General features: G+C 68.9%; 42 protein-coding genes and 2 pseudogenes (1 of these 44 running past the window's edge). 18 read left to right on the top strand and 26 right to left on the bottom strand.

Annotation, left to right across the window (positions count from 1 at the left end):
* The first annotated feature begins 4 nt into the window (after positions 1–4).
* Positions 5–127, top strand: coding sequence for a UTRA domain-containing protein (locus ABEA24_RS53970; protein WP_425551343.1), 123 nt, complete (start codon positions 5–7; stop codon positions 125–127).
* A 76-nt stretch (positions 128–203) separates the two neighbouring features.
* On the opposite strand, the gene ABEA24_RS52555 is transcribed toward ABEA24_RS53970, so the two are convergent.
* Complete coding sequence (locus ABEA24_RS52555) at positions 204–1,421, bottom strand: MFS transporter (RefSeq protein ID WP_345444363.1); 1,218 nt, start codon at positions 1,419–1,421, stop codon at positions 204–206.
* 339 nt (positions 1,422–1,760) lie between these two features.
* Here ABEA24_RS52555 and ABEA24_RS52560 point away from each other — a divergent pair, with 339 nt between their 5' ends.
* A complete protein-coding gene (locus ABEA24_RS52560) occupies positions 1,761–3,188 on the top strand; it encodes an FAD/NAD(P)-binding protein (RefSeq protein WP_345444517.1) in 1,428 nt (475 codons plus the stop codon).
* 178 nt (positions 3,189–3,366) lie between these two features.
* Here ABEA24_RS52560 and ABEA24_RS52565 read toward each other — a convergent pair whose 3' ends face one another.
* Together ABEA24_RS52565 and ABEA24_RS52570 are read right to left on the bottom strand one after the other, a co-directional pair.
* A complete protein-coding gene (locus ABEA24_RS52565; protein WP_345444366.1) occupies positions 3,367–3,921 on the bottom strand; it encodes a cupin domain-containing protein in 555 nt (184 codons plus the stop codon).
* A gap of 108 nt (positions 3,922–4,029) precedes the next feature.
* Positions 4,030–4,797: an MBL fold metallo-hydrolase gene (locus tag ABEA24_RS52570; protein WP_345444369.1), complete on the bottom strand. Its 768-nt coding sequence runs from the start codon at positions 4,795–4,797 to the stop codon at positions 4,030–4,032.
* A gap of 65 nt (positions 4,798–4,862) precedes the next feature.
* On the opposite strand from ABEA24_RS52570, the gene ABEA24_RS52575 reads away from it, so the two are divergent.
* The gene (locus ABEA24_RS52575; protein WP_345444372.1) at positions 4,863–5,516 is read left to right on the top strand and encodes a TetR/AcrR family transcriptional regulator; all 654 of its coding nucleotides are present in this window, start codon (positions 4,863–4,865) and stop codon (positions 5,514–5,516) included.
* A gap of 27 nt (positions 5,517–5,543) precedes the next feature.
* Positions 5,544–6,173, top strand: coding sequence for an SRPBCC family protein (locus ABEA24_RS52580; RefSeq protein WP_345444376.1), 630 nt, complete (start codon positions 5,544–5,546; stop codon positions 6,171–6,173).
* Positions 6,174–6,281: 108 nt separating this feature from the next.
* Here the strand turns inward: ABEA24_RS52580 and ABEA24_RS52585 are convergent, their stop codons facing one another.
* From ABEA24_RS52585 to ABEA24_RS52600, 4 genes are all read right to left on the bottom strand, one after another.
* Positions 6,282–11,759: an ATP-binding protein gene (locus ABEA24_RS52585; protein WP_345444379.1), complete on the bottom strand. Its 5,478-nt coding sequence runs from the start codon at positions 11,757–11,759 to the stop codon at positions 6,282–6,284.
* 327 nt (positions 11,760–12,086) lie between these two features.
* Entirely contained in the window at positions 12,087–13,016 is a 930-nt protein-coding gene (locus ABEA24_RS52590; protein WP_345444382.1) for a SpoIID/LytB domain-containing protein, read from the bottom strand.
* A 13-nt stretch (positions 13,017–13,029) separates the two neighbouring features.
* Positions 13,030–13,836 carry a CHAP domain-containing protein gene (locus tag ABEA24_RS52595; RefSeq protein ID WP_345444385.1) on the bottom strand — a complete coding sequence of 269 codons (807 nt, stop codon included), beginning with the start codon at positions 13,834–13,836 and terminating at the stop codon, positions 13,030–13,032.
* 55 nt (positions 13,837–13,891) lie between these two features.
* Entirely contained in the window at positions 13,892–14,764 is an 873-nt protein-coding gene (locus ABEA24_RS52600) for a peptidoglycan-binding domain-containing protein (RefSeq protein ID WP_345444388.1), read from the bottom strand.
* A 772-nt stretch (positions 14,765–15,536) separates the two neighbouring features.
* Between ABEA24_RS52600 and ABEA24_RS52605 the strand changes: the two genes are divergently transcribed.
* Entirely contained in the window at positions 15,537–16,649 is a 1,113-nt protein-coding gene (locus ABEA24_RS52605; RefSeq protein ID WP_345444391.1) for a helix-turn-helix domain-containing protein, read from the top strand.
* Between the two features lie 44 nt (positions 16,650–16,693).
* Here the strand turns inward: ABEA24_RS52605 and ABEA24_RS53975 are convergent.
* Both ABEA24_RS53975 and ABEA24_RS52620 read right to left on the bottom strand, forming a co-directional pair.
* A pseudogene (locus tag ABEA24_RS53975) lies at positions 16,694–17,322 on the bottom strand (flavin reductase family protein).
* A 95-nt stretch (positions 17,323–17,417) separates the two neighbouring features.
* Positions 17,418–18,284, bottom strand: coding sequence for a helix-turn-helix transcriptional regulator (locus ABEA24_RS52620; RefSeq protein ID WP_345444400.1), 867 nt, complete (start codon positions 18,282–18,284; stop codon positions 17,418–17,420).
* Between the two features lie 322 nt (positions 18,285–18,606).
* Between ABEA24_RS52620 and ABEA24_RS52625 the strand changes: the two genes are divergently transcribed.
* Positions 18,607–19,482, top strand: coding sequence for a helix-turn-helix domain-containing protein (locus ABEA24_RS52625; protein ID WP_345444403.1), 876 nt, complete (start codon positions 18,607–18,609; stop codon positions 19,480–19,482).
* A 435-nt stretch (positions 19,483–19,917) separates the two neighbouring features.
* Here the strand turns inward: ABEA24_RS52625 and ABEA24_RS52630 are convergent, their stop codons facing one another.
* Together ABEA24_RS52630 and ABEA24_RS52635 are read right to left on the bottom strand one after the other, a co-directional pair.
* Complete coding sequence (locus ABEA24_RS52630; RefSeq protein ID WP_345444406.1) at positions 19,918–21,309, bottom strand: amidohydrolase family protein; 1,392 nt, start codon at positions 21,307–21,309, stop codon at positions 19,918–19,920.
* Between the two features lie 106 nt (positions 21,310–21,415).
* Positions 21,416–22,165: an Atu4866 domain-containing protein gene (locus ABEA24_RS52635; protein WP_345444409.1), complete on the bottom strand. Its 750-nt coding sequence runs from the start codon at positions 22,163–22,165 to the stop codon at positions 21,416–21,418.
* Positions 22,166–22,512: 347 nt separating this feature from the next.
* On the opposite strand from ABEA24_RS52635, the gene ABEA24_RS52640 reads away from it, so the two are divergent.
* From ABEA24_RS52640 to ABEA24_RS52650, 3 genes are all read left to right on the top strand, one after another.
* Positions 22,513–22,803 carry an Atu4866 domain-containing protein gene (locus ABEA24_RS52640; RefSeq protein ID WP_345444412.1) on the top strand — a complete coding sequence of 97 codons (291 nt, stop codon included), beginning with the start codon at positions 22,513–22,515 and terminating at the stop codon, positions 22,801–22,803.
* A 377-nt stretch (positions 22,804–23,180) separates the two neighbouring features.
* The gene (locus tag ABEA24_RS52645; protein ID WP_345444414.1) at positions 23,181–24,209 is read left to right on the top strand and encodes a hypothetical protein; all 1,029 of its coding nucleotides are present in this window, start codon (positions 23,181–23,183) and stop codon (positions 24,207–24,209) included.
* A 113-nt stretch (positions 24,210–24,322) separates the two neighbouring features.
* Positions 24,323–24,736 carry an ester cyclase gene (locus ABEA24_RS52650; protein WP_345444417.1) on the top strand — a complete coding sequence of 138 codons (414 nt, stop codon included), beginning with the start codon at positions 24,323–24,325 and terminating at the stop codon, positions 24,734–24,736.
* Between the two features lie 182 nt (positions 24,737–24,918).
* On the opposite strand, the gene ABEA24_RS52655 is transcribed toward ABEA24_RS52650, so the two are convergent.
* Complete coding sequence (locus ABEA24_RS52655; protein ID WP_345444420.1) at positions 24,919–28,179, bottom strand: GH92 family glycosyl hydrolase; 3,261 nt, start codon at positions 28,177–28,179, stop codon at positions 24,919–24,921.
* Positions 28,180–28,615: 436 nt separating this feature from the next.
* Here ABEA24_RS52655 and ABEA24_RS52660 point away from each other — a divergent pair, with 436 nt between their 5' ends.
* The gene (locus ABEA24_RS52660; RefSeq protein WP_345444423.1) at positions 28,616–31,579 is read left to right on the top strand and encodes an IPT/TIG domain-containing protein; all 2,964 of its coding nucleotides are present in this window, start codon (positions 28,616–28,618) and stop codon (positions 31,577–31,579) included.
* Positions 31,580–31,696: 117 nt separating this feature from the next.
* Here the strand turns inward: ABEA24_RS52660 and ABEA24_RS52665 are convergent, their stop codons facing one another.
* On the bottom strand, positions 31,697–32,566 hold the full coding sequence (locus ABEA24_RS52665) for a LysR family transcriptional regulator (protein WP_345444425.1): 870 nt from the start codon (positions 32,564–32,566) through the stop codon (positions 31,697–31,699).
* A gap of 80 nt (positions 32,567–32,646) precedes the next feature.
* Between ABEA24_RS52665 and ABEA24_RS52670 the strand changes: the two genes are divergently transcribed.
* Positions 32,647–33,165, top strand: a complete 519-nt coding sequence (locus ABEA24_RS52670) for a cupin domain-containing protein (protein ID WP_345444427.1) — start codon at positions 32,647–32,649, stop codon at positions 33,163–33,165.
* 109 nt (positions 33,166–33,274) lie between these two features.
* Here ABEA24_RS52670 and ABEA24_RS52675 read toward each other — a convergent pair whose 3' ends face one another.
* The 6 genes from ABEA24_RS52675 to ABEA24_RS52700 form a co-directional block, all read right to left on the bottom strand.
* The gene (locus tag ABEA24_RS52675; RefSeq protein ID WP_345444430.1) at positions 33,275–36,895 is read right to left on the bottom strand and encodes a CHAT domain-containing protein; all 3,621 of its coding nucleotides are present in this window, start codon (positions 36,893–36,895) and stop codon (positions 33,275–33,277) included.
* Positions 36,896–36,946: 51 nt separating this feature from the next.
* Positions 36,947–39,787 carry a CHAT domain-containing protein gene (locus ABEA24_RS52680; protein WP_345444433.1) on the bottom strand — a complete coding sequence of 947 codons (2,841 nt, stop codon included), beginning with the start codon at positions 39,785–39,787 and terminating at the stop codon, positions 36,947–36,949.
* 113 nt (positions 39,788–39,900) lie between these two features.
* On the bottom strand, positions 39,901–40,782 hold the full coding sequence (locus ABEA24_RS52685; RefSeq protein ID WP_345444435.1) for a hypothetical protein: 882 nt from the start codon (positions 40,780–40,782) through the stop codon (positions 39,901–39,903).
* The gene (locus tag ABEA24_RS52690) at positions 40,779–41,159 is read right to left on the bottom strand and encodes a hypothetical protein (RefSeq protein ID WP_345444437.1); all 381 of its coding nucleotides are present in this window, start codon (positions 41,157–41,159) and stop codon (positions 40,779–40,781) included. The genes ABEA24_RS52685 and ABEA24_RS52690 overlap by 4 nt, the downstream gene beginning before the upstream one ends.
* A gap of 299 nt (positions 41,160–41,458) precedes the next feature.
* Positions 41,459–42,814, bottom strand: coding sequence for a helix-turn-helix transcriptional regulator (locus ABEA24_RS52695; protein ID WP_345444440.1), 1,356 nt, complete (start codon positions 42,812–42,814; stop codon positions 41,459–41,461).
* Positions 42,730–43,275, bottom strand: coding sequence for an AAA family ATPase (locus tag ABEA24_RS52700; RefSeq protein WP_345444443.1), 546 nt, complete (start codon positions 43,273–43,275; stop codon positions 42,730–42,732). The genes ABEA24_RS52695 and ABEA24_RS52700 overlap by 85 nt, the downstream gene beginning before the upstream one ends.
* Before the next feature lie 233 nt (positions 43,276–43,508).
* Between ABEA24_RS52700 and ABEA24_RS52705 the strand changes: the two genes are divergently transcribed.
* From ABEA24_RS52705 to ABEA24_RS53980, 3 genes and pseudogenes are all read left to right on the top strand, one after another.
* Positions 43,509–43,922 carry a Dabb family protein gene (locus ABEA24_RS52705; protein ID WP_345444447.1) on the top strand — a complete coding sequence of 138 codons (414 nt, stop codon included), beginning with the start codon at positions 43,509–43,511 and terminating at the stop codon, positions 43,920–43,922.
* 54 nt (positions 43,923–43,976) lie between these two features.
* Positions 43,977–45,020 (top strand): medium chain dehydrogenase/reductase family protein, encoded by a 1,044-nt coding sequence (locus ABEA24_RS52710; protein ID WP_345444450.1) that lies wholly within the window; start codon positions 43,977–43,979, stop codon positions 45,018–45,020.
* A 151-nt stretch (positions 45,021–45,171) separates the two neighbouring features.
* A pseudogene (locus ABEA24_RS53980) lies at positions 45,172–45,519 on the top strand (pyridoxamine 5'-phosphate oxidase family protein); the annotation flags it as partial.
* Positions 45,520–45,571: 52 nt separating this feature from the next.
* Here ABEA24_RS53980 and ABEA24_RS52715 read toward each other — a convergent pair.
* Both ABEA24_RS52715 and cuyB read right to left on the bottom strand, forming a co-directional pair.
* The gene (locus ABEA24_RS52715) at positions 45,572–46,360 is read right to left on the bottom strand and encodes a lyase family protein (protein WP_345444453.1); all 789 of its coding nucleotides are present in this window, start codon (positions 46,358–46,360) and stop codon (positions 45,572–45,574) included.
* On the bottom strand, positions 46,360–47,106 hold the full coding sequence (cuyB, locus tag ABEA24_RS52720; protein WP_345444455.1) for a cysteate racemase: 747 nt from the start codon (positions 47,104–47,106) through the stop codon (positions 46,360–46,362). Before cuyB ends, ABEA24_RS52715 begins: the two co-directional genes overlap by 1 nt.
* 189 nt (positions 47,107–47,295) lie before the next feature.
* Between cuyB and ABEA24_RS52725 the strand changes: the two genes are divergently transcribed.
* Genes ABEA24_RS52725 through ABEA24_RS52735 form a run of 3 tightly spaced genes read left to right on the top strand, consistent with a single transcriptional unit; the run spans position 47,296 to position 50,585 of the window.
* Positions 47,296–48,333: an NAD(P)H-dependent flavin oxidoreductase gene (locus tag ABEA24_RS52725; RefSeq protein WP_345444457.1), complete on the top strand. Its 1,038-nt coding sequence runs from the start codon at positions 47,296–47,298 to the stop codon at positions 48,331–48,333.
* A complete protein-coding gene (locus ABEA24_RS52730; protein WP_345444520.1) occupies positions 48,330–49,793 on the top strand; it encodes an NAD-dependent succinate-semialdehyde dehydrogenase in 1,464 nt (487 codons plus the stop codon). The genes ABEA24_RS52725 and ABEA24_RS52730 overlap by 4 nt, the downstream gene beginning before the upstream one ends.
* A 54-nt stretch (positions 49,794–49,847) precedes the next feature.
* Complete coding sequence (locus tag ABEA24_RS52735; RefSeq protein WP_345444459.1) at positions 49,848–50,585, top strand: helix-turn-helix transcriptional regulator; 738 nt, start codon at positions 49,848–49,850, stop codon at positions 50,583–50,585.
* 5 nt (positions 50,586–50,590) lie between these two features.
* On the opposite strand, the gene ABEA24_RS52740 is transcribed toward ABEA24_RS52735, so the two are convergent.
* On the bottom strand, positions 50,591–51,364 hold the full coding sequence (locus ABEA24_RS52740; protein WP_345444461.1) for an IS110 family RNA-guided transposase: 774 nt from the start codon (positions 51,362–51,364) through the stop codon (positions 50,591–50,593).
* A gap of 181 nt (positions 51,365–51,545) precedes the next feature.
* Between ABEA24_RS52740 and ABEA24_RS52745 the strand changes: the two genes are divergently transcribed.
* Positions 51,546–51,911, top strand: a complete 366-nt coding sequence (locus tag ABEA24_RS52745) for an L-asparaginase family protein (protein ID WP_345444464.1) — start codon at positions 51,546–51,548, stop codon at positions 51,909–51,911.
* 349 nt (positions 51,912–52,260) lie between these two features.
* On the opposite strand, the gene ABEA24_RS52750 is transcribed toward ABEA24_RS52745, so the two are convergent.
* From ABEA24_RS52750 to ABEA24_RS52765, 4 genes are all read right to left on the bottom strand, one after another.
* Positions 52,261–54,171 (bottom strand): bifunctional metallophosphatase/5'-nucleotidase, encoded by a 1,911-nt coding sequence (locus ABEA24_RS52750; RefSeq protein ID WP_345444467.1) that lies wholly within the window; start codon positions 54,169–54,171, stop codon positions 52,261–52,263.
* Between the two features lie 215 nt (positions 54,172–54,386).
* Complete coding sequence (locus tag ABEA24_RS52755) at positions 54,387–55,259, bottom strand: helix-turn-helix domain-containing protein (protein ID WP_345444470.1); 873 nt, start codon at positions 55,257–55,259, stop codon at positions 54,387–54,389.
* Positions 55,260–55,364: 105 nt separating this feature from the next.
* Entirely contained in the window at positions 55,365–55,988 is a 624-nt protein-coding gene (locus ABEA24_RS52760; protein WP_345444473.1) for an SGNH/GDSL hydrolase family protein, read from the bottom strand.
* Between the two features lie 82 nt (positions 55,989–56,070).
* A protein-coding gene (locus ABEA24_RS52765; RefSeq protein WP_345444476.1) for a beta-N-acetylhexosaminidase crosses the window boundary here: on the bottom strand, positions 56,071–57,671 show its 3' portion. The gene runs 7 nt beyond the window's last position; 1,601 of the gene's 1,608 nt are visible here — the last part of the coding sequence; its start codon lies off the right edge, out of view; its stop codon occupies positions 56,071–56,073.

Consider the following 57,671-nt stretch of genomic DNA (forward strand, 5'->3'; position numbering starts at 1 on the left):
GATCATGCACATCGAACGCACCACCCAGGACGACACCGGACGCACCATCGAGTACGCCCAGTCCGCCTACCGCGGCGACCGCTACCGCATCACCACAAAACTCCACTTCGACCACACGTCCGGATAGGTCACGCGCGGCGAAGGAGCCGTCGTTAGCACCGCCTCCCGGCGGTCCCGGGCGACCTGACGCTATTCGCCTATGCTCAACCGCCGCGCCCGTGACCGGTACCGCTCCCCTTCGGGGCGGTGGAAGGCCATCGTCCCGAGAGGAGGGTCACGGCGAGGTAGGTGCCGACCAGCAGCGCCAGGGCGGTCCGCAAGGTGGTGGCGTCGGCGATGCCGCCGATGAGGGCGGGGCTGAGGATGAAAGCGCTGTAGCCGGCCGCGGTGGTCGTCGCCACCGCCTGACCGGAACGGCCAGGGGCACTGCGTCCGGCGAGCGACAGCGCGGTCGGGACGATCGGGGCGACGGCCAGGCCCGTGAGCAGCAGGCCTGCGATCGCCGAGGCGGCCCTCGGCGCGCCAACGGCGCAGGCGATACCCACGGAGGCGAGGAGTCCGGCACCGAGCAGCACCCGGCGTTCTCCCCACCGCCGCAGCAGGCGGGCGGCGATGAGCCGGCCGAGGAGCGACGCCAGGTGAAAGCCGCCGATGCCCATTCCGGTGAGCACAATGGAGGAGGAGGGAGCCTGGCGCAGGTAGATCGCCAGGAAGCTGTCCAGCGCACCGTCTCCGAAGAAGGTCACCGTCACCACGGCGATGGCGAGCCTGGCCGCCGGGATACGCCATACGCCTTGCGTCCGGTGACCAGGACTCTCGCCGCGCCCGGCTTCCCCCCATGGCGGCAAGGACGCCTGGCACACTGTCAGGCCTGCTGCGGCGAGAACACCCGCGAGGACGAGGTAGACGACGCGAAACCCAACGCCGATCGAAAGCAGCGATGCGCTGAGGGCGGCGCCCAGGAGCGCCCCGAGACTGAACCCGGCGTGCAGCCCGGTCATGGCGTGGCAGTCGTAGGTCCGCTCGTAGTCGGCGCCGACCGTGTTGGCGCCGAGATCGATGAAGCTCACCATCAGGCCGTACACGACGAACACCGCGACCAGGGTGTCGGATGAAGCGACCCACCCGAGCAGCACGAAGGCCGCTGCGGTTCCGGTGAGTCCGGTGATGATAATCGGGCGGCGCCCGAACCGGTCGGCCAGACGTCCGCCGCCGAACAGGGTGATGACCCCGGCGGTCGCGGCGGCGGTCACCGCCATGCCCAGGGTGCCGGGCTTCAGATCCAGCGCGGACGCCAGCTCGGACAGCTGAACGGCCCAGACCCCGACATGGAACCCCAGGACCAGGAAGAGGCCGGCGGCCAGAAGGTAATGGCGTCGCCGCGTGGACAGGCGGTAACGCGAGACAGGATGGAACGACAAGGATGACTCCAGCAGGGAGGCGGGACAGATACCGCGTCCAGGCAGCACAAAGCGGCCGGTGATACACCGGCCGCGCTGTCGTCAAGAAGAGCGGACGCGCGGGCTCACCGCGCGCGGGTTGTCTCCCCCTCGCCCAGCTCTCCCTCTTGGTGCCGAGTCACGAGCCGCACTTTAGTCGGCTGATCCGCCGGCGCAAACGGTTATCGCGCCGCTCACCCGGCGGGGCCGTATCCGGCAACTTCCGCGCCGGCGAGTAGCCGATTAAATCAATCGGGATTATCGACTACCCTCGCAAGGGTGAGTGACTCTTCGGCTCGCCGTGACGATGCGCCGGTGGTCGTGATCGTCGGGGGCGGTGCGAGCGGCACCTTGACCGCGGTGCATCTGTCTCGCGGCGCGCAGGCGCGTGCGAGATCGTTGCAGGTCGTGCTGGTCGATCGGGATGGGCGTCACGGGTGGGGGCAGGCGTACGCGACGACCGATCCTCATCACCTTCTCAATGCCTGTGCCGCGAAGATGAGCGCCGTGGCCGATGACCCGGACCACCTGCTGCGCTGGACGCACGGACAGGGCCTGAACCTCGCCGGTTCCGACTTCCTTCCGCGCCGCACGTACGGGCGTTATCTGCGCGAACTCCTCGACGACTGCGCGCGCCAGATGCCGTACGGCGGGCGTATTTCGCAGCTCACGGGCACCGTGACCGCGCTCACCACGGCGGCGCCGGGACGGCCACTGCGACTCCGGCTGTCGAACGGGGACAGGATCGACGCGGACGCCGTGGTGCTGGCCACCGGCAATCGTCCGCCTGCGCCGTGGTCTCAGATCGAGGCCGGTCCTCGTTATGTCGCGGATCCATGGGGTCCTGGTGCGCTGACCAAGATCTGTGACGGCAGCCCCGTCCTGGTGGTCGGCACCGGTTTGACGATGGTGGATCTGGCGACCACGGCGACCCGGGCGGACAAGGACACGGTCGTGTACGCGATCTCCCGGCACGGCCTGCTACCGCGCCGGCACCGATGTCCTCCCTCTCCTGCGGCCGAGATGTCCCTGCCCGGCGGTGAGGTCCGCCTCGCCGAGCTGATGGGGATGGTTCGCGCCGCGATCAAGAGCAACGGTGGTGACTGGCAAGGGGTCATCGACGGTCTACGTCCTCACGTCCCTGACCTGTGGGCGCGGCTCAGCATCGATGACCGGCGACGTTTTCTGACCTCGGTGGCCAGGTACTGGGAGGTTCACCGGCATCGGATTCCTCCGGCCACAGCCGCCCGGATCGCGAGCCTTCAGGCCACCGGCCGTCTCAAGGTGCTGCGCGGCCGTCTCGTCACCGCGACGGCGGGCCGTGATGAGATGAGGGTTCGCTTCGACAGCGACGGCGTCAGCCGCGAACTCCGTGTCGGCTGGCTGGTCAACGGCACCGGTCCGGCTGCCGAAGTCACCGGCGATCCCTTCTTGCGCAGCCTCATCGACTCGGGTCTGGCCCGGCCGGACCCGCTGCGGCTCGGCCTGGACGCCGAAGAGGCCGGGGCGGTCCTGGACGCCACAGGACGACCGCATGACCGCATCTTCGCACTCGGGCCGATGCTGCGCGGCGTACGGTATGAGACGACGGCGATTCCCGAGATCCGCGCCCAGGCCGCCGCACTCGTCCCCCGGCTCCTCGAGACGATCGCTTCTGGGAACTCCTCGTCCCACGGCGCCCCGTCCGGCCCGGCCGGCGACGCGATCGCGAACCCGGGGCGCCCCATCCTGCGGTCGGGTTGGCGGTGACGCCCAGGACGTGCACGCGGCGTGTGGGGCGCTCGACGACGGCGAAGCAGTAGGGCCGCTCGTTCTCCGCGGCCAGGCGCAACACGAGTGCGCTGATCGCCGGCGCAATGCCGCGTCCTCAGAAGGTGCTCGGGCCGACGGCCCCTCGGCCCGAGCACCGTTGCGGTGCTGTCCTCGCTCAGGCCTCGTCGGCGGGCGCGTTGAAGTCCGCTTCCTCTGGCAGCACCTCCATGTCGATGTCCTTCCGTCCGAGGAGCGGCGCCAGCGCCAGGCCGCGCTCCGGCGGCCAGAACTCGGGCTTCCCGCCGGGGACGGGGTCGTCCCCGGCCTCCAGCCACAGCCCCTCGCCTCCGCCGGGAGTGAAGAAGGACACCATGTACGCCTCTTCGTCGGTGATGTTCCGGAACCGGTGCCGCGTGCCCCTCGGCACGAAGACGAAGTCACCGGCGTCCGCCACGAAGGTCTGATCGCCGTTCAGGAATTCCAGCGAACCCGAGATGACGTAGAAGGATTCATCGGCACTCTTGTGCACATGCGCTACCGGGCCGTGGCCCGGAGGCACCCAGCAGACCGTGAAGCCCAATGCGCCGTTGGTGGACTCGGCCGTCGCCATGGTCGTGTAGACGTCGCCGGACATCCACTTGACCACGCCCTTCTCGGCGGGGACGTGCATGACGCGCGGACGGTAGTAGTCCGGCGTCTCCACGTCGCTGTTCGGCGGTGTAGAACTCATGTCGTTTCCTTAGAAGGTGATGGATATTTGCGCCAGGCGGGTCGCCGCCTGGAGATCTGGTGTACGGCGGTCACGCTCGCGCTCTTCAACGTCGCCTCTGCGTGGAGGTCAGTGCACGCCGAGGTGCCGTGCCTGCTGGGTGGCGGTTCGGATGCCGTCGGTGAAGGGTGCGCCGTGGCCGGGCAGCAGCAGGTCGGCCGTCAGTTCGTCGAGGCGGTCGAGGGCGGTGAGCGCGGCCCGGCTGTCGTGGGTGAAGCAGCGGCTCACGATCGTGGGTCCGGTGTGGCCTGACAGTCCGTCCTCGGTGACGAGGGCGTCGCCGGTGAAGAGCAGCCCGCGGTCGGCGAAGAAGTACGCGGCGCTGCCGGGTGTGTGGCCGGGCAGCACGACGGCCTGCGGGGCGCCGGGGACATCTTTCAGCACCTGGTCGGCGCCGAAGACCCGCGCGTCCTGGACGGCGGGAGCGGTGAAGGCTCCCGCGCGGGCCAGCTGGAGGACGAGGGCGAGCGAGGAGGGCCTGCGCAGCAGGTAGGGGAGCATCGAACGCTCGGGCTTGGCGTGGCGGGTCGCGCTCCGCGGGCCGTCGTGCAGGATGGCGGCGTCCCGCTCGTGGATCCAGATGACGGCGCCGGCCTCCTGGAGCGTGTGGGCCAGACCGGTGTGGTCGGGGTGTCCATGGGTCAGGAGCACGGCACGGACGTCGGCCACGGAGCTGCCGAGGCCGGCCAGCAGCCCGCGCAACTGCTCCAGATGGGCGGGCACCCCCGCGTCGATCAGGATGAGACCGTCGGGGCCCTCGATCAGGTAGAAGTTGACGCCGTGATCGCCGAGGCGGTGGACGCCGGGTGCCACCTGCGTGGGCGCGGGACGGGACATACGAACCTCCTGCCACCGAGCAGAATTCGATACAGTCGACTGTAGCAAATTTGGAGGGTGTGCCGATGTCAGATGAGACGCCACGCCGGCCGTACAACTCCGAGCGCCGGCGCGAGGCCGCGCGCCGCAACCGCGCCGCGGTGCTGACGGCATGCCGCGAGCTGCTCTTCCGGGACGGCTACCACGCCACGACCGTGCGTGCCGTGGCCGAGCGGGCCGGTGTCTCCGCCGAAACGGTGTACAAGACGTTCGGCGGCAAACCGGGCATGGTCAAGGCCCTGTGGGACATCACGCTGGCCGGAGACGACGAACCGGTGCCCATGGCGGATCGCCCCCAGACGCGAGAGATCCTGCGGACGAGGGAGCCGGACGCCAAGCTCCGGCTCTACGCCGCGTACGTGCGCGGAATCCATGAACGGATCGCCCCGCTGTTCACACTGCTGACCCAGGCCGGGCCGGACGTCGGGGAGGTCCTGGAGATCGGTGAGCGGGAGCGGCTCACCGCCGTCACCGCGTTCGTCACACACCTCGACGAGGCCGGTGCGCTGGATCCGGAAGCGGATCCGGCCCACCTGGCGGACGCCCTCTGGGCCCTGGCCGGCCCACAGTTGTACACCCAGCTCACCGCGGGACGGGGCTGGGCAACCGACACGTACGAGGAATGGCTGGCCGCCACGCTCACCGCCACCCTCTTGCCCTCTTCGGCCCGGAAGCGATAGGCGCCCACCGCACCCGCCGCGGCGGGCTTGAGCTCCACCCTGCTCGCGATCCCGCTGACCGCCGGACTCCTCGGCGCCATCGCCGCCGCACCGGCTCATGCCGACACCGTCGGCCAAGGCGCGACGTCCAGCCACGTCACTCCCCCGGAGTCGCTGACCTGCCTTGGCCAGGGCATCGATCCCACTGCCCGGCTCCACCACCGGACCGAGACGTTCATCAAGGCGCGCCTGAGCACCGCCTGGAAGCTGCACACCGACGTGACCGGGTGGCCCTCCTGGCAGACGGCCGTCACCAGCATGAAACGGCTGGACCCGGGAGCGCTGCGGAAGGGTTCGCAGTTCCAGTGGACCACTCCGGCCCCCGCCACACCCACGACCCCCGCCACCACCCTGGTCATCACCTCCACCGTCCAGCAGATCAAGCACAACCAGTGCATCCGCTGGACCGGACCCGCGATCGGCAACGGACTACGCATCGACCGGGGCGTCCACGTGTGGAACTTCATCAAGGTCAAAGGCGGTGTCCTCGTCCGCACCGAGGAAAGCTGGACCGGCGACCAGATCGAGACCGACCCGGCCACCGCCATCACTTACCTCGCACCAGGCCTCGACGCCTGGCTGGCCGACCTCAAAGCCGCCGCCGAAGCCCGCTCCTAGGGCCGGCGTTCGAGCCCTCCCCTGGCATCAGCCACGCCGACCGCCGGCGAACGAACAGGTCGGCCCCGTGCCCGCAGGGATGGTCGCGGGGCGACCGGCGCGACGCGATCAGGCCATTCCGCGCTCGATGGCCTCGATGATCCGCGGCCTCAGCTCGGCGCTGCTGATGATCGCGTCTACCGAGCCGACCTCGACGGCGCGCTGGATGCTGTGCACCCGGTCGAACTCGGCGGCAACCTCGCCGAGCTTCTCCGCCCGAACGGCGGACTGCACCTCGGCGAGCCGGACGCTCAGTGCCGCCCGCTCGACGCCGCCGGCCGCCGAGACCTGCGTCTGCAGCTCGGTCACCCGCGGGTCGGTCGCGGTGCGGTTGTTCACCTCACCGGAGAACACCACGGCGGCCGCCGGGGCACCGCCGAGCACCGAGGCGAACGAGCCCTCCAGCGCCAGCACGGTCATGTTCGGATTGAGAGCCTTGGAGAACACCACGAACGCGCCGCCGTGGTAGCGGGAGATCACACAGAACACGATCGGCCCATCGAAGTTGACGATCGCCCGGCCGATCTCCGCGCCGTACTCGAGCTGGAGCTTGCGCATCGACTCCGGTGAGCCGTCGAACCCGGACAGGTTCGCCAGCACGACGAGCGGCCGGTTGCCGGACGCCGCGTTGATCGCCCGCGCGGTCTTCTTCGACGACCGTGGGAACAGCGTGCCCGCGGTGTAGGTGTCCGGGCCGTCGGCGGGTGGGAAGCCGCGCCGCGGCACCGACCGCGACTCGATGCCGATCAGGCAGACCGGCCAACCGCCGATGTGCACGTCCTGCACCGCCGAGGTGTCGGCGTCGGCCATGCCTGCCCAGCGCTCCAGCACCGGATGATCCTGGTCGGACAGGGCGCGCATCACCGTGCGGATGTCGAACGGCTTCTTACGGTCGCGGTTGTGCTCGGCGGAGAAGATCTGGCCGACGGTGGTGAAGTCGCTGCCGACGATCGCGTGCGGAAACGCGGAGACGTCGCGGTCGACCGGGTCGGTGGTGCGGGCTCGCCGCGGCACCGTCTCGCCGGGCAGGACGTAGGTGTGGTCGTAGTGCGCCATCAGCACGTCGCGGGCGGCCGGCAGGTTGGGCGCCCAGTACTGCGCCTGGCCGTTCGGCCCCATCACGCGGTCGTAGCCGCCGATGCCGAAGTTGTCCTCGGCCGACACGCTGCCGGAGAAGTCCAGCGACTGCTTGCCGGTGAGCACCATCGCCGAGTCCGGCGTCATCACCAGGATGCCCTTGGTGTGCATGAGCATCGTCGCTTCGGCGTTCCAGTACGGCTGAGCGCCGACGGTGATCCCGGCGACCACGATGTTGATCTCGCCGCCGTCCTGGGTGAACGTGACGATCCGCTTGAGCGCGGCCGCGACCCAGTCCATGTTCTCGGTGCCCGAGGTCATCGAGATCCGCGCGCCTGCCGACAGCGCGAACCACTCCAATGGGACCCGCATCCGCTCGGCGAGGTCGAGTGCGGCGATCACCCGCGAGCACTCCGGTTCCGACAGCGCGCCCAGCGCCTTCGTCGGGTCGCCGAGCAGGACCACGCGGGTGACGCCTTCGGGGTGCCGCTCGGTCGGCGTCGTGACGACGCCCGCCACGATCGCGGCGGAGTTCTTTCCCTTCGGCCGGTCCACCGGTACGAGCGCGCCGTGGTCGTCGAGGTCGTGTTCGACGAAGCCGCCCTTGGGTCCGGCGAGCAGGCCGGTCAGTTCGTACGGGTAGACGTTCCCGCGCCGGGCGGCACGCAGCACCTTCTGGCGGTAGTCGTCCAGCGGCTGCACCGGCTCCGTCGACGGCTCGCCGACGTACAGGCTCGCGCCGTGGCCCGGGTCAAGGGTGATCCGCACGGCGACCTCGGCCAGTTCGCCGGCGGCGGTGCGCTGGCGGGCCACGAACTGGACCTCCTCCAGACCCGCGCCCGCCGAGGTCGGCAGGACGCGCTGGACCAGGGCGTTCAGCTCGTCGGTGGACAGCTCGGTCGACGGCCAGACGTACATCATGATCCGGTTGGTGTCGAACCGCTTGTTCTGGGGTCGCTGCGCTTGGATGTTACGGATCGCGTCCAGGCCCGCAGCGATCGCGTCCTCCACCGCGGGCAGCGCGACCAGCCTGCCGTCGGCCTCGCGCAGCGGCGTCAGGTCGCGGACCTGGCCCATCGCGATGAGCCGCTCGTCGGCCGGGTTGCTGCGCGCCACAGCCTTGAACAGGTAGATCTCCTCGTCGGCGGACGGCAGCCGCGTGAGGTCGAACTCGCGTAGCCGCTGCAGCTGCAGGCGCCGTGCCATCTGCGGGTGCAGGCCGCGGATCAGCCGGTCCTCGGCGAATCCCGCGCCGTCGGGCCGGAAGGTGAAGTGGTGGTGCATCACCGCACCGCTGGTGCCGGCGACGGTGGTGGTGATCCGGCGGACGCCCGCGGGCCGCGGGTGCTCGGCGATGAGCTGCCCGAGCCGCGCCGCCATCGCGTCGGCGTCCGGCTGGTCCTCCCACGCGACGTACAGATCGGCGACCAGCCCGTGCTCACGGACGTCGGCGGCGAACATGCCGACGGCGCTGACGGCGTCGGGCAGGGCGGCGATGTCGACGGCGGTGGTGACCACGCGTGTCACGCCACCTGAGCCGGTGTGCTCGGCGGTGACGAACCGGCAGCCCGCGGCCTCCCGCGCGGTGACCTCGGACAGTCCGCGGTTGCCGTAGTAGCGGCGGGTCAGCACCTCCAGGAGCGGCGCGTGATCCCGTCCGGGCCGGCCGAACCGCTGGCCGATCAGCCGGACGAGCGGCTCGGAGCTGGCCACCATGGCCTGGATCCGCTCGGCGCGGTCCGGCGCGTCCGGGTCGCGGTCCAGGTAGCGCAGGTCGTCGCGCACCGCGGCGTAGACCTTGGCGCGGTTGCGGCGTAGCAGTGGCTGGGTGAACCAGCGGAACACCACACCGCGGGCCAGGTCGGACACCATGGGGAAGCGCACCTGCGTGGCCTCGACCAGGTGCTCGAGGGTGAGCCCGGCGCGCTCGCCGAGCGGCTCGAGCGGCGGCGCGCCGGCCAGCCACTGGCGCAGCAGCTCCGACACGATCGCGACGCCGGCGCTCATCCGCTGCTGGGCCAGGAAGATCCGGAAGACCGCGCCCTCCAGCTCGGGCGTACGGTCGAGGTCGGCGACGCCGTAGTGGGCGAGGACCTTGGTGAGCTTGGCCTGGAAGCCCTCGGTGACACCGGCGCGCTCGACGTCGAGGCTCTGCAGGTAGCTGTGGAAGAACTCGCGCGGACTGTGCACCGGGCTGCCCGGCTCGACGTCGAGCTCGCCGCCCGGCTTGTTGCGGCTCAGCTCGGACAGGTCGGCGAACACGGTGAGCAGGTCCAGCTCCCCCTCGATCGCCCTCCCGCCCGGCTCGGCACGCGCGGCCAGGTAGGCCGACAGCACCCGCTCGCGGTCGTACGGGTCGGTGTCGAAGCCGAGCAGCAGGCCGCGCAGGTCCTGCAGGCCGCGTTCGACGCGCTCGGCCGCGGATACCGCGGGCTCCGCAGGCAGCTCGATCTCGACGGTCTCGGCGGCCGGCTTCGCGTCCTGAACGCCGTCATCGGCCAGTGGCTCCAGCCGCATCAGCGGCGTGCCGGTCTCGACCTGGGTGCCCACCGACACCGGGCACTCACGGACGCGGGCGCGGAACGGCGCACGCAGCACCGTCTCCATCTTCATGCTCTCGAGCACCAGGATCGGCGCGCCGGACTCGACCTCGTCACCGACCGACGACGGCGTCGCGACCACCAGCGCGGGCGCCGGGGAACGGACGACGCCGCCCTCGTCGAGGCTGATCCGGTGCGTGACGCCGTCGACCTCGATCAGGTGGATCGGCCCGTGTGTGGCCGACACCAGCCGGAACCGGCGGCCGTTGACCACGATATGGCCGCTGTACTCATCGAACCGCTCGACCTCGACGTCAACGAGGTGCGCGTCACCGCCGCCGGAGACGCCGACGCGGAACCGCCTCTGCCCGACCCGGGCCACGCTCACCCGGTAGCCGACGCCGCGGAGTTTGAGGTCCAGCGGACGGCCGCTCTCGTGCTGCACCTGCGGGCGCCCGCCGTGCGCGGTGGACAGCAACCGCTTCCGGCTGACCTCCTCCTCGTCCTGGTATGCCTCGACCGCGGCGGCGGCCAGGGCGATCGCGGAGTGCCGGTGGCCGACCAGGCGGCCCTCGGCGCGAACGCGGTCGATCCAGCCGGTGTCGGCGCTCGCATCGATCACCTCGGGCTGGTCGAGCAGGTCGAGCACGAAGCTCTTGTTGGTCGCGCCGCCCTCGATGATCACTATGGTCTCGGCCATCGCGCGGCGCAGCCGGCCCAGTGCCTGCTCGCGGTCACGGCCGTAGGCGATGATCTTCGCGATCATCGAGTCGAAGTCGGCCGGGATGCTGTCGCCCTCGCTGACGCCGGTGTCCACGCGGATGCCGGGGCCGGCGGGCAGCACCAGACGCACGATGCGGCCCGGGGCGGGCGCGAAGTCGCGGTCCGGGTCCTCGGCGTTGAGCCGGGCCTCGATGGCGTGGCCGGCCTCGCCCGGCTGGGTGCCTTCCAGCTTCCCGCCGTTCGCCACGTGCAACTGCAGCCGGACCAGGTCGGTGCCGGTGGTGATCTCAGTGATCGGGTGCTCGACCTGCAGCCGAGTGTTCACCTCAAGGAAGGCGAAGAGCTTCTCGCCGGGGTGGTAGAGGAACTCAACGGTGCAGGCGCCGCGGTAATCGACGGCCACGGCGAGCCGCTCGGCCGAAGCCTTCAGCTCGGCGGTCTGCTCCGGCTCCAGGACCGGGGATGCCGACTCCTCGATGATCTTCTGATTGCGCCGCTGCACCGAGCAGTCCCGGACGCCCAGCGCCCACGCGGTGCCCTGCCCGTCGGCGATGACCTGGACCTCGACGTGGCGGGCGCCGGTGACCAAGCGTTCCAGGAAGACCACGCCGGAGCCGAACGCGCGCAGCGCCTCCTGGCTGGTGCGCTCGTAGGCGTCGGTCAGATCCTCCTTCGAGGCGACCATGCGGATGCCTCGCCCGCCTCCGCCCGCGGTCGCCTTGAGCATCAGCGGGTAACCGATCTCGTCGCCGGCGCGCAGCGCGTCCTCGAGAGTCGCGACCTCGCCGCGGCTCCACGGCGCGACCGGAACACCGACCTCCTCCGCGATCAGCTTCGCGCCGATCTTGTCGCCGAGCCTGCGCATCGCGTCCGCGCTCGGCCCGACGAAGGTGATACCGAGCTTCTCGCACAACTCGGCGAACGCCGGGTCCTCGGCGACGAACCCCCAGCCGACCCACGCGGCGTCGGCCCCGGTCTCCACCAGCGCCTGCTCCAGGACGGCGTGGTCGAGGTACGGGCGGGCCGAGGCGGGGCCCAGCGAGTAGGCGACGTCCGCTTCACGGACGAAGGTCGCGTTGCGGTCTGCGTCGGTGTAGAGGGCGACCGTCTCGATCCGCGTCCCGGTTTCCGCCGAAAGATCCCGGGCAGCGTGAATGAGCCGCATCGCAGCCTCTCCACGATTGACGATCGCGACACGACTGAACACCGACCGAGCCTCCCAAGTACCCGAACGCAGAAGGCGACGCCCGGATCTCGAACGTCGCCTGAACCTATCCATACCCTGCTCGATTACCGCCGGGTACACCAATGCCCCGCATAGCGAATTCCGGACCCCCGGGGTTGTGGGGACCCTACAAAAGGCGGCCAGGGACACATCGCCCTGCCGCAGCTTCACGCCAGGACCACCACAAAGCACAACCGCGCACGCCGGGGTCGGTCGAACAACGGCCCAGCGGGAGGCCCTCACGCCGCCCGGTCAGGCGGCGCGAGGGCCTCGTCGATGCCGGTCTCCGCGTGTCCGTCGGATCGACCGTCAGGACAGAGCGATGTCCCTGTAGTAGTGGTGCAGGATCGTCTGGTAGCCGTCGCCCGCGTTCGCGAGGTCACGCGAGCCGTACTGCGACATCCAGTCCCCGTCCACCCAGGCCCCGCAGGCGGTCGTCGTCGAGCAGAAGTGCGCCAGGAGGATCCTGTCGCTCCGGGTCATCCGGGTCGACCAGGTGCTGTCGACGGCGGAGGAGGTCGACGACACGGCCGACGACGGTTTGTACACCTGGTCGGCCGTGTCGTCCCGGACGTCGTAACACTGCCCGCCCGAGGTCTTCCGGGTCGAGTGCAGCGCCCAGTACCAGCCGTAGCTCTTGACCGCGACGGCTCCGGCCTCCAGCGAGGCGTTCGGCCAACTGGTCACCCACTCGTTCGGGAGGACGTTCTTGACGTACGTTTTGAAGTCGACCCGGTCCACTCGCCCCAGCTGGACCCGGTACACGAGGATGGACGTCGGCAGCTTGGTGTCGCTGCCGTCGGTCTTGCATCCCGTCGGCTGCGACGTCAGCAGCTCGTGCGAGGCGTTGTTGTTCTTCAGTGTGGCGTTGAGGTTGCCCTTCGCGCCGGGCGCGAAGTCCTGGCTCGCGCCGGCGAAGTTGCTGTTGAAGTAGACCCGCACCGTCTTGTTCGCGCGGTTCCACACCGACGCCGCGTTGTTCTTCACGCACACGCCCTTGCCGGCGCCGGCGCCCTTGAAGTCGTAGCAGGTCGGCTGTGTCGTGCCGTAGTCGTCCAGCGAGTCCGTGAAGTCGGAGACCGAGCCGGCCTCGTTGCTGTTGTAGTAGTAGCAGAACTCGCCACTGTCACAGTTCCCGTCGCGGCCGGCCGCGAATGCCGGTCCGGCCGGCACTGTGACTCCCGCGAAGACCGACACGACCGCGGCCAGAACGCCGACCGCCTTTACGCGAATGCTCATCTCTGGTCGCCACTCAGAAGTGGAGCATCCACTGGAAGTCGGCCTGGGCGCTGCTCACGTGCACATGCGAGCGCGTGCCGTACGCGAGCGGGTTGTTCCAGTTGTATTCCTCGACGTCGAACGAGCCGTCGGAGTAGACCTTGTTGACGTAGGCGACGTGGCCCACCTTGTGGACGTCGTTGACGGCGATCGCGCCGACCGACGGCGTCTTGTTGACCGTCACGCCGACCGCGCGGGCGGCGTCGTCCCAGTGGCCGGCGTCGCCCCAGGTCGTCTTCCAGGAGTTGCTGAAGTTCGGGACACCGAGCCGGTTCGCGATCCGCCATGCGGCGAAGGCGGTGCAGTTGTTCTGCGCGAAGCCGCGCGGGTTGCCGTCGTAGTCGTTTCGGGGCGTCTGCCCGCTGGGCGCACTACCGATGGCGTGCGAGGCGTTGTTGTTCTTCAGCGTGGCGTTGAGGTTGCCCTTCGCGCCCGCCGCGAAGCTCTGGTGCGCTCCGCCGTAGTAGCTGTTGAAGTAGACCGTCACCGTCTTGCTGGTGCGGTTCCACACCGACGCGGCGTTGTTCTTCACGCACACGCCCTTGCCGGCGCCGGCGCCCTTGAAGTCATAGCAGGACGGCTGTGTCGTGCCGTAGTCGTCGATGGAGGTGGTGAAGTCGGAGACCGATCCGGCCTCGTCGCTGTTGTAGTAGTAGCAGAACTCACCGCTGTCGCATTGCCCGTCGCGGGCCGCCGCGTACGCGGGCGAAGTGGCGGCCATGAAGGGAGCGGTGATGGCCAGCGCGGCGCCGGCGACGGTGAGAGCCTTGCACAGGTGCATCGTGTTTCCTCTTATGTGAAGTGATGAGTGTGTTCGGCTGTGCCTCGGGCCGCGGTCAGTGCGCGCGCTGGTACTCCTCCCAGGTGGTCTTCGGCACCTGGGGACCGTCGTCCGGGCCTTGGTTCGCCAGGCCGTTCAGGCCGAGGTAGTAGTCGCCGGCCTGGTGCTGCGCCGGACTGGACATGTCGGTGTCGTTGATCGCCACGGCGTGGATGTGCCACGGCCAGTCGGCCTGGCTCGGGTTTCGAATCCAGGCGGCGAAACCGACCTGGCGCAGAGCGCGGGCGACGTTGGTGCGGGTGGCTGCGGACATCCCGTCGACCGAGATGTCCACAACACCCCCGCCGTCGTGGGTGCCGGCCGAGGCCGGGTCGCCGCCCGGGTTGTACGAGCCCTGCAAGAGCTTGAGCCGGGAGCCGAGCAGACGCTCGGCCTCGGTGAGCATCGCCTGGGTACGTGTGTTGACGACGTAACCGTCGCGCTGGACCCGCGCACCCGGGCTGATGCTGTGGGTGACCGTGTACCGGTTCTGCCCGAGTTTGGTCAGCGACGTCGTGCCGGGGAGCCCATTGGCGGCCAGACCGGTGTACCCGAGCGAACGCTGGTAGGCCGCGTACGCCGAGACGGTCTGGGTGCCGAAGTATCCGTCGACCCACTTGGCGTCCAGCAGGTGCTCGGCTTGGAGCGCCTTCTCGACGGCCATGACGGAGTCCTTCGCCCCTGGGGTCAGGGTGTCATCAGGGCGTCGCGGGTCGATCTGGGCGGCCAGGACGACGGCCTCCATATTGACGGCGGGCAGCGCGGTGGCCGGCGTTCCTGACGCGCCGTTCGACGACGGTCCGGGAGTCGCCCCGGACGCCGTCGCTGTCGCCAGTGCCATGGCCGGACCGGCGATCAGAACCGCCAGGTAGCCCTTTGCTCGCTTCATGTCGTAGGTGCCCCCTTCGGGTCGGGTCTGCGGTCCATCGCCACCACGGCCCCCGTTGGGGTTGGGCGAGTCGACCGCTTGTCGCCCAATTGCTACGTGCCGCATTGATTGACTGACACAGTCGGGACGACGGATCAGTCAATTCCCTAGACACGAGACCGGCGGGCGTGTCCGCCGTGGCCGGTCCACGGCGGCTTCCGAGCCGGTCCGAGGCCTTTCGGCGGCATGGGCTCAGGTGACCGCGACCATTCGGGGAGCACGGGTTGAGGGGTTGACCAGAGACGGCGAACAGCCACCTGCCGGTCAATTACGAGGGGTAGTCGTGGCCGCATGCGAGAAGTCCGATCACGTACGGTCGCCGCACCGCTCAGAACTCTTCCGTAAATGGATGTCCGGCCGCGCCCCGCCGGCGTTCGTCCAAGAGCGTCGTGCTGGGGTTACAGCGGTGGAGCCGATGTGTCCAGCGCCCATGTTGGTGGTCATGCCGGGTCTAACAGCCGTGGTCAATCAAGGCCATAGCCAATCAATCAAAGTTGTGTATACTGACCCCGGCCCGAGGGGATCGGTACTTGCGGTTTCCGCAGGCCAACCCCCTCACCCGAGTGGCCTTTCCTGAAGCGTTACGTCAGGAGCGGATTGAATCGCGGTGGCCAATGCGTCTGAGGCAATAAACAGGCATTAATCCTTGTAGGGGCAGGGATAAATCGAGATGGCTCGTCTCCAGAACCCCGTCGACCCCGACGCAGGGCCACTCCAAGCCTTCGCTTACGACTTGCGGCAACTTCGCGAGAAGGCGGGCAACCCGACGTACCGTGCGCTGGCCCGCAAGGCCGGTTACAGCCCGGCGACACTCTCCGAGGCCGCGCGCGGTCAGCGTCGGCCCAGCTTGGGCGTCACCATGGCCTACGTCGGAGCGTGCGGCGGTGATCTGGACGAGTGGCGGCTGCGTTGGCACGACCTCGCCGCGACCGAGACGGTGGTGACGGCAGGGACAGCGGCGGACGCCGACACCGAAGCGGCCCATCCGATCGACGTGGCGGCTCCCGACAAGTCGGCGCAAGCCGAGCCGGCGGCCGACGCACCGGCGTTACAGCCCCCTCACACCCGGTGGCGGCGATGGATGCGGCCACCGGTCATCGCGGCCGCGGTCGTCGTGGTCGCTGCGGTGACCGGCGTGGCCCTCTGGGCACAGCGCGGGAAATCCGATGGACCACGCGGATGCCCCCGCTCCGGCTCCACGGCGGGCGGTTTCACCGGGCAGACCTACAACTTCAGCAGGGTGCGCAGCGCGGCGAGGCTTTCCGCGCCGGTCGTCCGCAATGTGCCCGCCGGCTGCACCCTCGCCTTCACCGGCTACTGCCTCGGCGACGTCGTGACCGACAGGACCTCGCAGACGCCGGACGTCCGATGGTTCATGCTGTCCGGCGGCGGGGTCATGGCATCGGGGGTCGTGCACGGCAACCCACCACCGGGGCTCTCCCCATCATCCTGTCCTGAGAACACCGCACCGCCGACAGCCATCCGCCTGACCGTGCACCAGGCCGGCGGCGGGCTGAAGCTTCACGCCACCGGACAAGGCGCGAAGATCGTCGGGTTCACCTCACTCGACGACACCGAATCAGGTGGCTCCGAGTGGCAACAGATCAGCAGCCTGACCACCTCGCCCACGTCCACATTCGAAACAAGCTGGCAACCGCGTCCCGCGGCCGCGTCACCAGGCCAGAGCATCACGGTCGCCGCCGTGGCCTGCCTCGGCGGCGACGGACCCACGACTGTCATCGACGCCCAACGGATCCGGCTGGACGGCCCGCTGCGCACCACGTCCACATCGTTGTCCGGTAAGGCGCTGGAGGCCGCCACCCGCGCCGCCTGCCAGTACCCGTGAAACACACGCACGGGTGACGAGCAATCGCTGATCGACGCACGTGCCTACAGGAGGTACTGCCATTTGGTCATGCGGTCCTTCAGGTCGACGGTCGGCCCGTCGAGCGTGAAGGTTCCGTCTCCGCGGTGATGGAAGAGCTGCGGTTGGGGCTGCGAGGGGTCGATCCATGCCGTGACGGCCTCCAGCAGGAAGAGGCTGTAGGGCGCCACGAGGCTGCTGTCGGCGACTCTGCACTCGATGTTGGCGAAGCATTCGGCCACGAGCGGTGCCTGGACCTTCTCACCGGCTACGGCGGTCAGGTCGAACTCCTGAACTTGTCGACGTCGGCGCCCGAGCAGTTGCCGATGTCGACCACGGTGGCGGCCATGTCCGCCGTCGGGACCGAGATGACGCACTCGCCGGTTTCGACCAGGGCCTGGTAGCTGTGGTCCCAGGGGCCGATAGTGCAGGCGATCAGCGGCGGGGCATGGCGCACCATCATGTTGAACCCGTTGGTCATCACGTTCGGGATTCCGTGGTGCCGGGTGGTGACCAGGATGACGGGGCCGGGTTCGATCAGACGGTGAACCTGGTCCAGGGGGTGGGGCTTAAGGTCCTTCACGGTGATCATGTCTGCTCCTGGCGCCGTGCGATCCGCGCGTCGGCGTCCCAGCCGGCGCGCTGTCTGTCGCATCGAGTATCGGCAGACGGACACACCGCTATGAAGGCCGCATTGTTCCTGGGTGCGGCAGGACCAGCCTCGATCCCAGCTCACATGCTCATTCGCCGCTACTGCTCGTTGACGGCGAGGTCGGGCACAGCTGCCTGGGCCTTCTTCGGCTGGACGACCAAGGCCCTCAGCGTCTCGAAGGCGGCCGCCGTCGGGCTGTTCGGTTCGGCTTGGTAGACCACCAGTTGCTGGTGCGGGGCCCCGTTCACCGTGAACGCCGCGAATTTGATGTGCAGGTCTCCGACCTCGGGGTGTTTGAGATGCTTGCCTTCTTGGGACTTGCCCTTGACGTCGTGCATCCGCCAGATCCGGGCGAACTCCTCGCTCTGGGCGGACAGTTCCGCCACGACTTCGGCGATGCGGGCTGATTCGGGATCGTGCCCGTAGGCGGCCCTGATCTCGGCCACACAGGAGTGCGCGGCTCGCTCCCATTCCTGGTAGAAATCGCGCCCTGCCGGGTCGACGAACACCATGCGGGCAAGGTTGTCGAACCGGTCGAACCCGCTGTGGAGGGCCGTGGCAAGGGAGTTGCCCGCCATGATGTCGAGGGCCGGGCCGACGACGAACGCGGGAGTGTGCTCCCATCCGTCCATCAGCTGCAACAACTGCTGGCTGACGTCCGTCTCGCCCCAGTCACGCGGGCGTTGCGAGACGGTGAGGCAGAGGCGGTTGAGATGGTCGGTGGCCTCCGCGTCCAGTTTCAGCGCCTGCGCCACGGCGTCGAGCACCTGCGGGGACGGGCTGTTCTCGCGCCCCTGTTCCAGCCTGATGTAGTAGTCGGAGCTGACCCCGGCGAGCAGCGCGACTTCTTCTCGGCGCAGTCCCGGCACCCGGCGTCGCCCGTGTTCGGGCAGACCGACGTCGTGTGGCTTCAAGGCTTCTCGCCGGGCTCGGAGGAAATCACCCAAGGGTGTCCCGTTGCTCATGCGGCAAGGCTAGATGGTTTTCAGCCGACGAAAAGTATTGGTCACGCAATGTGACACTAGGTAGCAGCATATTCACGCAGTATAGTTGCGCGCCCTGTTTAATGGCATTTTCCCGCGCCCGTGACTTGCTGCGGAGGCTGGGCTGTCGGCAGAGGGCAGCTGAGGGGCGCTGGCGACTTGAACGTCACGCTCGCGAAGTACCCGCGAAGACTCCCCGCGGTCCGATACGTGCATTCGCCCCTGGGGGACCCCGCGTTCCTGGGTGTAATGCACCCACCGTCAGCAGAAGTTCGCCCGGCGTTTTCCGCCTAGCCTGGGCGGCATGGACAACGACACGCGTCCTGACTCGGTTGGAGGGCTGGGTCAGTTCCTCCGCTCCCGCAGAGAACGACTCAGCCCCGCCACAGCAGGACTGTCCGGCGCGGGCCGGCGAAGGGTGCCCGGCCTGCGGCGTGACGAAGTCGCGGCGCTCGCAGGTGTCAGCGTGAGCTACTACAGCCGACTTGAGCAGGGCCGTGAACTCAGCCCCTCGCTTCGGGTCCTGGAGGCCCTGGCACGCGCGCTGCGACTCGAAGATGAGGGCAAAGGGGAACTCTTCCGGCTGGCCCAGCCGACAGCCCGCCGTACGAAGTCCCCGGTCCGGGTCGAGCGTGTCCGCCCGCACCTGCGGCAGCTGATCGAAAGCTGGACCGGGACGCCGGCCTTCATCATCGGGCACGCCCAGGACCTGCTGGCCACCAACGCGTTGGCCGACGCTCTCTACCGTGACTTCGCGCAGCACGACAACGTGCTGCGCATGCTCTTCCTCGACCCCGCGGCGAAGACCTTCTACCGGAACGCGGAGCGGGCCAGGCATCGCGCGGTCGCCGATCTTCAGCGGACCGCGGCGAACACTCCGCAGGATCCCCGCATCCTGGAGCTGGTCGGTGAACTGTCGGTGCGCAGCGGCGAGTTCCGCGCCCTGTGGGCGCGCGAGTACACCCGGGTCCCGCCGTACGACATCAAGCAGGTGTACCACTCCGTCGTGGGAGACCTGGAGTTGCGACACGAGGCCCTCAACATCCGCAGCGCCCCGGGACAGCAGCTCATCATCCTGCAGGCCGAACCGGGCTCCTTCTCCGCCGACGGCCTGTCCCTGCTCGGCTCCATCAGCGCACTCGAAGTACCTCACCAGCAGAATCCCGCACACGGCGCCTGAACCAGGAGACCGCCGGAAAATCGTCTCTGCGGGACTCGCATGTGCCGACGGGACTGGCACGCGACACACCCCGGGCAGTTACCGCGCATTCCTCCTCCGGCATCCGGAATTCCAGCCAGGAAATCGCCGGAGGGCACACACACCTCGCCAGGTGCCAGCGGATCGAAAACCAGCTGTCACACGTATTCCACATGCTTGGGTGCGGCAGTCTCGATCGTTTCCCGAGCGGGCAACGGCGTCGGGAATGGCCGGCCCGTGAGCGGCAGGGGACCTTCTGTCGCTCTCCTGGGAGTGCGCGGGGTCGGCAAGGAAGGGGGCGTCTGGTCGCCGCCCCGCGTGTTCGCACGTGGCACGATCGGCCGATGGCAACACCGGGATAGCGGTGGGTACCCCCGGCCGCGGGAGGGGCGGCCAGGGGACGATGGAGGGGACTGCTCAGGCAGCCGGGGTGTTCAGCACGTACTCGCGCGAGGCGTGGACCTCGCTGCGCAGGGCGGCCTGGTCGACGTCGAGGATCTGTCCGTCCCACTTGCGGGGTTCGCCGTTGATGAGGACGGCGCTGATGTTGCGGGCGTCGGAGCCCAGCACGACGGTGCCGATCGGGTCGTTGAGCGGCATGTTGTTGAGGTCCTCGGCCTGGATGACCAGCAGGTCGGCCTTCTTGTCGGGGGTGAGTGAGCCGGTGACGTCGCCCAGGCCGTTGGTGCGGGCGCCCTGGAGGGTGGCGAAGTCGAGGACGTCGTGGGTGGTGATGCGTGAGGGCTGCTGGTCGCTGCCGTAGGTGGCGTTGACCGCGCGCATCCGCTGGATGGCGTGCAGGGCCCGCATCTGCGTGAACATGTCACTGGCCAGGGCGACTTCGACGTCGATGCTCAGTCCGGGGCGGATGCCGACGGCGAGTGCCTCGTCGACGGCGGGGATCGCGGTCTCCAGGCCGATCTGCGCGTCGGAGGTCGGCGCGAGGGCCACGGTCGTGCCGGTCTCCCCCATCGCCTTCCACGCCTCGGAGGTCAGCCCGGTGGAGTGGATGAGCGTGACGTCGAGGCTGAGAATGCCGTCCTTGGCCCAGCGCAGGACCGCCTCGGAGGAGGACGTACCGAAGACGGCATCCACGCTCACCCCGATGCCCAACTCCTTGGCCACACGGGCAAGTTCAGGACCGTAGGCGAGCGCCGGTCCGGCGATCTCGTCGGTGGCCAGGGTCGCCAGGCGCAGCGTGAGCAACTGGTCGTCGCTGCTGAAGTACCGCTCCTTGATACGGATCAGGTCACCGGGCCACTGCCGGTCCCACTCGCCGAAGTGCGGGCCCATAGAGGCGTGCACACCACGGATGCCGGTGTCGACGAGGGCCTCGATGGCGGCGTCGGAGTGCTCGCGGGTGCGGGAGTTGTGGGAGAAGTCGAGCATGGTCGTGATGCCGCTGTCGATCGCGGTCAGGGCGGCCAGCCTGGTGCCGATGTACATGTCCTCGGGCCGGTAAACCGTGGCATAGCCGGCCAGGGTGGCCATGACGTACGCGCCGAGGTCGTCGACGTCCGGCATGATCCGGCGCAGCTGGGCCTCCCAGGCGTGCCGGTGGGTGTCGACGAAGCCGGGGGTGAGGATCGTGCCGGTGGCGTCGACCACCACGGCATCGCCCGCGCCGAGTTCGCGGCCGACGGCGGTGATCGTGTCGCCCTCGACGAGGAGGTCGCCGCCGTCGATGATGCCGAGTTCGGGGTCCATGGTGACGACGGTCGCGCCGGTGAACAGGATGCGCCGCCGGTCGGCGGGCCGACGCCGGAGCTCTTCGAGCACGGCGGCGCTGGTGGTGTCATTGACGTTCATGAGGGGTCTTCTTTCGATACGGAGGGGAAGAGGGCTGTACGCCGGAGATGGCTGAGGGGCCGCCGCGCCGGGATCGGGACGATGCGCGCGCCGGCCGGAGGGAAGGTCAGCCGAGCTTCATGACGTAGCCCGCGTGGTGGAGTTCGTCGCCCTGGAACACGCCGTAGGCCCAGAAGCCGAGGTCGTCCAAGTAGTCGATGCGGTCGCCGTCGATCCAGTACCGGCCCTGGTAGGCGTGCGGGCGCCCGCCCCGAGTCTCGTCGTAGCGGCCGTCCGCAGTGAGCTCCTGGTGCAGGAAGTCGTTCCTGTCGATCCAGACGCCGACGCGCGGACTGCCGGTCAGGTCCGTGGCGGCCGGGATGCCCGTCTCGGGGGCAGTGGCCCGCCCGGGGACGTCGGCGCCCGCCCACAGGACCGGCCGGCCGGCCGCGACAAGGGCGCGCACCTGCGCCGGCACGGTCATGAGTGCGGCCACCGCACTTGGCACGTCGGCGGCGAGTTCGTCGGGCACCACCAGGAAGTCGGGGATGTTGCCCGGGGTCAGCGTCGCAACGTACTCCGAGCGGTGGCCACGGCCGCCGGCCAGCGCCACGGTGTCCACGACGGCGGGGGCGATGGTCAGGCCGGTGCAGTCGACGACGATGGCGTTGTCGTCCCCTGCCGCGGTGACGATGGCGGGGCCGACCCCCACGATCAGCGAGCCGACGAACAGGAGGTCTGCGCCGATCATGGTCCCGATCAGCGGGTCCATCGTCAGGATGCGGGCGTTGGTGAACAGGACAGGACGTCCCTCGTCGTTCGAGAGGATCTCGTCGAGGGCCTCGGCGTTCCAGCTCACGGTGTCGGTGATGCTCATTATGTGCTCCTCGGTGGAGTCGCCTCATCGGCGTGCCCGATACGCGAGGAGAGCGCCGGTGCAGGTCCGAGGCGAGTATCCGGCGGCTACGTCGGCCGCCTGACCACCAGGTTCGTCGCGCGGCGGAACCGGAACCAGGCCGGTCTATCCCTAGGTCTCCGGCACCCACGATCCGTCCCGCCGCATGCGAAGGGACAGGCGCGAGGCGGTCTCACACCGCCCGCGCTGCTGCCGTACGGCACGAAGGGCCCAGCCGCTCGCGATGGTGGGTGCGCGGCGCCCAGGAAGCCCTCACCTGGGAGGACGACGGCCTGGTCACCACCGGCCGCTGGGGCGATCGTAGAGCCATGACCAGCAAAAACACGACTCGCGCCCCACACCCCTACGTCGGGATGTGGGTGACCGCGGACGGCTTCATCCGCCAGGAGCTGCTGCCGAACGGCCGCTACGACGAAGCCCGCGGCAACCGCCGGAGCGCCTACACCGGCAGCTACACCGTCACCGGCAACCACATCGACTACGTCGACGACACCGGCTTCACCGCCACCGGCGACGTCCGCGACGGCGTTCTCTTCCACGAGCACCTGGTCCTCTACCGCGAGGGCGACGAGCACACCCGGCGCGAACCCCGACCATAATCAAGATCCACCTGCAGGTAACCGGCTCCGCCACCTCGCGTGGGCCCCCATCAATCGATCCGGGCCCTGAACCAGGCCAGCCCGCTCCGGGCATTACCCGATCCCGACGAGACCGACTCGGCGGTCTCCTCCACGAATACGCCCAGGTCGCATGAGGCGACACGATATTCGACACCCACACGGTAAATAGCGATATATGGGCACGGTCGATTTCTGCCATATCAGGAGATGATTTCCGCTCTCGTTGGACTCCTGGTTTGCTCCCTGTCATGTCGGCGGGTTCCGATTCTCCGTGTTGATACTGGTGAATTGGGCGGCAGACCGGATGTCCGATGCGCGGATGGGCCGCTCGATCTGGTGAGGCAGAAATGACGCTGATGACCCGACGCTCCATCATTGTCGCCGGTACCACCACCATGGGGGCGCTGCTGTGCCGCCCGGCGATCGCCGGCGCCGCGGCGACCGGGAGAACGCCGGAGACGGATGAGATCTCCGTCGGATCCGGGCAGACCTATGTGGTCCGTCGGACGACGCGGGCCAGGCTCGTGACCATCGCCAAGGGCGGCACGATCATCGCACCTGAGGGACACAGCCTGACGATGACCATCGACGGCGTGGAAACCGGTGGCGTGCTCACCGAGGCCGGCGGCAGCGACACGAGGATCGCCCCCGGGACCTACCGCGGCGCCCGCCTCGACCCGAAGAACGGGATCATCCTCCAGGTGATGGAGAACGACGACCCCGGACCGGTGATGATCGACGGGAAGGTCGTCAACGAGGGCGTGTACCACGAGCCGACCGGTGATCCCACGAAGGTCGACTCGTTCGACGTCATCGAGGCGCACGGCACGGACGCGGTCGCCATCTTCACCGACATCGCCCTGAAGGGCGACTTCTACAGCGGCATACGCGGCGGCGGGCGATCCTCCGGTCCGGGCGGGCCCGGAGGAGGCGGGCAGATCGCCGGGCTGAACTTGGTGCTGACCTTCGACCGCGCGAAGGTCGAGGGCGTCATCTCGGCGACCCGGACCAAGCACCACCTCGACACGATCAGCTCGGCGAATTACCTGCAGCTCGGTGAGGTCGTCAACACGGTGAGCCCGGTCGTCAACAATGGCGTGATCGTCCAGCTGAACAATGGTTCGACGTGGACGGTGACCGGCACGTCGTACCTGAGCAAGCTGGTCGTGGCCCAAGGCGCCAGGGTCGTCGCGCCGAACGGCCGTACGGTGTCGATGACGGTCGACGGCAACGCGACCGCCATCACCCCGGGTCACACCTACACCGGCGTCATCGCCATCAAGGTCACCCAACCGCCATCATGCGAGCTCGTGGCAGTGTCCTCGCCGCCGTCCGCGACCGGAGTTCACATCCTCGCCCGGTATACCCCTCACGTATTTAGGTGAGAACCCGGAATCGACGCCCGAGATAATCTCGCGTTGTCCGGTGCCGATTGGCTCGGTGCGACACCATCTGCGACAGGGGACAAGGCCAGATGACTAAGAGTGACGAATCGTTCATGACCGTCGAAGAGGCGCGCAGGATCTCTGCCCCGCTCTACGAGGCGCTGAACAAACCGAGTGAGAAGAATGTGTCGGAACTTCTGGCCCAGGCGTGCAACGATGACTATCACTCGTACCACACAAATCAGGAATTCCTGACGCGCGACCAGTTGGCCGACGTATTCAAGGCCATGGGAGAGACCGTGCCCGATCTGGCGTGGGAGGTGGTCGACATTCACGTGGTCGACGACATGATGATCGTGCGTGGAGAAGCGACGGGGACGCCGGTCAAAGAATTTTGGGGCGCTGCTCCGACCGGCAAGTCCTTCAGGACGATGGCGATTGATGTGTTCACCGTCCGCGACGGAAGGCTGGCGAAGGGCTACCACATTGAGAATTGGGCGACGGCGATCCAACAGCTCAACGCCTGATACGAGGTTGTGATCACCACCTGGGTTGCGTCCCTGTCTCAGCCGGCCGAGCCGCCTGTCGCGGTCGCGGAGCCGGTGGTGAGTGCGGTGGCGGGGTCGGTGGTCCCGAGCGATCGCCCATGCTGGGCGCACGATGGCGAGAGGCCGGGGCCGTGACGGCCCCGGCCTCTGCGATCACTGTGTCAGCCGCCCGCGATGGCGAAGATGCCGATCGAGCCTCGGCTGATCGACGACGGCAATGTCACGCTCTGAACCGTCTTGCCGCTGGAGATGGGCAGGGTCTGGGAGAAGACGTACGTCTTCACGTTGTCCTTTCCACTCGTGTGGTTGCGGTACGGAGTGGTCGCCGCGATCACGTTGCCGAACTGCGGCGTGCCTCCGCCACCGGCCAGGGTCCAGTCGCTGAACCCGAGTGAGGCCGTCGACGTCGACCCGTCCGTGTAGGTGATCGTGGCCGTGCCCGACGAGCCTTCCTCGCCCGCGTTGTACGCGCTGCCCAGGAAGCCCAGTTTCGTGGCACCCGCTGGGGCCGTGATCGGGATGGTCTGGCCACCGACCGTGACGTTGTCCGGCTGTCCGGCCGGAACGTTGGGCCAGGTGTAGGTGATCCCGCCCGACGACACCGACGCGCCCGGCGCCAGGCCCGCCGCCGTCAGCGCCTGCTCCGAGTAGCTCCAGCCCCCTCCGTCGTAGTTCGCCGAAGACGGGGCACTGTCGTCGCTGATGCCGGTGTTGTCGGAGAACGGCGCCAGATCGCCCGGCTTAGCGACGATCACCGACAGCGCCGCCGGCAGGATGCGGCCCTGCGGACTGGTCAAGGAGAACTGCACCGGGTAGTTCCCGTCCGTGTCACCCGCTTTGACCGCGATGTCCACCGAGGCGCTGCCGCCCGCCGGGACGTTCAAGGTTCCCGAGGACGGAGTGACCGTGATCCCCGACGGGACCGTGGCCTGCCACGCCACCGACTGGTCCGACGAGCCCGAGGACCGCACCGTCAGCGTGGTCTTCCCGGACTCGCCCGGCTGCATGATCAGCGACGACGGGCTCGCCGCGCCGGTGGCGGGGAACGTCGGACCGTACGACGGCGGGGCGTTCTCCGCGCCCGTGCCCCACGAGGTCTCCGAGGAGCTCATCGTCCAGTCCACCGTCGAGCCCTTGGCGAGGGTCGAGAACGGCACGGACAGCTTGCTGTTGGGCTTGCCGTTGATCTTCTGGGACTTCACGTAGTACGTGGACGCCGAAGCTCCCGGAGCGTTGATCTTGATGGTCTTGCCGCTCGGCAGCGTGATCGTCGCGTGCGGGAAGCCAGGGCTGCCGAAGACCAGTGTGTCGCTGCCCGGGTTCTCCGGGAACATTCCAAGCATCGCCCAGACGAACGCGGAGCTGTTGGCCCCGAGGTCGTCGTTGTCGGGCAGGCCCGACGGGCCGGGCAGGTAGAGCCCGTACCGCAGGGTGTTGACGGCCTGCTGGGCACCGGCCGGGTCGCCGGCATAGTCCGGCGCGTACTCCTCGCCCGAGCCGAACTCATTCGACAGCTGGGCGTACTCGCCATAGCCGTCCGGGCGGGACAGGAACTTCCGCAGCGCCGGCTTGACCTTGGCGTTGCCGCCGAGCAGCGAGAACAGGCCCGCGTAGTTGTTCGGGACGTCCCACAGGTACTCCTCCGCGGTGCCCTCGATGTAGTGGCTGCCCGTCGCCGGCGCGATGCCGGGGAGGAACGCGCCGCTCTGCAGACGAGGCGTCAGGAGTCCGGTGGAGGTGTTGAAGACGTTCACCCAGTTGTTCGCCCGGTCCTCCAGCTTCCTGGCGTTCGCCGAGTCGCCGAGGGCCGCGGCGAAGCGCGACAGCGCGAAGTCCGCGTTGTTGTACTCCAGCAGCGAGGAGACCTGGCTGTGCGGGTTGCAGCAGCCGTACTTGCCGTCCTCGGGCAGGTAGCCGTACTTCTCCTCCAGCGCCGTACCCGGGCGTACGTCGTTGACCGTCGTCGCCTGCTTCAGCATCGAGGCCAGCGCGGTCTTCGTGTCGAAGTCCTTGGCCCCGAACGCGTAGTAGTCGGCGATGATCGCGGTGCCCGGGTCGCCCGCCATCACCCAGTTGTCCAGGTGCAGGTAGCCCCACTGCTGGATGATGCCGTTCTCGGCGTAGTAGTTGACCTGGGACTGCGCCTGGTCGCCGGCCTCCTTGGGCGTCAGCATCGCCTGCAACTGAGCGAGCGAGTGATACGTGTCCCAGCCGGAGAACATGCCGTACTGCTGTTTCTGCGTACCGGTGACCGAGTGCACCTTGACGTCCGAGCCCATGAACTGGCCGTTCACGTCGCTCGTGATGTTCGGCTGGATGAAGTCCTTGTAGAGCAGGCTGTAGAACTGCTGCGTCGTGGCGTACGTGCCGCCGGAGACGTTGATCCGGCGGAGCAGGCTGTTCCACGACGCCTGGGCGGCCCTCTTGACCTGGTCGAAGTTCCAGCCGGGGTTCTCGGTGCGCCAGTTCAGGTTCGCGTTGTCGGTGCTCACGTACGAGATGCCGACCTTCGCCTGTACGGTCGCGTTCTTCGTCGCGTCGAAGGTGACCGACACGGCGTCGGGGCTCGAGCCCGACCCGGTGATGACCTTGGACGCGGTGAAGGGCCGGTCGAAGACGATGTCGTAGTAGAGGGTGTACTGGGCGGAGTCGCCGCAGAAGCCACCGCTCGTCTCCGAGCCCTTGATCTCGTTGTTCCCGACGATCTGGGCGCCGGAGGCGGAGTCGCCGTTCTGGCTGTCCTTCAGTTTGACGAGGAAGCCCGCCTGGTCGGTGGAGGGGAAGGTGAACCGGCCCATCGCACTGTGCGGGGTCTCGGTGAACTGCGAGGTGATGGTGTCGGGAAGGTTGCTCTGCGCCGAGTAGTAGCCCGCCTGGGCGACCTCGCCGGCGTTGGTGAACGACGTCGTGGCGTCGTTCACGTCGCCACTGGGCAGGTCGCCGGTGATCGGCAGGATCGGCACGTCGCCGGCCGCGCCGCAACCGGGGCCGCTGACGTGCGTCAGGCTGTAGCCGGTGAGCTGCTCGTCACCGTAGTTGTAGCCGCCGCCCGCGTTCCGGTGCGGCATCGTGTCGGGGCTCCACTGGACCATGCCGTACGGCACGTCGGCGCCGGGGAAGGTGTTGCCACCGCCGGTCGTCCAGGTACGCGTGTCGACGAGCGAGGCGGGGTCGCTCACGGACGCGAGGGTGGAGGTGTCACGGGCGGCCTTCGGCAGTGCCTTGGCCGCGAGGGGTTTCGGACAGTTGGTAAGACGTCCACCGGGCTCCTTGACACAGGTGGCCGTACGGGCGTGGCTGAGCTGGGATCCAAGACTGGGCGAAGGGTGCGGGACCTGCGCCAGGGCGGAGGTGCCGCTGCCGATGGACGCCGCCGTGACCAGTGCCACGGCAGCCGCCAGGAGCGCCGCCGGTCTCCTCATCGTCTCTCCTATCGGGAGATCACTGACAACTGACAACGTTGTCATTCCACGGCATCGTGAACCCCGACCCAGAAGACGGTCAACCTTGTGCGGTTAATGACATACCGGGCGTCCTAAACCGGCCAGAGAGGTAGACAAAGGCGGCACCGATGTGCAGACCACCGACCATTCGTCGCGCCGCCTTCGCCGATCAACAACCATCCGTGACGAAGGAGATGCCAGGTTCGGTCCCCTTATCGATCGAACCGGCGAGGCAGACTACGCGCTGCGCACAAAGACCACGCGCCTCACGGGATGGCCTGCTCCGTGATGTTCTGTCGTGCGACCACGTGCCGTTCGTGATTCCAACACGCAGATGACCGAGAACAGTGATGTCACATTCATCCGATGTATTGCCCTGCGGGTGGGACCCGCCGGCAACGGTTCCGGAGCGGTCATGAAGCGGTTGGTGTCAGGGTCCAAGATTTTCGTCTCCATCGTGCTCGGCTTGGCCGGCGCGGGGGTGTTCGCCTCGTCGTGTCCCGCGCAGGCGGCACCTCGATCGGTGCTGTGGGCGGCCCCCGATGGCCACGGCGCGGCGTGTTCTTCGAATAATCCGTGCTCGCCGGCCACGGCGCAGGCTGCGGTGCGCAAGATCGAGCAGGGCGCCAAGCGCGCGGACGTCACGGTCGAGCTCCGCGATGGCACGTACCGGTTGAGCGAACCGTGGGAGTTCGGTACGGCCGACTCCGGCAGCGCCGGTCACCCGGTCGTATGGCAGGCAGCGCCGGGCGCGCACCCGGTGATCTCCGGCGCCACCCGGGTCACCGGCTGGGCCCAGGTCGGCAGCACCGGCGTGTGGTCGGCGAGGGTGCCCCCTCACAGCCTCAGCCGGCAGCTCTACGTCGACGGCGCGGAAGCGCCCATCGCGCAGGCCACGCCGGCGGCCCTGCACTTCGCCGGCGGCTGGGTCGGTTCGGCCACCGGATACGACCTGTCGAAGGACTCCACGGCCCGGGCCTGGTTCGCCGAGCTCACACCCGCGCAGCTGGCACAGGTCGAGTTCGACTACCCCGGTGGCAACGGGGCATGGACGGACTCGAAGTGCGGGGTCGCACGTATGTCCGGCAGCACGCTGATCATGGATCAGCCCTGCTGGACCAACGTCACTGATGCCGCCCCGTTCAGCCAGGGCACCGGCGGCCTGCCGTCGATGTCCACCTCGCAGATGCCCTCGACGATCCAGAACGCCCGCGGGCTGCTCCGGACCGGACAGTGGTACCTCGACAGTGCCGAGAACATGCTCTACTACGCGCCCAGGAGCGGTCAGCGGATGGCGATCCTGGACGTCGAGTTGCCTCGGTTGGAGACACTGTTGCAAGGCGCCGGGAGCCTCACCAAACCCTTGCACGACATCACCTTCGCGGGCCTCCGATTCTCCTACGCCACCTGGAACGATCCGTCCTCCGCCGCGGGATTCGCCGACGTGCAGAGCAACCTGCACAGGACCGGCGCGAACAACCAGGGTCTGTGCACCTTCTCCACACCCCCCGGCAGTTGCCCATGGGGCGCGCTCACTCAACCCAGGGCCAACGTCGCCTTCACCGCGTCCAGCCACGTCACGATCACCGGCAACCGATTCGTCGACCTCGGCGGTGCCGGCCTGAGCTTCATGTACGGCGGCTCGCACAACCTCATCGAAGGAAACGAGTTCACCCAGATCGCCTCAACCGCGCTGTTGCTCGGCTGCGCTTACGATCCGACCCCCACGACCACGCCGGCTTCGGTGATCAAGGCCGGCTGCACCCCCGACCCGAAGGCGGTCGCGGCGGACCCGGTCGGGCAGAACGAGATCCTGAACCACACCACGGTCGCGAACAACGTGATTCATGACGTCGGCACCGACTATCGCTCGGCCTGCGGAATCACACTGCTGTTCAGCCGGCACACCACGATCACGCACAACGACCTCTACGACCTGCCGTACACCGGCATCACCGCAGGCGTCATCCAGGGCCACGTCGACGACGCCGACCACCCCCAGAACTCGACCAACGTCAACGCCGACAACACGATCAGCGACAACCTGATCTTCAACGTCATGCAGGTACTCGCCGACGGCGGGGCGGTCTACATGGAAGGCCACCAGGCGCAGTACGTCTACAAGACCGACGGCACGATCGACGCGGAGGCCACGCTCGCCCACGGCCTGCACGTCACCGGCAATGTCGTGTACAACGATGGCTCCAGATTCAACGCGTTCTACGACGACGCGGGTTCGGAATGGATCTCCTTCAGCGGCAACGTGGAGTTCCACCCGCTGGCCTCACTGGGCGCGCAGGGCGGTTGCTCGGCCACCGGCCACTTCTGGGTCACCGGCAACTTCTTCGCCGACAATCCAGGCAGCTACTTCTGCAATGCGCCAGTCGACTCACACATCAGCGACAACACCACAATCCCCGCATCGCCGGTCCCGGGCGACATCCCGGACTCGATGCTCGCCAACGCGGGACTGACCAGCCAATACCAGTCGCCGGCAGGCGGCGGGCGAGCCGAAGCGAGCTATGTCTCCGCGCCCACCCCGGTCACCACCGGATCCAAGACCGAACATGTGCTCATCGCCGGCGCGGGCTTCTCGCCGAGCACCCCGGTGTACTTCGGTGACCAGCGCGCGACCGACGTGCGGTCGGTCTCCTCCGGCTTCCTGATCGCGACAGTGCCGTCGGGAGCGGACGGCACCGACGTCACCGTCGGAACATACGTGCCCAGGCCCGTGATCACTGCGCCCAAGAAGGGCACCACCGGCCTGCCCGACACCTACACGGTGAGCGGAACCGGAGTGCCCGGCGACACCGTCACGGCCGGCGACAACGTCGACAAGACCGGCTGCACCGCAGTGACCGGCACTGACGGTACGTGGGCCTGCACCCTCACCGGTTCCTCAGCCGGCCAGCACACGCTGACCGCCACGCAGTCCGACAAGGACGGAGCCACATCAAGACCGTCGGCAGGCGTCACCGTCTACATCGGAACACCGCCGGCCGCGGCACGGATCGACGACACCGACCCATCGATCACCTACAGCGCCTGGGACCACTCGGCCGACCGAGGCCTCGGCGACCACAACGACGACCTCCACTACGCGGTCACCAACGGCAGCAACCTCACGTTCACGTTCATCGGAACCGGAATCAAGGTGTTCGGTGAGCAGTACACCGACCAAGGCGAGATCAGCGTGTCCATCGACGGGGAAACCCCGACCGTCGTCAACACGGTGCCCGCTGACGGCACACGTCACGCCGACGTCGCCGTCTACACCAGCCCCACGCTCTCGGCCGGCGTCCACACGATCGTCGTGACCAAACTCTCCGGGCAGTACGCCACATTCGACGGCTTTGAGATCGACAACCCGACACCCTGACAGCCCTTAGCCCCAGAGCTCCGGGGCGCGGCCTTCATGATCACGCTGATTTCCGGCGGTGTGATCGTGAAGGCCGCTTGTGTCCGACCAACTGGTGCAGCGGTGTGCGCTGCGCCGCTACCGGTCGTGGCCGTCCGAGGCGCGGTAGGCGGCGGTCGCGATCCGAACGAACGAGCGGATCAACGGATTCGAGTCGCCCTCGTTCCACGCCGCCACGACGCGGCTCGGCGACATGTCGATCAACGGCACCACGGTGAGCCCGTCTCCCGGCACATGACCGACGAGAGTCATGCCGACCGTACCGTTCCAAAGAACGGCCTGCACGCACTCCTGGACGGCGCGGACCACCGGGCCCTCGCGGGGTTCGCCGCCGCTCCAGTACGACTGCCAAAGGGGGTCGGTGCCCTCCGGGAACCGGAACCAGCGGCGGTCGGCCAGATCGGCCAGTTTCAGACTGTCGCGGCAGGCCAACGGATCGTCGGCGCGCAGCAGCACCCCCACCGGGTCGGCGCGCAGCTCGTGCACGGTCAGTCCGGTCTCGTCGAACGGCCCGCGGGTCAGGGCGAGGTCGACCAGTCCGGCGTGCAGCCCGCAGGTGGGATCGGTCAGGTCGGTCTCGCGGATGCGGACCTCGACGTGCGGGTGCCGCCGGTGATAGGCGCGGGCCAGCCGGGTCGCGCCCGGGTCGGTGGTGTCACCCAGGAAGCCGAGGGTGAGGGTCGCGGCGCCCGCCGCGGCGGCCACGCGTACGCGGGCCCGGCCGGCCTGGTCGAGCAGGGCGCGCGCCTCGTCGAGCAGGACCGCCCCCGCCGGAGTGAGCGCGACACCGGCGGAGGACCGGTTGAGCAGCGTGAGGCCGACCTCGGTCTCCAACTGCTTGATCGCCCGGCTCAGCGGCGGCTGGCTCATGTGCAGCCGGGCGGCGGCCCGACCGAAGTGGAGTTCCTCGGCGACCGCCACGAAATAGCGCAGCGTGCGTAGCTCCATGCTGTGACGATACCCGTACGGTATCGAGGCCTCGGAACGGGTCTTGGACGGTACCGGCGCACCGGCGGTGGAATCGGAGCGTGACCGAAGAACCGAACACCACTTCACCGACCGCCGACCCCGCCGTATCCGTGGTCGGTCCGGGCGAGGGCGAGATGATCGTCCTGGGCACCACGCGGATGCGCGTTCTCGAGGACGGCAGCACCACCGGACACCGCCTTGGCATCGCCGAGTCCGTCATCGCGCCGCACACGCCCGGACCGCCGCAGCACCGTCACGCCCGGCACGACGAGGGTTTCTACATCGTCTCTGGCACGGTCCGGTTCACGGTCGGGGAGAAGCACTACGACGCGACCGCGGGCACGCTCGTGATGGTCCCGCCCGGAGCCCCGCACACCTTCGCCAACGTGACCGACCAACCGGCCGTCATGCTCAGCACGTTCACACCGGACCTGTATGTGCAGTACTTCCGGGACCTGCAGGAGATGTTCGCCGGCGATCAGGTGCTGACCCCACAGGCGAACATCCAGGTGATGAGCCGCTACGCGACCGATCCCGCCGGTGACTTCGCCCAGACCCGGGACGGACGGGAATCGTGAACGTCACCTAGAGGTCGACCACATGGCGCCTTCGTCGAGGTGATCGACCGGAATCGGGAGCAGGATGCTCCACGGGTGATCGGGACTAACGACATGATGAGCCTGGTGCTTACGGCCCGGCGTGCACGAACGGTGCCCAGAGGCTGGGGCGGGACGGCCACCGGCCGCGCATTTTCCGGACGGCGTGGTGAAGGGCCTCGGCTGCCCCATCGGCCAGCAGCCGTCCATCGCTTGCCAACTGGTCGTAGACGACGTCCGTCACGGCGGCGGCCGCCGCGTCCGACACTGACCACAGCGTTCCTATGACGTGCCTCCACCCGGTATAGAACATGGCCGACATCAGTGTCATGACCTCGTCGGGGACCCGCAGTCCCCCGGTGCCTGTCTGGCACGCGGAGAGGAAGGCCCACTCGCCGCCGCGCGACATGCCTTGCGATCCGCCGCCTGCCAGGTCGGGTAGCGACACCGGGCCGTCGTGCACGACGATCCCCGCCGCTGAGGGATTGAGCGGGTCCTGGCCTCCGTGGCAGCTGAAGTGCGCCCATCGGTGCGAGGCCAGCGCGTCGCGCACCGCGTCGCGTGTCGCGGTCGGACCTTCCAGGAGAGTGTGCCGGTCATCGGGGAAACGCGCGACCAGCCCTGTCCGCTCCTGTCTGGCGAACGGCAGATCCACGTCGCCGGGTGTCTGAGGCATCGCGACCACGAGCAGCCTGGCGGGCCGTGCTTCGGCCGGGGTTGCCCGGGCCCTGATGAGAGCCCGAAGGGTCGGCGTGTAGGAGGAGATGACCTTGTTCAGGATCGATGGGCGGCCAGCACCGTGATAGCCGGCCGCGTGTATCGGCAGCAGCGTCAGCGGCCCGCACGGGCACCACCAGATCCGCGGCCACCGCTTGCCGTCCGCGACGTCCGCCAGGTACCCCAGCTTGGCGAGCACCGGCTCGGCGATCGCGTCCCATAGCCAGCCCAGCACGTCGCTGAGTTCGGATTCCGCGTCGGAGCGGTCCGCTAGAGACAGCGACGGGTCCTCCAGTTTCTCTGCCGCGTCCAGGTACCGGAATGCCTGCCGCCAAGCCTGCTCCCACACGAGCCCCTTTAGCGGCACTGCCGTGACGCCTTCGCCGCGCACGACGAGCGCGTCGCACCGCCACTGGCTGGCGTTGAGGATGACAACCGGCCCGCCGTCGGCCGCGGCGCGCAGGCCGGCCACCGAGGAGGAGCGCAGGAAGCCGGCGAAGCCAGGCAGTTCCCGTACCCTCGTGACCAGTTCGTCCCAGCGCTGCGCAGCGGCGCGCCGCTGGTCCGCATGCGGCGCGTCCATGGCGGCCCGCGCCTCGTCCAGCGCGCCCGCGAGGCCCGGATCGGCGGCGCGCAACGCAGACAGGTCGATGCGCGCGTCGAGCAGCTGGGACCAGATGACTCCGCGGGCCTGCTCCAGCAGTTCCAGCGCCCGCTCGGGCCGGCCTGCAGCGATGGCGCAGGCAGCGGCGTCGCCTCCCACCCCCCGGGACTCGTACAGCCGGTACTCCCGGTCACCCTGGCTCAGGCCGCGCCACGCGGCCAGGGGAAGCAGCTCGACGGCGCGCGCGTAGCCGTCGGCCGCCAGCGCCCATCGCCCGTCCCAGGATGCCGCCGCGTGGCCCCAGCAGTGCGCCGCGTACAGCCGGGTCGCCGGAGGTGCGGCACGCAGCGTGACCGCTTCCCGCCACCCGTCGATCGCCGCGCTCACGTCGGCGGGATCCCCGAAACGCTCAAACCGTTCGTACTGGAAACGGCTCAGGTCATGCAGGGAAGAGCAGCGGTCAGCGTGATCTGCGGGCAGCGCGTCCAGCGCGTCTCGGGCGGCGCTGACGGCACCGTCGGCGTCGGCTCTTTCACCGGTTCGCTCGAACCTGTTGCGCAGCGCGCGGGCCAACTCGGTGAGCGCGTCGGTTCGCGCGGGATGATCGCCGGGGAGGGCCGCGACCGCAGCGCGGCTGACGTCGACCGCCTCGTCAAGGTCCTCCAGTGTGGCCGGGAATCCCATGTCGATGGCCCGGCGGGACCATACCTGAAGGACGTTGCTGAGGCGCCGCAGGCACGCGGCATGGGCCGGGTGGTCCTCGGGAACGGCTGCCAGTGCCGTGCGGCACGCCAGCAGGCCCTCCTCCAGGTCGCTCATGTCGGTCAGAGCAAGATTGCCACCTGCCCGCTCCCAGCGGGCCACGAGCATGCACCCCAGGTTGGACAGGGCGATCGGGCCATTGATACCGGTGGCGGCAGCGCCAGTCCGTAGGACCGTCACCGCCTCCTCAAGATCGTCCTCCCCCTCTTGCAGCGCGTACCTTTGCGTGAGAGCGGCACCGAGGTTGCCGAGGACCACCTGGGCGACAGGTCCCTCGGCTGCATCTCGGGCAGTCTCCCGGCCGATGGTGATGGCGTCGTCAAGGTCCGCCAGCGCGCCGTCGCGCCAGCCCCGAGCCCGGAGTGCCTCAGCGAGGACCGACATGAAAAGAGGGCGTACCGGGCTGCCCGCCGGGATCTCCGCGACCGCCGCACGCCCGGTATCGACTGCCTCGGTCAAGAGGGCAGGATCTCCGGTGCGCTGATAACCAGCGTGCAGGGCGCCGGCGAGCGTGCCAAGGAGGCGTCCGTGGTCGAAGTCCCCGGGGCGGTAGGCGAGCGCCGCCTCGCGACACGTCTCGATCGCCTCCCGGATGTCGGGAGCCGAGTAACTGACCTCGATCCGCGGCCATAGCGCGAAGCCGAGACGGGCGAGGGCGCGGGCTCGGTCCGGATGGCCAGGCGGCGTGACGGACAGCGCCGCGCGGCGGACGGCGATCAGCTCATCCTGGTCGGCGGGAATCTCGCCTGCGGTCGCGGTCTGCTCGACGCGGGTCTCCAGGGCGTTGCCGAGATTGCGCAGGTGGATGGCGCGGTTCGGATGCAGGGCGGGAGTGAGCGCGACGGCTTCCCGGCCGGCATCGACCGCCTGGTCCAGGTCGGCGGGATCCCGGGTGTCGGCGAACCGCGAGTGCAGCGCGTTCCCCAGGTTGCTCAGGTACTGGCACCTGCCAGGGTGGCCGGGTCCCGTCTGCTCCACGAGGAGGGTGTGGATACCGATCGCCTCGTCCAGGTCGGCGGCCGAGCGGGTGCTGCGGTACCGGGCGTTCAAGGCGTTGCCGAGCGCCGACAGCACCCCTTCGGTGTCTGGATCGTCCTGCTCGGCCGCGTCCAGCGCTCGCCTGCCCGTGGCGACTGCGTCGTCGGCGTCGGCGGGGTCCTTGGCCCGCTCGAAGCGGGCCAGCAGGGACATGCTCAGGTTGGCCAGCGACCCGGCCCGCCCCGTCATGTCGTCGGGGTACGCGTCGGTCACCTCCCGCCCGATGCTGATCGCCTCGTCGATATCGGCCGCCGCGCCCGTCACGGTGTGCCGAGCCTGCAGCCCGGCCGCCACCAGCGCCGAGACGACGAGGCGATCAAGGTCGCCAGGTGGCAGCGCGCCTGCCGTGGCCCGCCCTGCGTCGATCGCCTCGTCGAGATCCCCCACCGAGCCGGTCCGGCGGTGCCGTGTCATCAGCGCCGTCATGAGCAGCACGGTCACGTCCGGGCGAGCACCGGTCCCGGCAAGTCCTGCGCGGCGGACCAGCCCGATCGCGTGGTCGACCGCGGCTGGATCGCTACCGCCGGCCCCGCCGTAGAGGATGTCGGCGGCGTCGCTTATCCACTTCTCGCGCCGCCGGCGCTTCAGCACGTCCCTGATTCTCGGCCACCTTCCAGTTATTGTCACGGTAAAAGCGCGGTGTCAGGCAGGAGCGTGGATATGACTCTCGATGACCTCGCGGACATCATCGTGGAGTTCGTGCAGAGCAAGACGGCCGCGGACGCCCGGGACGTGCTGCTGCGTCACCCTGAACTGCTCGCGCCGGAGGTCGATGATCTCTTCGACCGGTTGATCAACGCGGCCGCTTACACGCGGGACACCAGGACGCTCGAAGGGCTGGCCGTCATTTACCGGATCGTCGCGGACGGGCGGCGGGTCGGCCTCGACGCGGCCACCACGAGGCTGCTCGACTATGACAGGCCTGGATAACGCGCCGATGTAGACGAAGCCGGCCCAGTAGAAGGGATGCGCGAACGGACGCCGTGGCGACCGGCCCCGGCCAGGCGCGGATGAAGCCTCTGGGTCCGCGGGTGCCTGGGCCTGCGATGCCGCCGACGTGGATCGCCCCGCCTGGGCCTGCGGGCCAAAGCGGTGCGCCTGCCGGAAGCGGAGCACGTCCCCGGGCGTCATCGCGGCCAGGTCTTCTTGGGCCTGCCGCAGCGCGCACGCCGGGGAGGTGCTGTCCGCCATGCGGGCGTACAGCCGATCCATGAGCAGTGCCGTGCTGAGATCGGGGACCGGCCAGAGGGTGGCGATGACCCCGCCGACGCCGGCGACAACGAACACGGTCGGCAGCGTGAGCAGCTCATCGGGCTGGTTCATGGTGAGGGCGGACTGGCATGCGGACAGGACCGCCAGCCGGGTACCCGCCAGCCGGCCGGCCTGCCGGAAGATGTCGGCGACGTATAGCCGAGTGCCGCCGGGCAGCGCAAGGAACGAGGACTCCGGGTGAGCGGCATTGGCGTAGCCGTGGCTGGCGATGTGCAGGTGCGTAGCGCCGGTCGCAGCGGCGAGAAACTCGATGCCGCCGACCCCGGGCCGGCTGAGGATCACGCTGTCATCGAAGTGCGTCGCGACCTGCCGCACCTCGGCGTCGGCATAGGGCAGCGGCGGTATGCCATCGGTGACCGCCGCGGCGACGAGCCTGCCCGGCCGCCCGGAAGCTACGGCGGCGTTCTCCCGAGCGTCCCGCAGCACCGCGGCCGAGGGCACGTACGTGATCGTACGCCCGGCGCCTGCCAGGCCCACGTGCAGCGGCACGAGGTTCGCGTAGCCGGTTGGGATGACGACCAACTCGCCCATCCCGGCCTCGTCGAGCCACGCGCGCAGCGGGCCGGTCAGCGCGCCGAGCCGCTCCAGGCAGTCCGACAGGGCATCCTCGAAGCCCGGCTCCCCGAAGAACTGCCCCTGCACATAGCCGTTGACGAGCATCTGCCGCAGCGCTTCCGAGGTCACGCCGGGCACCAGGATCACCTCCGCGCGCTCGTGCAGCACGATCCAGGCGCTGCCGAACTCGGTGATCACAACGTAGGCGACGGGCGGGCCGGAATCGGCGACGGCTTGCAGGTCGGCGAGCTCCGGCGGTCGCAAGAAGTCGGGGGCCAGTGTGCGGATCCGGGTTAGCAGGGTGCGGAACTCGGTGATCGGCCAGGCATCCGCCGGTGCCGGTGGGACCGCCGGGAACTGCGGGTCCCACGTCCTGTGAACGTCGATCGCCTGGCGGGCGGCCCGTACCCTGACTCGCTCCAACGCGACAGCCGCCGCGCCGGGATTCCCGGTCACCGCGTGGCCGTAGGCGAGCAGCCCCGCCACCCGCTGGCCGAGAGGCGACTCCAGCCTCCTGGTGTCCTGGTCCGGTGACAACGACAGGAGCACATCGTGCGCCTCGGCCGCGGCCTCGAAGGCCCTGGTCGCGCCTGCCCAGTCCCCGAGGTAACGGGCCTGGAGCAGTCCGAGATCGAGTCCGATACCACGGCATTCCACGGGACGGCCAAGATCGACGTAGATCTCCAGGGCACGCGACAGGGCCTGGACCCCGCGCTGCCCGTCGGCCGTATCCCCGGCTTCAGCCCGGTCGGTGCAGGCATGGCCCAGGCTGATGAGCGCGGCCGCCTCGGCCTGGCGAGCGCCAGGGTCGGGATCAGCGGCCAGCATCTGCGCCGCTTCGGCGAGCAGGTTGATCCCCGCGGCGAAGCCGGAGGCATCCGGAGAGTTGCGCCGGGTGAGCGCGTCGCCCAGGAGCGACTGGCTCACCGCCCGCATATAGCGGTCGTCGCCGTGCCGGTACCAGTCCAGCGCCGCGGAGGCGGCGGCGATCGCCTCGTCGCAGTCAGCAACTGTGATGTGGTCACCGTTCAGCAGCGCCTGGGCAAGCGCGACGCGGGCCTGGGCCTGGCGCGCATCGTTTTCAAGGACGATGAAGCCCCCGACCGCGCCGCGCAGGACCCGGATGGCGTGCCACCGGTTCCGCTTGCGGTCGCCCACGATTCTCTCGTCGTAGGCCACGCCCAGTCCGAGGGCGGCTCTTGCCCACAGGTCAGGCCAGCCACGCCTACCGGCCCGGACCATGGCGGCGCGTAATACCGATACCGCCCTCTCCGCGTTCCGCCACGGCAGGTCGTGTACCCGTGCCCGGTAGGCTTCGCTCAAGTCGATCAGCCGGGACACGTACTCGCGTGGGTTGCTGTGCCGCAGCCGGTGAACGGCCACGGTGTACCACGCCACCGCGTTCTCCAGGTCGTCGGCGTCCCGGTCCAGGGCGATGTACGCGTCGGCCGTGAACGCCATGGCCAGCCCGATCGTCGCGGCGTCCGCACCGTTCACCGCGATGGCCCGCGCGCCCGCCAGGATGTCCAGGGCATGCAGGAGGTTCTCGGTACGATCGCCGTCCGCCGACTCCATCAACTGCCCGGCCCGCAGGATCTCTAAGGCCGCCCACGCAGACGGCTGCCGAGTCGGCGACGGCTGCTCTATCCACACCACTGGCTGTGCAGGCTGTCCGGCCCGCGCCCGCCACCCCCGGCGAAACGGATTCCTCACACGCCGATTATCAGCCTCGCCGCCGCGATCAGCCAGCGTACAAAGCAGTCAGCCCATCAGTCGGCCAACGGTGAATCCGGGTCCCAGCGGTCCTTGCGCATCCGGGTGCTGAGCCGTCCCCCGGCATCCGGCGTCACCGCCGGCTGATCACCGAGCGCGGCGGCGAGATCCGCGCCGTGCAGGTCCACTGCCGCCTCGATGAGGTCAGCCAGGTTGCCCGTGGCCAGGCGGCCCCTCACGGCCGCTGCGGCCCCGGTGACCACGGCGACCGGCACGGCCGGCCACCACCAGATGCCGAGCAGCAGATACAGGACAGCCCAGGCGGCGAGCCTCGCGGCTGCGCTGAACGCATCGCGGGCAATGCCGAGCTCGGCCCGGACAGTGTCGGGGAACACCAGCCACAGGCGCGGCCAAGCGGACGGGAGGTCGAGGCCATAGGCCTTGCTGATCCGGACGTGGCAGGCGCGCAGCCGGTCCCCAATCCACGTTGGACAGTCAGCCTCGATCACGCAGATCCGGTCAGCCCGCTCGATGGCCCGGCGTACCACGACCGGATCAGCAGAGGTGTCCGCGATCTCCTTCAGGCGCGCGGACCGGTACCGCCGCCACCCGGCCAGCCACCGGCCGGGCACGTGCCTGCCTGGCGAGGTCCACGTCGCCTCCACGAGCCGACCGCCTGCCGTCGCCGCCAGTCCTGCGACAACAGAGCCCGCCAGCACCGCCCCGACGAGGATCGCCGCACCACCTGGCGACTTCAAGGCAGGGCTGGCGGCCCATGCCGAGGCTCTCCGGCTCAGTTCGGGATAGCTGAGCGCACGATCCTGCCCGAGAACGACCGCGACAGTGACGGCAACGAGGTACAGCAGCCCGGGCATGGCAAGCAGGGCCGCCCACCGGTCGGCGAGCTTCTGGCCGATCTGCCCCAGGAAGCCGATCATCCCGGCAGCGGCCCCGCGACGAGCGGCCTGCCCGCAGCGGCACACATCGGCGCCTGCTGATCAGGGCGCACCCTGCCACGGCCCGCGCACTGCACGAGCGGGCACGTCCACCAACGCGCGCCGGTCTGGCGTACCGGGCCCGGCAGCGGCTGGTATACCCGCAGCGTGGCCGGGTACAGTCCCTGCCCCTCAGCCTGGGCGACCGCCTGGTCGAGCTTGTCGAGGCCGGCCTCCAACTCCGGACCTATCCGGCCGGACCTGAGGGCCTCCTCAGCGGCTCGGAGCACCTCCTCAACCTGCTGCTGGCGCGCGATCTCCAAAAGCCGGCTTTCACCGAGCTCACGACAGAATGCGGCGATCTTGGTCGGCAGGTCCATTACCCAAGCCCCTCGGGTCTCCTGACGCTCGTGCCACAGCGCTTCCACTCACTTTCCCGGCCAAGACTAGAGCAGCCGACGCCCCCGAAAAGAGCGTCAACGGCCAATTCGTTCGCACGGCCGTCGGCGATTCGGCACCCACCCGAATTACGGGCACCCACAGGCCGCGTGACCAGCCCAGCGCCGTGATGTGGCGCTCAGTCCCACAGGTGAACCCCATCGACGTCTGAAAGAAACGGCGGATGGCGCCGCTGCGACGGCACACGCCTCGTCGGCCCCGGGCGCGGGCCGAGCCCGGCTCAACATGTACGTGCGCGAGATCGGCGCCGCGCGGGTGCCTCGTCAGTCCTGCGTGCGCGGACCCCGGTGTTGAGGTCGGGGCGGTCTCTCAACTGTCGGCGGGAGGAGATTCCCAGTTTGCGGAAGATGTTGCGCAGGTGGGCGTCCACCGTTCGGGGGCTGATGAACAGGCGGGCGGCCACCTCGTTGGACGTGGCGCCGGTGGCCACCAGGCGGGCTATTGACATCTCCTGCATGGTGAGCTGGTCGTAGGTGTGGTCGGATCTGCTGCGCGCCGTCTCGCCGGTGGCGCGGAGTTCGGTGGCGGCCCGGCGGGCGAACGCCTCGACGCCCGCCTCGGTAAGCAGCTCGTGGGCGGTGCGCAGGGGCCGACGGCAGTCGCGTCTGCGGCCCTCGCGGCGTAGCCATTCTCCGTACAGGAGGTGGGCGCGTGCTCGATAGGGGACAAGCGGGCTCTCTTCGAGATGTTCGATCGCCGACCGGTAGTGCTCCTCCTCACCGGTCACCAGACCGCGTGCGTATGCCGCGACGCCGAGGCCGGTGGCCGTTCCACTGGCTTGTGCGCGTTCGGTCAGCGACGCCAGCGCCTCGGCCGCAGCGTCGGGTCGTCCACTGCGGACGGCCGCCTCCACCAGCTCCGGCAGCGCGAGACCGGCGAGGAAGAGATCGCCGTCCGCGGCGGCCTGCCGTGCCGCGGTGAACGCGGCGGGGTAGTCGGCGCAGCCGTTGTGGAGCACTGCCTGCGCCCAGTGGACGTTCGCGATCAGCTGCCCGGCGCCACGGGCGGTGGCCGTCGCCGTCGCCGATTCGAACAGCGCGAGCGCTTCCGCGCGGTGACCACGCATCGCGGCCAGCTGCAGGCGGGGATAAAGGAGTGGAGGGACGTCTGTCGCGTCGGCGATCGCCTCCTCCTCGGCGATCGCCGCGATGGCCCGGCCCAGATCGCCGGTGAATGCGGCCTGCGCCGCGGTCTGGGCGAGACCGAGGCGCAACAAGAGTGGTGAGCCGGAGTCGCGGCCGGTCTTCATCAGCCATTCGACGATCGCCGCGTGGGTGTGGGGGTCCCACAGTTCGGAGGCCAGCATGACGGCCAGTGCCGGTCGCCGCGTCCACTGCGGGCCGTCGAGGACCGTGCGGATGAGCGGGACCGCGGTGCGGTGCCCGTCCGTGCGCAGCAGAGCGAGGGCGCTCAGGATGTCGGGTGACTGCGGTGTCGGGGCCGCGGCCAGGACCATGTCCAGCACCCCGCCGGCGCGGCCGACGACCAGGCTCATCTCCAGCGCGTCGAGGAAACACTCGCGTGACCTTTGGGGGTCCACCGAGGACAGCCGCTGGGCGGCCCGCAGCATGAGCATCGGGCCGTCGCCGTCGCCCCGCCGGACGAAGGCGATCCGGCCTCGCAACGAGTCGGCAGGCACAGCAGCGGGCGTTCCCGCGCTGCGGCGGCCAGCAGTTCCAGGGCGGCCAGCCCGACGCGGAACGGATCCGGCGTGCCCGTGGCCAGTCCGAACGCGATCTCAAGGGCCTCGCGGCGTCGGCCGGGCAGGTCGTCGAGGTGGGCGAGCACCGGCACGCACAGCCGGTGCAGCGTGGCGAACGGCAGATCCATCTCGAACTCCGAGCCGGACGCGTCGATGACCCGGAATCCGGTCGCCGCTCGCCGCGCGTGGGCCAGCAACGCGCTCTTGCCGATCCCCGCCTCGCCGCGCAGGACCAGCGCGTCGCCCCGGCCGGCGCGCGCGGCGCCGAGCAACTCGTCGAGTCGCCGGGTCTCGGCCTGCCTGCCGACGAGCACGTCCCGGGCCGACGTCTGCATGCCCCGTACGTTAGCGATTCCTTCCGGCGCAAGTCGCCCGTACGGCCGTCGCGGGCCGGTCTACGTAGTGTTCGCCGACGCGATGGCGTGCCCGGCCGCGGGATCGTCGCATCAGCCCTTCGCTGAGCCGGGGAAGGGACTGACATCCCGCCGTCGACCCGCGGGCACGTCTCGCGCCGTCGATGGCCGTGCCGGCGGGCGGAACCCGAACACACGACAAGAGGAGAGAGCCGATGATCTACCACGGCAACCGGATCAAGGTCAGGGAAGGCGCCGACCCGGTCCGGGTCGAGGAGGCGCTGGAGAGCCTGCATGAGCAGGGCCGGGCGATTCCGGCGGTGCGGTCGTTCATCGTCGGCCGCGAGTCCGGCACCGATTTCGACTGGGGCGCGATCTTCATCTTCGATGACCTGGACGGCTACTGGGAGTACCTGGTCCACCCGGCCCACACCAGGACCGAACGGCTCGGCCTCCCGCTGATGGCGAAGTTCGAGACCTACGACATCACCGACGATGACGTCCCCGACTTCGGCGCCAAGGTCGCGGAGCTGCAGAAGCGCAAATTCAAGACCGACCCGGAGCTGGTGAAGCTGCTGGCAGACCTGCCGTCCCACACCGGCAGCAGTGCCGTGGCACAGGACGGCTGACGGACCCGTTCGCCGCTCTTGACCGATCGCCTGAGATCTCGTGAGGAACACGCCATGACAAGCACCGTCACCACCCGCGCCACCGAGGTCGTCCTGCCGGACGCGGTCGAGCCGAGCGGTCTGGAAGTGCGGACGCGAGACCTTCCCGCGCCGGGCGCGGGAAAGGTCATCCTGCGGATGGACGCGACCGGCGTCTCGTTCGCCGAACAGCAGATGCGGCGCGGCAAGTACTACAACCAGCCGCCGTTCCCCTTCGTGCCCGGCTACGACCTGGTCGGCACGGTCACCGCCATCGGGCCCGGTGTGGCCGCCGGGATCGCCGGCCGCCGGTTCGCCGCGGTCACCAAGATCGGCGCGTGGGCCAGCCACGTGCTGCTCGACGCCGAGGATCTGGTGCCCGTGCCGGACGGCGTGTCCGCGGCCGCCGCCGAGACCGTGCTGGTCAACGGGATCACCGCCTGGCAGATGCTGCACCGGCTGGCCAAGGTCCGTTCCGGGAACACCGTCGTGGTGCTGGGCGCCAACGGCGGCGTCGGCTCCACGCTCGTGCAACTGGCCCGGCACGCCGGGGTCACCGTGATCGGCACGGCGTCCGAGCGCCACCACGAGACCGTGCGCAAGCTGGGCGCGACCCCCGTCGACTACCGTGCCCCGGACATGTACGACCGGATCGCCTCGCTCGCCCCGGACGGCGTGGACGCGGTGTTCGACCACGTCGGCGGCGCCGGTCTGGCGCGGTCCTGGCAACTGCTGCGCAAAGGCGGGACGCTGGTCTCCTACGGCACCGCGGCGACGAAGGACGAAGAGGGCAACTCACAACTGCCGATACTGAAACTGTTCGGGCAACTGAAGCTGTGGAACGCCTTGCCCAACGGCAGGAACGCGTACTTCTACAACTTCTGGGCGGGCCACCGCCACCTGGCGTCCTTCCGGCGCCGGCTGGCCGACGACCTCACCAAGGTGTTCCAGCTGCTGGCCGAGGGCGTGCTCACCCCGCAGGTCGCCGCGGAGATCCCGCTGGTCGACGCCGCCTCGGCATTGGTCCTCGCCGAGTCCCGCACGGTCGTGGGAAAGGTGATTCTCGTGCCAGGAGCGTGAGCGCGGCCCGAACGGGCCGCTGACGCCGAGTTGAGGGGTTCATCGGTCGCTGGGAGTAGGTCTTGCGCCTCAGGCGCGCTTCGCGCCTGCTTGGCTAGGGTCGGTCCTCATGGCGACCACGGGAATCGTTCGCCGCCAGACGGCGGAGCGTATGCGCGACGCTCTGGAGCGGCTCGTTACCGAGCGGGATGTATGGGTGTCGACGGCTCACCCTGATCACGGGCCGCACCAGGTGCCGCTGTGGTTCTTGTGGGATGGGCGAGCAGTGTGGATGTGCACCAGCGCCACTTCCGTGACTGCGCGGAACGTCCGCAAAGAGCCGCGCGTGCGCCTGGCGCTACCGGACACCTTCGATGTGGTGCTTCTCCAGGGAGAGGCGGAGTGCTTCCCGGACCAGGAGGTGCCCGGAGGCGCAGCGGAGGCGTTCGCCGACAAGTTCGGGTGGGATCCACGCGTGGAAGAGGGTTCCTTTCTGTATGTACGCGTGGTCCCGAGGACTGTGCGCGCTTGGCGCGGCGAGCCGGAACTACGCGGGGATGGTTCTGGTTCTGCTACGTCCCGGCCGGGCAGGGCGGCGTCGGCCCCGCGCCCGCGGGAATGGTTCCCCCGAGCGCACCGCGGCGGCGTTCGCCGCGGCGTCGGCCCCGCGCCCGCGGGCCGATCTCCAGCAGGCCTGCTGCCGCGGCCTGGAGCCGGCGTTCGGTGTCCTCGATGCTGCTGGCGTAACCCCGCAGCTCCTGTCCCAGGCTCATCGGCACGGCGTCCTGCAACTGCGTACGGCCCAGTTTGACCACCCCGGCGAAGGCTGCGGCTTTCTCCGCAAGCCGATGCCGGAGTTCGGCCACCGATTGCAACAGCGCCGTGGTCGACGCGAAGGCCGCCAGTCGCACTGCGGTGGGATAGACATCGTTGGTGCTCTGGCTGCGGTTCACATCCTCGATGGGGTCGAGGAAGCGGTATTCACCGCGGGGGTATCCGAGGAGCTCCAACGCCCGGTTACAGATCACCTCGTTCGCGTTCATATTGGTCGAGGTGCCGGCCCCGCCCTGTATGAGGTCCACGACGAAGTGCTCGTGCAGCAGGCCGTTCCTGATCTCCGTGCAGGCAGCGACGATCGCGTCGGCCTTCGCACCTGGCAGCACGCCCAGGGCGTGGTTGGCCTGAGCCGCTGCGGCCTTGACCGCCGCGAGCGCCGAGACGAGCTCAGGCCAGGCGGCGATGGGTTCTCCTGTCACTGCGAAGTTCGTCATCGCGCGCGCGGTGTGTACGCCGTAGTAGGCATGCGCCGGCACATGGAGCTCGCCAAGATGGTCACGTTCGACTCGAAACAGACCGACCATCACTCAACCGCCGATTCGCAGCAGGCAGCATCGTTCAACCTTTGCAGGCACGCTTCGGCGAGCGCCTCGAGCGACGAACACATCCGGTCATCCGGGAGCCCGGTGAGGTCGTAGGCCAAGGGCACCTCGGTACAGGCCGCGACCATCGGGAGGTCGCGTTCCTGCCACGCTTCCTCGAGGGTGGCGGCGAGGGAACGCGCCGCTTCCTCGGCCTGTCCCGCCTTGACCAGGTCGATCATCACATCGATCGCCTCCTGTCGGTCGGGCGGCGGAACGACCAGCCGGTAGCCCAGCCGCCGTGCCCACTGCTGGTAAAGCCCGCTGCGCACTGTGGCCCCCGTCGCGACCAGCAGGCCACCTCGCGGACTTCGCCGATACGCCTGTGTGATGGTCGCCTCGGCTATATGCACCAGCGGTTTCGGTAGCTCCGCCGCCATCCCCTCGACGAAGAGGTGCGCCGTGTTGCAGGGCATCGCAAGGAGATCTGCACCCCAGCGGGCGAGTCGGAACAGGTCGGAGCGGATCCACGGTGTCGGGTCGTCGCCGCCGCCGAACGCGGCGCGTCGGTCTGGGATCTGGGTGTCGGAAAGGACCAGCACACGCGGATGGTCCTGGTCCCGTTGGGCAGGGGTGATGGCCGTGAGCAATCGCATGAACTCTGCTGTCGCAGCGGGACCCATCCCTCCGAGAACACCCAGGGTGGGTGCCTGACGGGACGCCGCGGCCCGGCCGTCATGGGTAAGCATGCGCCGAACCGTACCTGAAACTCTACAACTTGTTGATACCTATCCAAATTTGTTGTAACTTACAAAAAATCAAGTAGTATGACCCGCACGTGATCCGATACGGGCCGACCCGTACACCGACAAGCGCGCCCGACTGGCACGGCGGAGCAGCCATGGCCGTCCGGACGTCAGCCTGAGGCAAGGAGGAACATGCCGCTGCACACCGCACTCACCGCCCGGCTAGGGATCGATGCCCCCGTCATCGCCGCGCCGCTGGGGCGGGGCTCGACCCCGCGGTTCGTCACTGCCGTCGCCGACGCGGGGGCGTTCGCGTTCGTCGCGCTCATGCACATGCCTGAGGCGGATATCGCCACCACACTCGCCGACTACACCCGCGTCGTGGAGCCGACTCGGTTCGGGGTGAACCTCACCTTGATTCGTGACCAGCGCCGACGGCTCGCCGCCGCCCTTGATGCCGGGATCCGCACTGTTTCGTTGTGGTACGGAGACCCCGAGCCGTACGTCGAGCAGGCCAAGGCCGCCGGAGCCACGGTGTTCTGGACGGTCGGTCGCCTCGCTGACGCCGCGCGCGCCGCCGACCTCGGCGTGGACGTCCTCGTCTGCCAGGGCCGCGACGCGGGCGGTCATCTGGTCGGCACGGCAGGGACGATCGCGCTGCTACCAGCCGTCGTCGATGCCGCGGGCGGCATCCCGGTCGTCGCGGCGGGCGGCATCGCCGACGGTCGCGGTCTGGCCAGCGCGCTCGTCATGGGCGCCGATGGTGTCTGGATGGGTACGCGCTTCGTCGCAAGCGAGGAGAGCGCGAACCATCCCGGCTACAAGCAGCGGGTGGTCGACGCCGGGTTCGACGATCTTCTGGAGACACGACTGTTCGACGGTGGATGGCCCGACTCGCCGCACCGGGTGATACGCAACTCCACCGTGTCCCGTTGGGAGGAGGCAGGGTGCCCTCGCTCCGGCGAGCGCCCCGGGGAGGGCGAGGTGATCGGAGCCCATCCCAACGGCAGGTCATTCCTGCGCTATACCGATGCCTCGCCGTGGGAGGGCTTCGAGGGCGATTGGGAAGCCGGCGCCCATTATGCGGGTGCCAGCGCCCCACTCATCCATGGCATCGAACCCGTTGCGCGGATCGTCGCCTCCGTCGTGGAGGGTGCCGAACTGGCGCTACGTCGGGCGACCGCGGCCACCAGGCCCGTCATTTCGACACCCGAATCGGAGACACGATGAACACCTTCGATGTCCACGACGCCCTTTACATCGACGGGCAATGGGTACGCGACGCGGTCGGTGGTGGCCGCTTCGACGTCACCGACCCCGCCACCGGCGACGTGCTCGCTTCGCTCCCCGACGGCGGCCGCGCGGAGATGTCACGCGCGATCGCCGCCGCCGCAAGCGCCCAGTCGGCGTGGGCGGACACACCCGCACCCGTCCGCGGGAAGATCCTCGCGGCGGCCGGCAGGCTGATGCTGGAGCGGATCGACCTGCTCGCCCATCTGATGACCAGGGAGCAGGGCAAGCCACTACGTGAGTCGCGCACAGAGATCCGCTACGCCGCGTCATTCCTGAGCTGGTTCGCCGGAGAGGCCGAACGCATCTACGGGAGGCAGATCCCCTCCGCCGATCCCACTAAGCGGCTGCTCGTCCTCAAGCGCCCGGTAGGCATCACCGCCGGCGTCACTCCTTGGAACTTCCCCGCCGCGATGATCACGCGCAAGCTCGGCCCCGCACTGGCCGCCGGCTGCACCATGGTGGTCAAACCGTCCGAATTGACACCCTTGTCAGCGTTGGAGATCGCGCGAGTATTCGCAGATGCGGGGCTGCCGACCGGCGTGTTCTCAGTCGTCGCCGGGCTCGACGCGGCCGACATCGTCGAACCCGTCATGGCCGACATGCGGGTGCGGAAGCTCTCCTTCACCGGGTCGACCACCGTCGGCACAGCACTCATGGCGCAGGCAGCTTCGACCATGAAGCGGTTGTCCCTCGAACTCGGCGGCCACGCGCCATTCCTGGTGTTCGAGGATGCCGACCTGGATATCGCCGTCGACGCAGCGGTGGCGTCCAAGATGCGCAATATGGGACAGACCTGCGTCGCCGCGAACCGCTTTTACGTCCATCGCGCGGTCGTCGACCGATTCGCCGAGCGTCTCGCCCAACGACTCGGCGAGCTCGTCGTGGGAAACGGTCTCGACGACAGAACCGACGTCGGTCCGCTGATCTCCGAGCCCGCAGTCGCGAAGGTCGAGGCCCACGTCGCCGATGCGATCGCCAACGGAGCCGACCTCCTCACCGGTGGCAGTCGGACCGTCGCCGGCGGACCGTTCTTCGCACCGACCGTGCTGCGCGGCGTCGACCCAACAATGCGGATAAGCCGCGAGGAGACCTTCGGTCCAGTAGTTGCGATCAGCACCTTCGAGAGTGAGCAGGAGGCCGTGGCTCTCGCGAACTCCACCCCGTACGGCCTCGCGGCCTACTACTTCACCCGGGACGTGGGACGCGTTCTACGCCTGGCCGAACGACTCGAGTTCGGGGTGATCGGCGCGAACGACGGGATCCCGTCGACCGCCCAGGCTCCCTTCGGCGGGATCAAGGCGTCTGGCATAGGTCACGAAGGCGGAGCCGAAGGCATCGCGGAGTACCTCGATGTCAAGTACCTATCGATAGGCTCGATCGAAGCCGCCGTGGACTGAGGGCACGGCTCACGCGATCACAGGGAAGTCCTCTCGAGAACGGAAGATCCAGCAGTGAATGACGACCGTCGCAGCCAATCAAGCCTGCGGCAAGACCACCTGGTGGTCTTCAACATCCTCCGCAACATCGCGACGGCCGTCGCCGATATGTTCGGTGAGGGATGCGAAACGGTGGTGCACGACCTCCATGACCCGGCCTCGTCCATCGTGCACATCGAGAACGGTCACGTCACGGGCCGTAAGGTCGGCGACGGGATCCGTGATCTCGCTGCCATCCTTCGTTCCGAGCGCTTCCACGACGACATGTTGACCGACTACATCACAAAGACCAAGGAGGGCAAGGTCCTTAAGTCGTCAACCCTCGTTGTCCGCGATGAGAACGGTGACGTAATTGCCGCATTCGCCGTCAACTATGACCTCGGCAAATTCTATGCGGTCAAGAACGTGATCGACTCGTTCGTCACCGGACACGAGCTCGATCCACCCGAGTCGGAAAAACTCATCGAGGACTCCGGGGTCCTCAGCATCCTCCGGCACATCATCCGGCAGAGCATCGACGAGGTCGGCATTCCCGTCTCCGAGATGACCAAATCCGACAAAGTCAAGGTCGTCGCCTTCCTCGATGAACGAGAAGTCTTTCTGGTCCGGGGGGCAATCGACTACGTCGCCCAGACATTGAGCGTCTCCCGCTTTACGATCTACAACTACCTCGATGAAGTCCGGGCGGCACAGATCGCCGCCGATGACAGCGCTCGCACACCACCGGCAGACGAGGGTCTGACACGAAAATAAGGACGTTACGCAGGTCGGGTGGCTGGGACCGGGTCGAAGCGGACGGTGAAGCCGAGGCTGTTGGCTTCCTTGGTCATCCGGCGTAGGGCGCGGTCGGGGTTGCGGCGGGTGAAGTAGTCGGCGCCAAGATCGCGGTAGGGCTGTTGGTCGTGCAGGCCGTGCCAGATGGCGATGGCGAGTTTGTGCATCACCGCGACCAGGGCTCGTTTGCCGCCTCTGCGGGCGGCGATGCGGCGGTAGAACGCCGAGAGATAGGAGCGTTTGTCGCGGATCGCTGCCATGGCGGCGGTGCCGAGCAGTCGTTTGAGGTTGCTGTTGCCGGGCCGTGAGCGGCCGGACTTGTTCACCCCGGCGGACTCGTTCTGCCCGGGGCAGACTCCGATCCAGGAGGCGAGGTGCTGCGCGGAGGTGAAGCGGCGCATGTCTCCGCCGGTCTCGGCGATGATGACCTCGGCGGCGAGTTGGCCCACTCTCGGGATCGTGTCCAGGTGATCCAGCTCCTGTTGACGGTCGGCCAGAGCCTGGCTGATCCGCTGGTCCAGGGTGGCGACGAGCCCGTTCAGGTGGTCGATCTGATCGAGGTAGTGCCGGACCATGAAGGCGTGGTGCTCGGTGAAGTCTCCATCCAGCGCCTCGATCAGTTCCGGTATCTTGCGGCGGGCTTTGGCGCGCGCCATATCGGCCAGGCGGTGGGGGTCGCGCTCGCCGCCGATCAGCGCCTCCAGGATGGCCCGGCCGCTTGTGCCGACGATGTTGCTGAGCACCGATGACAGCTTCATCCCGATGTCTTCGAGTTCCTTCTCCAGGCCGGGAGTTGAGGGACCTGACCCGCCGCCGAACCGAGTTGATCCGGGCCGCCGGCCAAGAGGTCCAGCGGACTCTTCCCTGTGGCGGCGAACCCTCGCCGACGCCATTCGGGTCGCCGCCGACCCGGTCGCCCGAGGCCGGGGTGTGCTGGTGGTGTTCGACGGCGTTGCCCTGTACGCGGGCGCGGACACGGCCCTGCTCACGGCGGCCGCCGAGGCCGGTGCGCGCGGTGTCGTCCTGGCCGCCTTCGGCACGGGCAACGCCACCCCGGCGATAACCGCCGCGGTCGCGGACCTCATCGAGCGGGGCGTCCCGGTGCTGGTGTGCTCCCGGGTCCCGAACGGCCCGACGGCACCGCTGTACGCGGGCCGCGGCGGCAGCGACCTGGCCCGTGCCCGCGCGCTGTTCGGCGGCGACCTCAGCCCCTGGCAGGGGCGACTCTTGTTGGCAGCCGCCATCGCCACCCGCCCGGACGACCCCGCCAGAGCGGTACGACAGGCGCTGGAATATCGACGGTGAAACAGCGCGAGGGATAGTCCGGTGTCCCCAGGCCTTCCCTCGCGCCGCGCTCCCCTCCGCGACCATCTTGATCGCCACCGGGCGCGCCGCCGTGTGGAACCTGGCGGCGCTCGCCGCGCTGAATTCGGCCGTCGCATCGTTCTCCGAACCCGCCCAGGTCGGGCTGATCCCTGACCTCGTCGCTCCATCGCTCCCGCCGAGGGCCGGAACTGTGGAGGTAATGACCTCGCTGTCCGGCCTTCCCCGCTCGTCCTCCTCGATACACGGGTCAGGTCGGCCACTCACAGCCGGTTCGGCGCGGGTGTGGTGAAGTCGCGCTCACCAGGTCGGGTGCCGTCATCGGAGGCCGTCAGCAGCGGGCGCCGGGCGGCAGCGGCGGCCGGGTGTCGCGGCCCGTGGCCGGTGGCGGCACGAACGCCGGGAGGGCGCCCCGTGGGTGCGGCGCGGTCGACGTGGCCCGGCCCAGCGCCGGCGGGGCGATCGTGCCGCGTGTCCGCACGTACCGGATGAACCCCTCATGGTCGAGACTGTGCCGCACCGCGTCGGTGTACTCGGTGAACGCCGGGTACCCGTCATACGCGAGCACCGTGTAGGCGTTCGTCGCGATCCGGTATGTCGCGTGCAGGTCGATCGGCGCACCGTTGATCCGCAGGTTCGCGGGGTCGATGCGCTCCCCGACCGGCTTCGTCGGGTCGTACGTGTAGCCGACCTCGGCGGAGACCGCGACCGGGCAGTACCGCACCGAGCCGTCGGGCTGTGTTTGCCACTGCTGTTCGAGTCCGCGATGGAAGGCGTCGCCGGTCATTGAGACCGTGACGATCGGGGAGTCGAACCCGTACACGGTCCACGCCTCGCCGAAGAGGATCGTCCCGTCGGTGTCCGCAGCGTTTGCCCCCTTCACGTACGGCAGGTCCCCGGACAGCGGGCTCCGTCCCTTCGGCGGTAGGACCGGCGTGAACGCGAAATGCGCGTGTCCATCGTTGCTCCGCAGGGTGTCCCACCGGATGAAGTCGGCGACCAGGTTGCCGAGCGTGCTCTCACCGTCGGCGTTCGGCATCCGGGTGAGATCGCCGGTCTGCCGCGCGATCGGCGTGGCGTAGAGCTTGTCGGAGCTGCGGGACCAGTAGTCGGCGATCTCCTGGATCTGCGGATCGACCGGCACGTCCCGGGTCACCGCATGGTTGGTGGACGTGGTCAGCTCGCGGATGACATGACCGGTGTCCCGATCGAGCTTCAGGTGGATCTCGTTGATGACCTGGCCGTAGTAGCCGGCCTCGACGACGGGGCGCGGCACGCCGTTCGGGTCCGGGATCATCATGTTGAAGCGGCAGTGCCAGTGACCGGTGATGATCGCGGCGATGTCGGGGTCGGCCTTCGCCGCCAGATCGAACGCCGGGCCGGTCGGGTTCACGCCCGAGTTGAAGTCCGGCCCGGCGTACCCACCCTCGTGCATGACGATGACGATCGCCCGGACGCCGCGGCGCTTCAGCTCCGCCGCCGACCGGTTGGCGGCCGCCACGAAGTCGGTCGTGGCGAGCGTCGGCTGATACGAGCAGTTGAATCCGGGACCGTCGACGCAGCCGTCGACCGTGACGTGGACGAACCCGATCGGCAGCCGGCGGCCGCCCCCCGCGTCGACGTACTCGATGTTGTACGCCGGGACGATCAGCCGGCCGTTGTCCCGGTACAGCACATTGCCGCTGTAGTACCGGAAGTCGGCGCCATGGAAGCGACGGCCGGTCGAGTCGACGAAACTGTCGAACGGCTCGTCGAGATGGTACGGCGCGCCCTTCTCCATGTGGTCGATCAGGAACCTCGGGCTCTTGTCCAGCTCATGGTTGCCGACCGAGGAGAACTGCAGCCCGAGAGCGTTCAACACCTCGATCGTGGGCTCGTTGTTCTGCGAGTCGACGTAGTAAGGCCAGCCCGAGAAGTTGTCGCCGGCCGAGCAGAAGATCGAGTTATGGTTGCCCTCGCGGAGCCGGTTCAGGTGCGTGGCAAGGTATCCGACGCCACCGACGGTGAGCTTCACCCCGTCGGCGCCGGTGATGACCCCGCCGTCGTTCGGCGCCGGCGGCTGCAGGTACCCGTGCAGGTCGGTGATGTTCAGCAGTTGGACGTCGACGTACCCGGTGCCACTGGCCGGGTCCGCCGAGGCGCGGGTGGAGAACGCGGTGGAGCCGACGGCCACACCGGCCGTCGCCACCCCGCCGGCCCGCAGTACCGCACGGCGGCTGACCTGCATTGCGTTGCTGTCCATGGGATCTCCCGTGTTCGCGGGCAGCAGCCACCCACGACGCGCCGAGGGGACGGGCGTCCACAATGGACTCAAGAGGTCGGGGGCGGCGTGCGCTGGGAGCGCACGGCAAGAACATAGGGCGGCACCCGGCGGTTCCCCATGCAGCGGGCGGCTGTGCTTTTGCCTGATCCCGCTGACCTCGTGAACGGCGAGGGATCCTCGGATATATGCGAGGGTCAGGCGTGCTCGTGCCGGCGGACGCGGGCCCGGTACGCGGAGGGGCTCTCGCCAAAGCGGCTGCGGAACTGACGGCTGAAGTAGTACGGCGAGGAGAAGCCGACGTCAGCCGCGATCCGGCCCACCGGATGGTCCGAGAACTCCAGCAGCGACGCCGCCTTGCGCAGCCGGGTGGCCAGCACGACGTTCACGATCGAGTTGCCGACCTCCTGGCGGAACAGGTGCGACAGCCTGGACGGCGACAGCGAGACCGAGCGGGCCAATTCCTCGATCGTGACCTGGCGCGCGGGATCCGCGACGATGCGGTCGAGCACGCACTGGATGCGCGGATCGGGCAAGTGCTTCTTGCGCTGCTCGTGCTCGACCACGGCCAGCAGCAGGATCTGCTCGATCGCATTGAGCGCGAGTTCGGTCGCGAACATGCCCGTCAGCTCACGGGACGGCGCGATCAGTCGCCCCTCCCCCACGTCCATCGTGGACTGCATCGCGTTGCGGTGCACGCGTTCGAACGCGGCGACGGCCTCGGCGAGGCGGTCGCCAGCAAGCCGGGTCAGGCTGAAGCCGGGCGAGATCTCGGGCAGCCGTAGCCAGGAGAACCAGGCCGCCCGCGGCTGGAAGTGCGCCCACCAGTAGCCCCACGGGCCACCGTCGGGCGAGGCGCGGTAGTGCTGCACCGCGCCCGGTGTGATCAGGACGAGATCGCCCGGGCGAGTCACGAGGTGCTGCCCGTCGGCCCAGTAGTCGGCGGTGTTGGTGACGGTGAGGCTCAGCATCCAGTTCCGCGCGCCGTGCTCGCGGTAGACGGTGAAGCCGGGCTTCTCGTCGAACCTGCCCGCGCACAACAGATCCGGAGCCGGAACCTCGGTGTACACGGGCTGGACTCTAGGTCCTCGCGGCCGAGCGCCGGCCGAGGGACGGGCAGCCGGTGCAGGCCGTCGGTGAGCCGGTTCGTTTGCACGGCAATGGGTTCGCCACAATTACAGTCCGAGCGCGATCCGGTACCGGTCATAGATCGCCCGGTGCCCGGCGTCGTTCGGGTGGAACCCGTCGGTGGTGTACTCGCCGAACGCCGGAACCCCTGCCGGATAGCGGTTCGAGTCGCAGTCGAACAAGTCAGTGAACGGGACGTACATGCCGTCGTGCTCGTGCGCCTGCTCCGCGATCAGCGCATCGTAGTGCGCGACGCGCCGGCAGTCCGTCCACGTCCCCCCGTCGCTCGGCATCCACACCCCGCCGACCACCAGCAGCGCGTCTGGCGCAGCGGTGCGCACCTGGTCCAGCGTGTAGGCACAGTCGGAGTAGAAGACGCTGTACTCCTGCCCCTCCCGCACGTTGTTGGTGCCCAGCATCACGAACGTCACATCCTCGCCGCCGCTGACGTTGGAGAACGAGGTGAAGACGGTGTTGCCGTTGGCATTATGGGTGTGAGTGCAGGTGCCGTAGGTGACCGGCCCGACCGACTCCAGGCAGGCCCGCATGAGATACCGCCAGGAGTTCCCCAAGGTACTGGCGAAGGATCCCCGGTAGCCGACGGAGTCCCCGAGGAAGTTCACCCGCAGCGTTCCGCTGTCGGGCCAGATGATTTTTCCTGCCTGAGTCACTGTCTGGGCTCCTTCCGCCTTCTGGTGGTAAGCCGCCGGACGGGACCGCACGTTGATGGACCGAGAGGCTGGTCAGACCGCTTCACCAGCCTTCGCGAAGGTTGCGGGTCCAGTCGGCGACCTTCGCCCGCCATGTGTCGGCCTCCTCGGGCCGTCCAGGTACGCCGGGCCGCTGTTGCCAGGGCAGTGGACCGCCGTCCGGGCGGAACTCCACGCCGAGCGCCGCGAGGCGGGGCAGGTGGCAGTCGAGTCGCCGCCCGAAGTCCGCCAGGTCCCGGTCCGAGCTGCTCCACACCGTCTCGGCGAACGCGGCGAGACGCGGGAAGGCCATGTAGTCCAGGTGCCGTGGGGAGTCGATGAGTTCCGTCCACAGGCAGCACTGTGAGCCGATGACGTGCTGGGCGGCCTGGTCGCCGGCGAGCGCGGCCGGTACGGGTTCGAAGGAGTAGACGTCCTCGAGGGTGAGCACCGTGCCGAACGGTACCGGCTCGTCCTCACCCGGAGCCTGCCGGTAGTCGAGGTAGGTCGAGGTGTTCGGGCAGGTGACCACGGCGTGCCCGGCCTTCGCGGCGGCCACGGCGCCGTGGTCGTCACGCCACGAGGCGATTACGGTGCCCTCGGGCGCGCCGCCCTCCAGGATCTCGTCCCAGCCGACCAGTTGCCGGCCGCAGGAGGACAGATGGTCGGCGAACCGGCCGATCATCCAGCTCTGCAGCTCCTCTTCGTCGCGCAGACCGAGCTCTCCGATCCGGCGTTGTGCGGCCGGGCTCGCCCGCCACTGGTCCTTGCGGCATTCGTCCCCGCCAACACAGATGTACGGGCTCGGGAAGAGCTCGAGGACCTCATCCAGTACGTTCTGGAAGAACGTGATCGTGTGTTCCTCAGTGTTCAGGACGTTCTCGCCGACACCCCACGTCGTCGCCACCTCGAGGGGTACGTCGAGGTTGCCGAGCTCGGGGTAGGCGGCGATCGCCGCCTGGGTGTGTCCTGGCAGGTCGATCTCCGGGACCACCGTGACGTGCCGACGCGTGGCGTACGCGACGATCTCGCGGATGTCGTCCTGGGTGTAGTAGCCGCCGTGGGGGCGGCCGTCCATGGCGCCGTTCCAGCCGACCTGGCTCTCCCGGCGCCATGCGCCGACCTCGGTCAGCCGCGGGTAGCGTCTGATCTGAAGTCGCCAGCCCTGGTCGTCGGTCAGGTGCAGGTGCAGGACGTTCAGCTTGTGCACGACCATCAGGTCGATGAACCGCAGCAGATCCGCCTTCGTAAGGAAATGCCGGGCGACGTCGAGAAGGCAGCCGCGCCAGGCGAAACGCGGCCGGTCCTCGATGTGTACGGCGGGCAGCGGCAGGGGCTGCCCGGCGGCCGCCCTGCGGAACGCCTCGGGCGGGAGCAGCTGACGGAGTGTCTGCGCGCCGTAGAAGGCGCCGGCCGGGTCGCCTGCCTCGATGAGCACACCGCCGGCTCCCGTCGACAGCCGGTAGGCCTCCGGCGGCATCTCCCGTACGGAGAGCGTGATCGTGCCTGAGCCCGTTCCCGGTAGCAGCCCACCGCCGACGACTGGGCCGAGCTCGGCTCTGAGCCAGGCGGCCACCTCGCTGAATGCCGGATCGGCGGTCAGGGCGGTGTGCTGGTCGAGAACGAACCGGCCTGGGCTGGTGTCGAGACGCACCGGCTTCGGGA

It is taken from the genome of Actinoallomurus vinaceus (assembly GCF_039542055.1).
GTDB classification, from domain to species: domain Bacteria; phylum Actinomycetota; class Actinomycetes; order Streptosporangiales; family Streptosporangiaceae; genus Actinoallomurus; species Actinoallomurus vinaceus.

Coding starts and splice junctions, on each gene's coding strand:
- ABEA24_RS52640 (WP_345444412.1), top strand. CDS start 22,513: ATGACCAGCAAAAACACGACTCGCGCCCCACACCCCTACGTCGGGATG.
- ABEA24_RS52565 (WP_345444366.1), bottom strand. CDS start 3,921: ATGAGTTCTACACCGCCGAACAGCGACGTGGAGACGCCGGACTACTAC.
- ABEA24_RS52645 (WP_345444414.1), top strand. CDS start 23,181: ATGACCCGACGCTCCATCATTGTCGCCGGTACCACCACCATGGGGGCG.
- ABEA24_RS52635 (WP_345444409.1), bottom strand. CDS start 22,165: ATGAGCATCACCGACACCGTGAGCTGGAACGCCGAGGCCCTCGACGAG.
- ABEA24_RS52750 (WP_345444467.1), bottom strand. CDS start 54,171: ATGGACAGCAACGCAATGCAGGTCAGCCGCCGTGCGGTACTGCGGGCC.
- ABEA24_RS52650 (WP_345444417.1), top strand. CDS start 24,323: ATGACCGTCGAAGAGGCGCGCAGGATCTCTGCCCCGCTCTACGAGGCG.
- ABEA24_RS52575 (WP_345444372.1), top strand. CDS start 4,863: ATGTCAGATGAGACGCCACGCCGGCCGTACAACTCCGAGCGCCGGCGC.
- ABEA24_RS52715 (WP_345444453.1), bottom strand. CDS start 46,360: ATGGTCGGTCTGTTTCGAGTCGAACGTGACCATCTTGGCGAGCTCCAT.
- ABEA24_RS52690 (WP_345444437.1), bottom strand. CDS start 41,159: ATGGACCTGCCGACCAAGATCGCCGCATTCTGTCGTGAGCTCGGTGAA.
- ABEA24_RS52725 (WP_345444457.1), top strand. CDS start 47,296: ATGCCGCTGCACACCGCACTCACCGCCCGGCTAGGGATCGATGCCCCC.
- ABEA24_RS52570 (WP_345444369.1), bottom strand. CDS start 4,797: ATGTCCCGTCCCGCGCCCACGCAGGTGGCACCCGGCGTCCACCGCCTC.
- ABEA24_RS52695 (WP_345444440.1), bottom strand. CDS start 42,814: ATGCTCATGCTGCGGGCCGCCCAGCGGCTGTCCTCGGTGGACCCCCAA.
- ABEA24_RS52700 (WP_345444443.1), bottom strand. CDS start 43,275: ATGCAGACGTCGGCCCGGGACGTGCTCGTCGGCAGGCAGGCCGAGACC.
- ABEA24_RS52685 (WP_345444435.1), bottom strand. CDS start 40,782: ATGATCGGCTTCCTGGGGCAGATCGGCCAGAAGCTCGCCGACCGGTGG.
- ABEA24_RS52705 (WP_345444447.1), top strand. CDS start 43,509: ATGATCTACCACGGCAACCGGATCAAGGTCAGGGAAGGCGCCGACCCG.
- ABEA24_RS53970 (WP_425551343.1), top strand. CDS start 5: ATGCACATCGAACGCACCACCCAGGACGACACCGGACGCACCATCGAG.
- ABEA24_RS52625 (WP_345444403.1), top strand. CDS start 18,607: ATGGACAACGACACGCGTCCTGACTCGGTTGGAGGGCTGGGTCAGTTC.
- ABEA24_RS52590 (WP_345444382.1), bottom strand. CDS start 13,016: ATGAGCATTCGCGTAAAGGCGGTCGGCGTTCTGGCCGCGGTCGTGTCG.
- ABEA24_RS52740 (WP_345444461.1), bottom strand. CDS start 51,364: ATGAAGCTGTCATCGGTGCTCAGCAACATCGTCGGCACAAGCGGCCGG.
- cuyB (WP_345444455.1), bottom strand. CDS start 47,106: ATGCTTACCCATGACGGCCGGGCCGCGGCGTCCCGTCAGGCACCCACC.
- ABEA24_RS52730 (WP_345444520.1), top strand. CDS start 48,330: ATGAACACCTTCGATGTCCACGACGCCCTTTACATCGACGGGCAATGG.
- ABEA24_RS52660 (WP_345444423.1), top strand. CDS start 28,616: ATGAAGCGGTTGGTGTCAGGGTCCAAGATTTTCGTCTCCATCGTGCTC.
- ABEA24_RS52710 (WP_345444450.1), top strand. CDS start 43,977: ATGACAAGCACCGTCACCACCCGCGCCACCGAGGTCGTCCTGCCGGAC.
- ABEA24_RS52630 (WP_345444406.1), bottom strand. CDS start 21,309: ATGAACGTCAATGACACCACCAGCGCCGCCGTGCTCGAAGAGCTCCGG.
- ABEA24_RS52595 (WP_345444385.1), bottom strand. CDS start 13,836: ATGCACCTGTGCAAGGCTCTCACCGTCGCCGGCGCCGCGCTGGCCATC.
- ABEA24_RS52655 (WP_345444420.1), bottom strand. CDS start 28,179: ATGAGGAGACCGGCGGCGCTCCTGGCGGCTGCCGTGGCACTGGTCACG.
- ABEA24_RS52620 (WP_345444400.1), bottom strand. CDS start 18,284: ATGAGCAACGGGACACCCTTGGGTGATTTCCTCCGAGCCCGGCGAGAA.
- ABEA24_RS52665 (WP_345444425.1), bottom strand. CDS start 32,566: ATGGAGCTACGCACGCTGCGCTATTTCGTGGCGGTCGCCGAGGAACTC.
- ABEA24_RS52600 (WP_345444388.1), bottom strand. CDS start 14,764: ATGAAGCGAGCAAAGGGCTACCTGGCGGTTCTGATCGCCGGTCCGGCC.